This window comes from Prevotella merdae, assembly GCF_900290275.1.
GTDB lineage: Bacteria > Bacteroidota > Bacteroidia > Bacteroidales > Bacteroidaceae > Prevotella > Prevotella merdae.
Genome location: NZ_LT985323.1, coordinates 980,413 through 1,038,083 on the forward strand (window position 1 = coordinate 980,413; position 57,671 = coordinate 1,038,083).

Consider the following 57,671-nt stretch of genomic DNA (forward strand, 5'->3'; position numbering starts at 1 on the left):
GGGCTGCACGCTTGCCGTTTATGCAGGTGGCTCATCATCGCGACGATCCTTTTCAGGTTGAGGCTCTGTTTATAGGCTCTGCCGGATTGCTCGACACCACGACCATGAACGAGCGTCAACGGACAGCAGCTACAGCCGATGCCTACTTTAAGAGACTGCAAACCGAGTGGAATTATCTTGCGCATAAGTTTAACCTTTCTGCCATGCCTCGGCAGACGTGGCGCTTCCTACGTCTGCGTCCGCAGAACTTCCCGTACATCAGATTGTCGCAACTGGCTCAGCTCTATTGCTCGCGACGTGCCGAACTGGCCAACATCACCACGTGTCAAAATATAGACGACATACGCAAAAGACTGCGAACGGAGACTTCCGAATATTGGCGGACACATTACACCTTCGGTAATGAGAGCCGCGATTGTGCCAAACATCTGTCTGCCGCTTCCATCGACATCCTCATCGTTAATGCCGTGGTGCCTATGCTGCATGCCTATGGCTGCCATCGGCAGGACGAGCTGCTTGTTAAGCGTGCCGCAGATATACTCGAATCGTTGCCTCCCGAGGATAACACACATATACGCCTTTGGCAAGAGTGTGGCATAACAGCTGACAATGCTGCCGACACACAGGCGCTTATACAGCTGCACACACGCTACTGCGAGCGTAAAGACTGCCTAAGGTGCAGGTTTGGATACCATAGCATGAAGAGAGAAAAATAAAAACAATTAACGGCAATCACACGAACCATATCCGTGTAATTGCCGTTAATTGTTTATTGTGCTATTACGTTTTGCCGTTAGTTGTTTATTGTTGCGTTACGCTTTACTTGCGCTCCCAAATATACAGATGTGATGTAGAGCCATGCTCGGGTGCATCCTCCTTGCGGTCGCCGAAGAGGGCTGTATTGGCAGGAGTTACGAAGCAGTCGTTAGGATTAACTGTCTGCGTATCCTTAAGCACGCCGAAGGCATTGAGGTAGAACGCTGGTGTATTGGTGAACGAGATGGTTGTGCGGTTGAGCATAGCCTGTAGCTCCTCACCTGTCACAGCTACCGTATTGCCGTTGGCATCCACGCGCTTGGTGTTGAAGTAGCTTGTTATCTCGAATGTAAGACCGTCGTTGTACGTATTGCGCAGATACTTCAATACGTCGGCGTTGATGCCGCTTGTAGATATTGTAATGCCCGTCTGCGAGTAGGTTGTGGTAAGGCGCACAATGTTGCCGTTGATGCTCATCTCCATTGTAGATGAGGGGCTGTTACCTTTTTCTTGTGAATATAAAAGTGGTTGTTTTATAGATAATGTTAAAAATAGGTCGCAAAGATATGAATAAAAATTGAAAACAAACGCAAATATACAGGAAAAATTAGCTAATCGGGTAGATGGAATTATAGAAGGTTTTGTGCGACTATCCGCTTCTGCTGTTTCGATTAGCCTCGTGATGTCTTTCGATTAGCCTCGTGATGTATATCGATTAGCCTCGTTATGTCTTTCGATTACTCTCGTGAGCCTATTATATAAGGTTCATCCAGAATATGGAGCGATACAATTATGAACTTATAAGTAGCGGAGGTCTCCGGCCTCCGCAGCACCAAGTCGAATACAAATCATCATCATTACTAATAATAGAGTTTGTATCATTGATTGGTGCGGAGGCCGGAGACCTCCGCTACTATATAATCTCTTGTGACGCCTTTTGATTGTTCCAATTAGTCTATTCGAGCAATCGATTTTTAGGCTTTCTGCTGTTTAAATCAGCTCGTTGTCTGCCAGTTTCCTTTCAAATCTGATAGAGAAGCTTCTATTTTGCGCTACTAACGTGTGCGTCAAGTATAAGTAAAGTTAAAGTAAAATGGTTTTACTAATGCCTTTTTATGCTTACGAGAGCAAAATCAAGCACGTTTTATGTGAATTTTGCGGCTTTTTGCGTCTTTATAGATGTGTTTTTGGCTGATATTATATATGTATTCTGTAATCGTTGTAACTGTAAGTTGTTGATAATTAGCCGTTTAGATAAAGATGGCGTGTTCCAGTTCCAGTTGTTCCAGTTGTTCCAATTATTGTTTTCTACATTCCAATCCTCTTTCTTTATATATATAACTACTTAATAATCAATTAATTATATAGTCTATAGAAAAGGGTGTTACATGTGGATACTCTATTTGGAATAACTGGAAGAACTGGAATAACTGGAACATCATGCCCCCAAAAGAATATTATTTGTAGAGGTACAGCCTTTCTACTTGATGCCATACATTACCAAGGGCACAGCATGGTTATGGTCGTTGAGGTAATGGCGTGTGCCAAGACGATAACGTGGGTTGGTGAGCGAGAGGCTGTCGACACGTGCACGGGTCTCAATACCTGCCAAACCAAGCAGCGTTGGGAATACGGAGGCATTGCTCTGTACACCCTTCTTTCGGTTGCCAAGCATGGCCCTAAACTCTATAGGGTGCTGCGTGGCATACGTCTTTGATGTCCACACAATCAGCGGCACGTCGGTGTCGTATTGCGACGGACGTGGCGAGGCGTGTAGGAACAAGCGGCGATGGTCGTCAAAGATGTTCTCGCCGTGGTCGGATGTGTACATCAAGGTAGAGGCACAACCCTGCTTGCGAAGCATGCCTATAAGCTTGGCAAGTATGCGGTCGGTTTGCAATATGGTGTTGTCGTAAGCGTTGAGCAGCTGCGGTCGGTTCTTTGCCTTTGCCTCTGTAGGTATGTCGGGCAGAAAGCGGGCATTGCTTTGGGCATATCGGTCGCGATAGTTGAAGTGGGAACCGTATGTGTGCAACACCACGAGCAGCTTGTTGTGGCGCTCGTCCAGCACTCGTTGTACGTACGGCAGCAACAGCTCGTCGCTGTATTTATCGTCCTCATTATCGCCAGCATAGTCGTCGCGTATAAAGTGGCAATAGTTGGCTTCGCTGCCAAGGAAGTCGATATACGAGTGGTTGCGGCGCTGATTAGACAAGAATACGGTGTGGAACCCAGCCTCTCTGAAGGCGGCTATCAATCCCTTCTCGCTGTACAGACGGTCGTGGTCCTCGGCTGTGGCGGCAGATAGGAGCATTGGCACACTCTTGTGTGTGGTGTTCGACTGCGACCTCACGTTCTTGAACACAATAAGTCCAGGCGTCTTCATCAGCTGCGGATTGGTGGGGCGATGGTATCCGTAAAGCTGAAAATTGGCAGAGCGGGCAGTTTCGCCTATTACCAGCACATACACCTCGGCAGAATCCTTGGCGTGTGTAGGACGGGCATTGAACTTGAAGCCAGCCACATTCTGCTGATAGTGTGCCGACCGCCAACTCTCCTTTACGGCAAGACCAAGATTGTAGAACACGTTGATGGGGTACATATTGTCCGACAGACGATACTCAAACTTGCCCTCCTTCTCATTGCCTTCGGGATACTGATAGTAGCACAGCTTGGTAAGGGTGGCAAAAACGAGGATGCCTATAAGCGACAGGCGGCGTGCCGTATGCCTGAACTTATCGTCCAACATGATGTGTTTGGTCCACTGAATGGCGGCTATCACGAGCAGCGGTAGATACAGTATGAACACTCCGGCTACTGCTGGCACAAGATTGTCAAGCAGCTCCATTGCCTCACCAGGATTGGTGGTGAGCAGGTTGAGGAACATATCCACAGCTATTACTCCGCTGCCATACAGATATATCAGCACCATCTGGAAGGCAGCGAAGAACACCAACAAGAAGAGTATCCATACCTGACGTCCTGCCTTTGCCGACATAGACATCAACAACGAATAGGCAAACAAGGGCAAAAAGACATTGGCTACGCATGCCGTCAACGGCATTTGCTCGGTAAAGCAAAGGGCTACGTTGGGCACAAGCAGACCAAGGATGGTGTAGAAGTAAAGGAAGCGGGGTGAAAGCAGATTGCGCATAAATTCTTTAATAGACATCCCCATCTGCACAAAGGCGGATGGGGATGCGGGTTAATAACCTTCGTTTTGTTTCCAGTTCTTATTCTCTTGCATTATAGCCTTAGGCACGGGGAGGATGCGGCACGACTTGTCGAAGCGTGCGCCAGGGAATCCCTTGCGGTGGAATCCGTACTCGTTCTCGAATGTTCCGAAACGTATCATGTCGTTGCGACGCCAGTTTTCGTCTACAAACTCGCGGCCACGCTCGTCGAGAATGTCCTGTAATGTAGGTGTGCCAATAAACTGCGGAGCGTGCACATAGCTGCGTATCTGGTTGAGAAGCGACTGAGGTGTGTCCTCGTTGGTTTGCTGTGCGCCACGCAGCAGAGCCTCTGCCTTGGTAAGGATGATGTCGGCATAGCGGAAGATTGGCACGTCGTTGCTCTGGTTGCGCTCGTAAGAGGCATACTCGTTTGGGTTGGGATAGAACTTCAACGAACGGTAACCTTGGCTCCAACCCTTAGGTGTTGCGCCGCAGTCGAGCTGTTGGCGGGCTGTCTCGCTGGCGTCCTTAAGTTGTATCTTCTTAGAGAGCACCAGCTGCTCGCCCTTGTATATATACGGATTGGCAGTAGGCTCGCCGGTAAGAGCGTCGTGAATGAACACCTTGCCGTCGGTTGTGGCACCAAGGATTATGTCGTTGCGGTCGTCGCCGGGTAGAGTAAAGAGGTTGGCAAACTCTTCGTTCATGGCACATATACCAGCACACGACTTGTTCATCTTGCCGCCAAGATAGCCCATAGAGTCGCCGCCATCCACCTTGCGGAAGGTGCGATATTGGCCGTACTTCAGTCCCTGTGCGCTTACCTTATCGTATGGCATGGCATAGATAAAGTCCTTGATGTGTACTCCGTTGTTGTAGAGGAACTTCTTGCGGTAGGCATCGTCAAGATTAAACAGATGGCTCTTGATGATGTCGTCGCACATAGCCACACACTCGTCGAGCTTGTTGTTGACGGAAGTTGCAGCATCATAGTCGGCTACCTTGGCGCATGTGTACACACCCCAGTTGATGTATAGCTTCACCAGCAGAGCCTCAGCCATCCAGCGGTTGGGCTTGCCGTAGGTTGCAGCGTTGTTCTTGTCGGACAGTATTGGCAAGCACTCCTTAAGCTCCTTCTCTATGAAGGCAGCCACCTCGGCACGTGGCTTACGCTCTACAGCCTCGCCATCGTCGGGCACACGGTCGAGCACGGGTACGTCGCCGAAGCTGTCCATAAGAATGAAGTGGTAGAAGGCACGCATGGTGCGCGCCTGCGCTATCTGCATAGCCTTGCTGTTGTTGCCGGCAAGGTCGTCTATAAACTGGTTGCACTTGGTTATGCCCGAGGCAAGGTCGGCCCAATAGTTTAGTGGCTTGTTCTCGGGGTTGAAGTTGTGCAAGGTTGGGTTTACGTTCTCGGCGCTGTCGTAGTAGTCGCCGTCAAAGCTTATGCCTGCTGCCTCGTCTGATGCAAAGGTCTGCGTGCGATTGTAGTTGTTGCCCAACTGTGTGCGGAAGGCATAGTAGACGTCGGACATCTTAGCCTCAAGCGCTATCTCCGACTCGGTGGGGTATTCGGTATATTTCGACTTTACGTCTACATCAAGGTCGGTACAGCTTGTGGCAAGCACAAGTGCCGATGATGCCAACGCGTATATTATTGACTTATTCATTGCTTTTAATCTGTTTAGGGTTTTATTAGAAACTAACCTTCATGCCGAACATGAATGTGCGTGTGTGTGGATAGTAATCCTTACGCCAGTCGATGCCTGGGGTAAGTCCGCCAAGAGACACCTCAGGGTCGGCACCCTTGTAAGAGGTAAGCGTAAACACGTTGTTGCATGTGGCATATACAGAGAGATTGTCTACCCAACCCTTAAGCTTGCCGAAGTTGTAACTCAGAGTCATAGACGAAAGGCGCATAAACGAGCCGTTCTCGATATAGCGGTCAGAGGGCGACTGCGAGTTGACGTCGCCGTAGTTTTGGTTTGTAAGAGCCTCGCGTAGCACGTTCTTGCCTTGTTTTATCAATGTAACGCTGTTGTACTGGGCACGCAGAGCGTTGAATATCTTGTTGCCGAACATACCCTGGAAGAAAAGGTTGAGTGTCCAGTTCTTGTACGATAGGTTATTGGTCCAACCTAATGTAAGCTTTGGCTGAGCCGACCCCGTCTTGGTACGGTCGGTATCTTCGGGCTTGATTGTTTTCTCGCCGGTACGCTTGCCAGTTGCGGGATCGTGTACCCAGAATTGCGAGATGCCGTTCTCGTCGTGTCCGGCAAACTCGTATGTATAGAACTGGCCTATCGGGCAGCCCTCCATAAGGCGCTGTACAGCCACATTGGTGTTGCCAGCAATCCAAGGATAGCCAAGGTCTTGATACTTAACCGAGAAGGCTGCGTTAGACAGTTTCTCAACACGGTTGCGGTTGTGCGAGAGGTTAAGGGTTGTAGTCCATTGCCAGTCATCGTTCTGTACGGGTATGGCGTTAATGGTAAGCTCTATGCCTCGGTTGGAGATGTCGCCCACATTGGCCGTCATAGTGCCATAGGGATAGCGGTTGGTCGACACGGGATAATAGTAGATAAGGTCGGATGTGCGCTTGTCGTAATACTCGATAGTACCCGTAAGGCGTGAGTTGAAGAAACCAAAGTCTACGCCGATGTTGAACATTCCGGTACGCTCCCACTTCAGGTCGGGGTTGGCGTTGTTGGTAGCGGCAAGCGTGTGCTTGTCGGTTGTAACGCCGTTTTCGTCGGTATACTGGAACCATCCAGACACTCCGTAGGTACGTCGTGCCGAGTAGGCGTCAAAGCCGAGCGAGTTGCCCGATACGCCATAGCCCACACGCAGCTTAAGGTCGGAGAAGATGCCGAGGTTGCGAATGAACTCTTCCTCGCCTATACGCCATGCTGCTGATACTGACGGGAATGTAGCCCAGCGGTTGTTCTTGCCGAATGCTGATGAGCCGTCACGGCGCAGCGTGGCTTGGAAGTTATAGCGTGAGGCATAAGAGTAGTTTAGACGACCATAGAACGAAATCATACGGAGGGTAGATTCGGCTCCGCTCTCCACACCGTCCATGCCGTCAATCTTGTTGGCATACGAAAGGTTGTAGTACTTAACGGCATCGTTGTAGAAATCCTTGACCGTCAAGCCGAAGCCGTCGTCCTGGTTAGTCTGCTCCCACGAATAGCCTATCATGGCGCCCACACGGTGGTATCCGGGGAAACTGTGGTTGTAGTTGGCAAAAGTCTCAAACACCTCTTTATTGTTCATGTATGTAGAGCGTGTTGCCTGGCCGTTGTTCTTAACAATCTGCGACTTTGTAGAATGATATTCGGAGAGCACATTCTGGTCGTACATATACGAGTACTGGGCGGTCCATGTAAGGTCCTTAAGCAGGTTGAGGTCGGCCTTACCCGTGAGTTGCATACGTCGGTATACGGTCTGTCGGGTGTCCTCGTTTATCATCGACAGCGGGTTGTAGTATTGGGTGGTGCTTGTAGATTCGGTCCATGTGCCGTCGTCGTTGCGTACAGCCTGGCATGGCGAATAGTAAACCATAGCGTCGGTAACGCTAATGCCTTGCTCCTGAGCCTCGATGCCCTTCTTTGTTGTCTGGCTTGCATTTACACCCAACGACAGTTGCAAGTGGTCTTTAAGCACCTTTGAGTGGGCAAGAGCACGTGCTCCGAATCGCTCCATCTCTGACGAGCGTATTATACCCTCGTGGTTGAGATAGTTGAGCGACACGTTATATCCCGAGCGGGCGTTGCCACCCGACACGGCAAGGTTGTGGTTGTGGGAAATACCGGTGCGCTGTACCTCCTTCTGCCAATCGACATTGGCTCCCATATCGTTGGTAAGCTCAAAGCCGTTGTTTGCGGCATAGGTACGCAGGTCGGCAGCCGATGCAAGGTCGAGGTTCTTAGATACCGACTCTACAGCCATGTAGCCGTTGTAGGTTACACGGGCTGTGCCAGCATGTCCGTGCTTTGTGGTTACGATTATAACGCCGTTGGCAGCCTTCGAACCGTAGATGGCTGTGGCTGTGGCATCACGCAGAATGTCTATCGACTCGATGTCGTCGGTAGCTACAAGAGAGAGGTCGACGCCTGGAACACCGTCGACTATATAGTAAGGCTCCATGGCTGCACCGGTGCGCAAGGTAGACGCGCCACGTAGTGTAATGCTTGGAGCGGCATTGGGGTCGCCACTATTCGATACAGTTAGACCCGGTACCTTGCCCTGCAACAGCTGTGCCGGCGAGGTGTAGACACCCTGATTGAGGTCTGACGACTGGATGGTGGTTATCGAACTGGTGATGTCCTTGCGGCGCATCTTGCCGTAACCCACTACCACAATCTCGCTAAGCTTGAGCGTGTCGCGGCGTGTTTCAACAGATTCAGGGTTTGTAGAATCGTTGGCTGCAAATGTGTTTGCACTTATGCCCGTCGCGAGCATTGCCACGATTAGGTTCTTGTTTAGTTCCATATTTATATAGTTAGTTTATTCTTATTATTGTTGACGAGTCCACTCGTCTGCTTGTCCACTTGTCTACTCGAATATCAGAATGCCTCGTTGATAATATCAGAAAGCCTCGTTGATATTGAATATAAAGCTACTCTGTCCGGCTTTGCCGAATCCATAGTCGAGGCGTACGTTTACGTTCTTCTTGAATTCCCAGCGGTAGCCCAGTCCGTAGTTGGGCAGAATGTGGCTCATACGCATCTCCGAGAACTTAGGAAATACGGTTCCGGCTCCTGCCCAAAGCACGATACCGTTGCGTCGCCATATATGTTGGCGCAGCTCTATTTGTGTCTCAATTTTGTTTTTGTCGCGATAGCGGCCCTCGTAGTACGCTCGCATCGAGTAGCTGTCGCCAAGCAACGCCATCATTGCCCACGATGGATTGCCAAAGTTGAGCAGCGTGCGGAAGTCGGCAGCAAGGGTTGCTCCCTTCCACAAGGGTACGTATCCGCTTGTGTGCAGGTCGGTTGTGCTGAAGGCATACTTGTTGCCCATAAATCGGGGTCTAAATAGTTGCTGCAACGATAGATATACGCCACGCTTTGGTGCTGTAAGGTTGTCGCGGGTGTCGTACAACAAAGTAAAACCAGCACCTATGTTATATGTTGTAGCACGCTGCCCATTAAGCAGTTCTGGACGCTCTATCTGGCTGCCGTGTATATAGTCGAAGGTAATGGTTGGACCGATAAAGAGGTCGTTGGCAGTGGCAAACAGCCAGCTCGCCTTCATCTGCGCCTGCCAGTCCTTCATCTCACTCTTGTTGTCGTTGTTGTTGCCCATGTCGTAGCCCATGCCCCAATAGTAGCACGGAAAGGAGTAGAAGTAGGTGGTATAGTCGATGCGTTGGCGGTCGCCGGGGAAGATATGCGTGCCCGACACGCCAAGCATATAGAAGCCTACTGTCGACACATCGCCGAAGAGCGACACGTTGCTGGGCGGCTGCAGGGTGTCGTTGGGGTCGGAACGGTACAGTCCGGCAGCCACCAAGCCTAATCCGAGCTTGGTGTCGGTGCTGTAGTGGGGTCCGCCTATGATGCTGAAGTCGAACCGCTTGTCCTTCTTCTCCTTGTTGGCATCGTTAAAGTAGTCGAGCAGTCGGGTTATAAAACCGTGGCGTCTGATGGTATCGGCTTTTTCTACGGCGCTTATGTGTAGAAAGACGAATAACATGCCGACAAGTAGTATGGGGCGAAGTTTCATATTGTATATTATATTACTCAGTTATTAAAATCAACTGTATTGTATGGCTTTTAATGTTTATTTTTTAATAAACCAATCCTACATTATCAACCCACAACGTATTTCCTACTGTCCCAACATAGGCCCCGCCATGACTTGACGAGAACTGCAATAGAATGTGTGTAGGCACGGCATCTGCTGAGGCCCATCCCGTCTCGTGCACAATTACGCTTTGTCCCTTGGAGTTGCGGGCATAGTCGGTAGAGCGCAAGCCCATTGTCGCAGCATCGTAGAATGGTTGGTGGGTGATGTTGCCGTAATGAATTTCGTAAGTGGCGCCGTTGACCCATCCGTTGGTAGATGCGCCATATTTTACAACCATGGTGCCTACACGTTGCGCCGTTATGTGGCCGGCTGCATCCTCGTGTCGTCGTTGCAGATAGAGTACGGCTATGCAGTAGTCGGGACCTGCAACTGTGGTGGCTTTTGAAAATCCGTTCTGTCGTATGCGGTTCTTGTTGCCCGGCACTTGCACACGATAGTCGAAGCGCAGAGCCTTTGGACGATGCGTGAAGGGTATGCCCCAGTTAAGGGCTTTGGGTCCTTCCTTAGTTCCAGTTATAGGTTCCTTCATGTCGCCGAGGAAGATGCTGCCTGCCGCAAGCACCTTGATGTTCATCATACCAAGCACCTTGCAGGTCTCGATATGTGTAGTCATCTTTACACAATGGCCCGAGCCGCGGTTGTCGCGGTATACCGAGTTGTTGGTCTTCACAATGCCCATGACCTTTGCCATGACATTGCTGGTACCCCAAGGCGAACCTCCAAGATTGGTGTAGGGATTGTTGCCTTTGAGCGCGCGGTTAGGACCTATCTCGTAGAGGGTCTTGGTCTTGCCTCCAATTACAGCCGATTCGTGTATCTGACGTGTTACCCAGGTATCGAAATTGCCATATTTAAAAGGAACAAACTTGCCATCGCCGTTGGCGATGACGGGAACACTTAAACCGAGCACGGCAGCCAATGCCACCCAGCGCAATTTTCTACTTACATACATCATATTCTTTATTGTTTATCCTATAAACAACACTTATTTCTTTCTTACTATCAGATAGATAGCCTAAAGTTTGCATTACTAAAAGTGCAAAGATATATAAAAAAGCCCAAAGCGGAAACTATTTATACGTTAAAAGTTTCCGCTTTGGGCTAAATAGGATATTTATAAGGATAATATGGAGGGTGTATTGGGTATGGATGTGGCTCTACTTGCCGGCAATCTCTACAGCCTTCGCCACGATGCGGTTGCTCTCGTTCATGATTCGATAGTACTCGTTCATATCCCAGATGTCGCGTGCTATCAAAGCCTTGAGCTGCAAGGTAAGCATAGGCAGCGTCTTGTCGCGTTCCTCCTTTGTGCATGGCTTGAGCTTAAGGCGCTCCGCCTCGGCAAAGATACTGTCTGTCATAGCCTGCGGCACATGGTAGTTGGCAAGGTAGTCGTCAAAGTTTGTGTAACGACTCTTGAGCTCTGTACGATGCTGGTCTACATAACGCAAGGTGGCGTTGATGATGAGCGAGCGTGCCACAATCTGTCGGTGGAGCTTTGTAAACTGTGTGGTGTCTAATGGTACAAACTCGTCGGGCATGATGCCGCCACCTCCATATACTGTGCGATGACGTCGCAGAGTTTGGTATTTCAGCGAGTCGGCAAAGTGGATAGAGTCGGCCGAATATAACTCGCCATTTTTAAAGCGCTTCTCTATGTCCATGGCATAGTCCTCGCGGTCGCCTTTGGCATATGGCTTCTGAATACATCTGCCTGATGGTGTGTAGTAGTGGGCTATGGTAAGACGAATCATTGAGCCATCATCAAACTCGATGGGGCGTTGAACGAGTCCTTTACCAAAGGAGCGCCGGCCTATGACTGTGGCACGGTCTTGGTCCTGCAAGGCACCTGTAAGAATTTCGGCAGCCGATGCTGAATACTCGTTGATAAGCACGTAAACTTTGCCTTTGCGCAGACTTCCGTTGCCGTCAGCACGGTAGTTGCGTCTGTTCTGAGCCCTACCTTCTGTATATACAATAAGGTCGTTCTTCTGCAGAAATTCTTCTGTTATCTTGGCAGCAGCTTGTAGAAATCCTCCTCCGTTATCTTGCAGGTCGATGATGATATCGTGCATCCCAATACGGCGAAGCGAATCGACAGCTTGCATAAACTCGCCATAAGTTGTTGCGCCGAATGATCCAATACGGATATACCCGAGATGTGGTCGAATCATATAATAGGCATCAAGTGTGTGTACGGGTATCTTGCCACGTGTAACTGTAAAGTATAGCAGTTCGTTGACATCGCGGCGTTTTATGCCGAGTTTTACCTTTGTACCACGTCGTCCGCGTAGACGCTGCATTATGTCGGAGCGTTGCATTTTGACACCAGCAATGGTTGTGTCGTTGACGGTAATGATGCGGTCGCCGGCAAGTATGCCTACTTTTTCGGATGGACCTTTGGATACAGGCTGTATGATGAGTAGTGTATCTTCCACCATGTTAAATTGCACGCCTATGCCGTCGAACGAGCCTTCAAGCGGTTCGTTCATAGCCTTTGTCTCTTTGGCTGTGGTGTAGGTAGAGTGGGGATCGAGAGACTTGAGCATCCCTCTTATTCCTTCTTCTGCCAGTTTCTGTTGGTCAACTGTGTCGACATATAGTTGTGAAATGGCCATTTCGGCTATTTGCAGCTTGCGTAGAGGGTTGCTCCTTTGAGCAAAGAGGATGCAGGCAACAAATAGTAAGGGGACTATTAGACTGATTTTTTTCATTGATTTCTTTGGTTTTTATGGTGGTGTGGTAGGTTTTGTAGGTGTGGTTGTTTTGTAGGAATGCCAAGCAAATCAACCACATCTACTTACTACTCTTCTATTACATTCTCCTCTGGCAAATCTTCCTCCACCACCAGATTGTCTATGATGAAGTTTTGACGCTCCATGGTATTCTTTCCCATGTAGTATTCAAGAAGTTTTTGCACCTGGTCGTTCTTGTGTAGTGTTACCTGTTCGAGGCGCATGTCTGGACCTATAAAGTGGACAAACTCGTCTGGCGAAATTTCGCCAAGACCTTTGAATCGGGTAATCTCAGGGTCAGGACCGAGGTCTTTGATAGCCTTTAGACGTTCGTCTTCGCTATAACAGTAGCGAGTAATAAAGTCGCTCTTTTTCTCCTTTCCCGTAAGACGTTCGTCTGCAGCGGCTATAACAGCCTTGTTGCGTATTTTGGTACGGCGATTGCGTACACGGAACAGAGGTGTCTGCAACACAAAGACGTGACCCTTCTTTATGAGGTCGGGGAAGAATTGTAGAAAGAAGGTTATGATGAGCAAGCGTATGTGCATGCCATCTACATCGGCATCTGTTGCCACGATAACCTTGTTGTAACGCAGCGTATCGAGGCCTTCCTCTATATCAAGGGCCGCTTGTAGCAGATTGAATTCCTCATTCTCGTAAACGACCTTCTTTGTAAGACCATACGAGTTGAGCGGCTTGCCTCGTAGCGAGAAAACCGCTTGAGTATTAACATCTCTACTCTTTGTGATAGAACCACTCGCCGAGTCGCCCTCAGTTATAAATATTGATGATTCTTCCTTGCGGTCGTTCTTTGTGTCAGAGTAGTGTATGCGGCAATCACGCAACTTGCGGTTGTGAAGGTTTGCCTTCTTGGCACGCTCGCGAGCTAGCTTAGTTACGCCAGCCATGGCCTTGCGTTCGCGCTCACTCTCTGTTATCTTTTGTTGCATAACCTCAGCCACATCGGCATGTATATGCAAGAAATTGTCAACCTCAAGTTTTACAAAGTCGCCAACATATTTGTTGATGCTTTCGCCGCCCGGAGACATCTGCAAAGAGCCGAGCTTAATCTTGGTCTGACTCTCAAACATTGGTTCCTCCACGTTAATGGCAATGGCAGCCACAAGTCCATTACGTATATCGGTGAACTCGTAGTTCTTGCCGAAAAACTCCTTTATGGTGCGTGCTATGTGTTCTTTAAAGGCGCTTTGGTGTGTGCCACCCTGAGTGGTGTGCTGACCGTTGACAAACGAATGATACTCCTCGCCATACTGGTTGGTATGTGTAAAGGCAATTTCGATGTCCTCGCCCTTAACGTGTATGATGGGGTAGAGCGGGTCGGTGGTCATAGTGTCAGTCAGCAAGTCGGCAAGACCGTTGCGTGAGAGTATACGATGACCGTTATACATGATTGTGAGCCCCGTATTAAGATAGGTGTAATTACGGAGCATCGTTTCTACAATGTCATCGTGGAACGAGTAGCCTATGAACAGAGTAGGGTCTGGTTCAAAGAATATGTATGTACCGTTCTCGTCTTCTGTATTAGTAGTTTGGTCGTCTGTAAGGTTGCCTTTTTCAAACTTCAACGCCCTAACCTTGCCGTCTCTGTATGACTTTACTTCGAAGTGGGCGGATAGAGCGTTTACAGCCTTAACACCAACACCGTTCAGACCGACACTTTTCTTGAATGCCTTGGAGTCGTACTTGCCGCCTGTGTTGAGCACGGATACAGCCTCAACGAGTTTGCCTTGAGGTATGCCGCGTCCGTAATCACGCACAGACACGCGTAGACGCTCGTCGATGTCGACCTCTATGCGGCGTCCGGCATTCATCTTAAACTCGTCGATAGAGTTGTCGATTACCTCCTTAAGCAGCACGTAAATGCCGTCCTCGGGCAAGTTTCCATCACCCAAACGACCAATGTACATACCAGGACGGGTACGCACATGCTCCATGTCGGACAGGTGGCGAATGTTGTCGTCGGTGTATTGGACTGTGGGTTGAATGTTTTGTTCTTCCATTTTTACTTAATGTTCTTTTTGTAACAGCGGCGGCGCTTGTGACACTCTCGCTCAAGATACTGCCATTGCCCTTGCACCTTCTCGTTGGTCTCCATCTCAACATGGGTTTCGCCCCATTCGAAGCCGTACTTCTGATAGCGCGGTATGAGGTCGTAGAAGAGTAGAGCGTTGGCACCCTTTGGACGATACTCGGGCAGGATGCCCACAAGCAGCAGGTCTACGATGTTGGTTTTATGACGCTTCAAAGCACGCAGGATATGAACCCATCCAAAGGGGAAGAGTCGACCCTTGCGACACTTCTGCAAAGCGCGCGTAAGCGAAGGTAGCGTTATGCCCACGCCGATAAGCTTGTGGTCGGGCGTATTCCAATCCTCGATGAGCGACACGAGGCTTAGATCTACCATAGGCAGATACATCTTGACGTATTGGTCGATTTGTCGTTGCGTAAGCGTTGAGTATCCGTATAGATGACCGAAGGTGGCATTGATAACCTCGAATATCTTCTGACCATATCCGTTCTCGCCGAAAATCTCGTCTTTCTTAATCTTCTTGATGTGCAGGTTGTAACGCTTCTGAATCATCTGAGCTACCTTAGCATACTTCTCGGGAATCTGCTCTGGCACATAGAGCTTGTACTCCACGTAGTCGTTATCTTTTTCCCAACCACCAAGGCTCTCCATATGCTTGGGATAGTATGGATAGTTGTAGATAGTAGCCTGTGTACCAAGCTGATCAAATCCAGCGGTAAGCATACCTTCGGGATCCATATCGGTGAATCCAAGTGGACCGATTATTTCTGTCATACCCTTCGAACGTCCATAGTCTTCTACAGCGTTGAACAGAGCTCTTGACACCTCGATATCATCGATGAAGTCAATCCAGCCAAAGCGAACAGCCTTGCGTTGCCATTTTTCGTTCGCACTATTATTTATGATGGCTGCTACACGCCCCACCACCTTGCCATCCTTATAGGCAATGAAGTATTCGGCCTCGCAGAAGTCGAATGCGGCATTTTTGTCTTTGCGTAGGGTGTTCACCTCGTCGGTATAGAGGTTTGGAGCGTCGTATTCGTTGCCTTCGTAAAGGTCGTAATGAAACTCTATGAAGGTGCGCAGGTCGCTGCGCGATTCCACTTTGCGTATTTCTATTGCTGACATCTATTCTAATTCTTGCTTGTTTGATGTTTCTTAAAATTGCAAAAGTAATGAAAAAAGGCTAAATTAAAGAATATCAAGCCGATATTTAAATTTATTTTGTAGCAACTTATGTGTGCTGGCCTTTATTGTGTATCAATCGAACAATGTTGGTTCGGCGGTATTATTGCACATCATTGGTCTGCCGAGATGCTGGTAGGCAAGGGGTGTTACCATGCGTCCACGTGGTGTGCGCTTGATGAATCCCTCCATTATGAGGTAAGGTTCGTATACCTCTTCCACTGTGCCCGTGTCTTCGCCGATGGCTGTGGCAATAGTGCTGACACCAACAGGACCACCATGAAACTTGTCTATAATAGTTAGCAGAATCTTGTTGTCAATCTCGTCAAGACCGTATTGGTCGATGTTGAGAGCTGATAGCGAGAGTCGTGCTATGTCGCGGTCTATATGTCCGTTGCCCTTCACTTGAGCAAAGTCGCGTACACGTCGTAGTAAGGCATTGGCTATACGGGGCGTGCCACGCGAGCGTCGGGCTATCTCAATAGCTGCATCGTCGTCTATTGGCACCTTCATTATCATAGCCGATCGCTTTATAATCTTCTGTAGCATCTCTGGTCCGTAGTATTCGAGGTGCAAGTTAATGCCGAAACGAGCTCGCAATGGAGCTGTGAGCAGTCCGCTTCGGGTAGTGGCGCCAACCAGTGTGAATGGGTTGAGGTCTATCTGTATAGATCTTGCCGACGGTCCTTTATCAATCATTATGTCTATGCGATAATCCTCCATAGCCGAATAGAGATACTCTTCCACGAGTGGAGATAATCGGTGAATTTCGTCTATGAATAGTACATCGCGAGGCTCTAGCGAGGTAAGAATGCCTGCAAGGTCGCCTGGTTTGTCTAGTACAGGTCCACTTGTTATCTTGAATCCTACGCCAAGTTCGTTGGCAATAATATTGCTAAGTGTTGTCTTGCCAAGGCCTGGAGGTCCATGCAAGAGAGTGTGGTCGAGCGGTTCGCCACGATACTTGGCTGCTTCTACAAAAACCTCAAGGTTGTCTACAACCTTTTGCTGTCCGCTGAAGTCGCCGAATCGTAGAGGACGGAGGGCATTCTCAAAATCCTTTTCGCCCTTCGCCATCCGCTCCTGTCGTATGTCGAAATCTTCTTCCATTTTCTTTTGTTATTTTTTGCAAAGATAATTATTTTTATTCATAAATGCCCCAACTACAAGATGTATATCTTTGTTGAGGTTCTTTAAGTGGAGGTTTGCTGATATTATTTCAGTCGCAACATTCTCCCAATAATTAGTCGCTTGTACTGCCGTTTAAAATCATCTGGCAGAAAAGAATCATCTATTAGTGCAACCCATTTTATTAGAGCTTTGCGGAATTTCTTGGCAATATTGTCAAGAACCTTATCGTTAACTCCTGATGCTATTATCGACCTTTCAAAGTCGCTGCGTTTCAATCGAGCTTTCTTGCCGTTGAGCGTCAACGCAAGTTCCTCTTTATCTTCCGGCATGACTATAGCTGTAGATAGTAGGTCGTAAGCAGGGGTGAGAGTGTAGCCGAGCGGTGTCTTGTAAAGCGAAAAGTTCTTTAGGTGCATGTCCGAATTGCCCGTAATCCATGAGAATACAACCACCTCCCAATAGTTTACAAGGTCGAGTTGTGGTGTGGCAGAATACTTCTTTATCAGTTTTGCAATCTGCTCATACGAACCTTTATATTTGTATTCTGTAAGGCGTTCTGACAGTTGGCACATGTCCTCCATTGCTATTTTATAACCATTGCGGTCGCGGTCTATACGTCGTGTAATATAGCAGAGCTCGCCATCGGCAAAGCGTATAAGCGAGTGGGGCACCACAGCTATCTTGGCTGCCTCAGCCATATGCATAGTAAGGTCTTCCAGTTCTGGCAAAGCTCGATATGCATCGGTTTGTGGTTTGAGGATATAGCGTCCCCATAGTCCTACTATGGTAAACCGGTCTGGCTCGTTACGTCCACCAGGATTTACATCGAGCGATAGTTTTGCTTGTACACCCGTAAGTGTGGTTTGTGCACGTACCACCTGCTTGGCTAAATCGGATATTTGACTGCGGCAATAGGGTAAAGTGGGAGCTTCTTTCACGCCAAATAACTTGCGTGCGCATGCAGGATGAAAGTCGGTTTGCCCGTCTTTCAATGGCTTATAGCAGTATAGGCATTTATTCATAGTTGAGGCTTTTTATATTTCTTCTTCAGGTACAACGCTCACAGCGCCGATACAGTCTTTGCAACATGCAAGGAGTAGCGACATGCGGTCACGTTGGTTTATCTTCCAACTACGCTCTGCAATATTGAGTAGCCAACCTTCTGGAATTAATCCGTCGAAGAAAGGAAACAGAACCTTGTCCTCATAAGGCTCCTTACGCAGAGGCATACTTAGGCTTATTGGTTCAGCGTCTGGTTGTTGCAGATAGCTGGGATCGTATACAAACGAAAAACCATTCTCGTCCTCTTTCAGCATTCCGGCATATCTTTCGTACATGTATATCTTGGCACTCTTCATAATTATTCTGTCTCCTTTGTTTGTGGTCAACACGTTTCTTTGTTAACAAGTATATTTGTTACCGGTACTGCTCCTACTTCATGTCCGAACAATGCCAGCACTTGATTCACTTTATCAAGACGCAGAGTGGGTTTGCCTTGCTCCAGTTCGCGTACAAACCTTAAACCTACCCCCGACTTCTCTGCAAGGTCGATTTGTGTAAGGTTGAACATTTTGCGACGCTCCTTTACGAATGATGCTATAGGTGAGTCCATTTCTAAATAGTTATATTTAATTTATACCCTTTCGGGTGCAAATATACTAAAAATATTTCATATTGCACCCGAAAGGGTATAAAATATATATTCAATTATATGTTTTTTGCGATTTTGTTGTTATTTTCAAGCAAAAATATTACTTTTGTCTTTATATACTAACCTTTAAAACCATATACTATCATGCTCGTAAAAACTTATTCTGCTGCTGTTAACGGCCTAGACGTTACGACTGTTACGGTTGAGGTGAACATTGTGCCTGGTGTAATGTATCGTATGACTGGACTGGGCGATACTGCTGTTAGGGAAGGACGCGACCGTATAGCGTCGGCTGTGCAGTTCAATGGCTATAAGTTTCCGCATGGCGATATAACTATCAATCTTGCTCCTGCCGACTTAAGAAAGGAAGGCAGTTCGTTTGACTTGCCATTGGCCATAGGTATATTGGCGGCTAGTGGTGGCATTGTGAGCGAAGTATTGGGCGACTATATGATGGTGGGTGAGTTGAGTCTTGATGGAACGCTGCAACCAATTAAAGGCGCACTTCCAATTGCCATAAAGGCAAGGGCAGAGAAGTATAAAGGCCTTATCGTTCCAAAGCAGAACGAGCGCGAGGCTGCTGTTGTGAACAACCTTGACGTATATGGCATGGAAAACATTATAGATGTCATTAAACTTCTTTCTGGTACAGAAAAATACGAACCTACATTTGTTGATACACGTCGCGAGTTTTACGAAAAACAATATAAGTACGAACTCGATTTTGCCGACGTTCGTGGTCAGGAATCTGTAAAACGCGCATTAGAGGTTGCTGCTGCTGGTGGTCACAATCTCATCATGGTAGGCCCTCCTGGTTCTGGCAAGTCGATGATGGCAAAGCGTCTTCCATCAATATTGCCTCCTCTATCGCTTTCCGAGAGTTTAGAGACAACGCAGATACATAGTGTTGCCGGCAAACTGCAACGTGGCACATCGCTTATATCGCAGCGTCCGTTCAGGGCTCCACATCATACTATTAGTGAGGTTGCGCTTGTTGGTGGTGGTTTCAATCCTCAGCCAGGCGAAATATCTTTGGCACATAATGGAGTTCTTTTTGCAGATGAGTTGCCAGAGTTTAATAAGCAAACATTGGAAGTGTTACGCCAACCGCTCGAAGACCATAAGATAACAATATCACGTGCCAAATACACAGTTGAGTTTCCATGCTCCTTCATGTTCATTGCCTCAATGAATCCGTGTCCGTGTGGCTATTACAATGACCCTACCCATAATTGTTGCTGCACACCTGGGCAGATACAACGATATATGAATAAGATTTCGGGTCCGTTGCTCGACCGCATTGACATCCAATGCGAGATAACTCCCGTGCCGTTTAAGGATATATCGCAGGCGCAGCCAGGCGAATCAAGTTCAGTTATTCGCGAACGTGTTATTAAGGCACGCGACATACAGACCGAACGTTTCAAGGACTTTAAAGGCATCCACTGCAATGCTCAAATGACAGAACGTATGATACATCAGTTTGCCGAACCTGATGAGGCTTCTATCAACCAGTTGCGTATGGCAATGGAGAGGTTCTCTCTCTCGGCACGTGCATACAACCGTATACTAAAAGTTGCACGTACCATTGCTGATCTCGATGGATCGGAATGTGTGCAGGTGCAGCATATAAGCGAGGCTATTGGATATAGAAATCTGGATAGAGGCGATTGGGCGGAAAGGAGAATGTATTAAACCCAAATTGGTCATATCTCTAATATATTTAAAGAGGGAGAATTGGATGAAGGTTTGGTATGTGCAAGAAATGCACACACCAAGAATTATGGACGTAGAAGTGGGTTTACGCAAGTGAAAGAAATCACTTGTCATATTGTTTAAGCAAAAACTATCCTACAAACCCCTTCAATTTATCCACCAAATACAGCGGCATATTCAGCAGGTCGTTGTCCTTGCGCATGTTTAGTGTCGACAGGCGGACGGCCAGTCGTGGCGAATAGGTCTTGCGGTAGAGGGCAAGGCTCTTGGCGGTGATGTTGCGGTTGGCTTTTACCTCAATAGGGATTATCTCGCCTTCGTGTTGCAGAATAAACTCCACTTCGGCAGTGTTGCCCGATGTCCAGTAGTATTGCCCGTTGCCAAACTGCCTCACAAGCGACTGCAGCACATAGTTCTCGGCAAGCACTCCTTTGAACTCGGTGAACATCGTGCTGCCTTGGATGGCTGTGCGAGGGTCGAGTCCGAACTTGCGGCACAGTAGTCCAACGTCGTTGAGATACAGTTTGAAAGCATTGCTTTTCTTATAGGCTGAGAGTGGCAGACGCGGGGTTTCTACAGCCGATACACGGTGTACTAGCCCTGCGAGGCACAGCCATTCTATTGCCCCCTCATATTCACGCGCCCTTGCTCCTTGTTTTATGTCGGCATAACGGAATTTCTTGTCTTCGCGTGCCAGTTGGTCCTGAAGATTGGCCCATACCTGAAATACTCGTGGAATGTCCTTGTTGCTGATGTGCTTTGCGAAATCAAGCGAGTAGGATTGCAGTATGCCATCTTGTATGGTTGCCACGTCGCTCCATTGTCGGCTGTCAAGATAGGCACTTACGGCTTCGGGCATACCGCCGAGTGGCAGATATTCTATGTAGGCATCAGTAAGTTGCTCATGCAGCACTTCTGGTACGGTCATCACTTCGTCAATCATTTCGTATGAGGCATAGAGTTTGGCATCGGTTGCACGTAGATACTCAGCGAATGATACTGGCTGTAGTCGCATGAAGTCAACCTTGCCCACAGGAAACGATGCTCCCGAACGGTTAAGGGCAACGCCCAGTAATGATCCGGCGCACACGATACAGTATTCGCGAGCGTCCTCGCAAAAATATTTCAGGCTGTTTAGCGCGTCGTTACATTCTTGTATCTCGTCAAAAATTATTAGTGTGGAGTCTGGGTTGATGGCTTGCCCCATGGTCATCTCAAGTATTTTCAGAAGTTTTCGCGGTTCCTTTGTCCTTGCGAAATCCTCCTTTATGGTAGGCATAGTGTCGAAGTTAATGTATACGGTGCTTTCAAAACACATTTTACCAAACTTTTTCAACGCCCACGATTTGCCTACTTGACGTGCTCCTTGAAGCACCAGTGGCTTTCTTCGCGTGCTTGTCTTCCACTCTTTCAGATGGTCTATTATGTCTCTCTTTATTTCCATATCTATGAATTTGTGGCAAAGTTACACATTTCTCCTATGAAAAAGTGGCAGGATTGCACATTTTTAATACTTATTAATGTAGTTAGTTATCCTTGACCATCGCCGTGGACATCATCACCGAAATTTGTTATCGTGTAATGGCGTAGAATTTGTTTCGTGTAGTTTATTTAAATTTTGTTTGATTTTTTGTACCTTTGTCCCCACATTCACAACATTCATAAACGCAATGAAAAATTCTATTGAGAATCTCTACCAACTTGACGGTAGAGTGCCATTGGGAAAAGCTCTCCCATTCGGTTTACAACACGTGCTGGCAATGTTCGTCAGCAACATCACTCCAATCATGATTCTTGCCGCAGCCGTTGGGCTGGATAGTGCAGTAAGTGCCGCTCTCGTACAGAACTGTATGGTGATAGCCGGTATCGGAACATTGGTGCAGTTGTTCCCAGTATGGCGTGTGGGCTCGCGTTTGCCAATTGTTATGGGCATCTCGTTCACCTTCCTTTCGCTCGCCATCGGCATTGCCGGAACATATGGTATGGGCACACTTATCGGTGCCGTTATTATAGGCGGCCTTGTTGAGGGATTGCTCGGACTTTTTGTCAAGTATTGGATTAAGCTTATCCCGCATGTTGTGTCGGCCACTGTTGTTACTGCTATAGGTTTCTCTCTTTTGCCTATTGGTGCCAACTCGTTTGCAGGTGGTATGGGTGCACCCGATTTTGGTAGCATGAGTAATTGGATTGTAGGCTCTGTTACACTTCTTGCCTGCCTCCTTTGCCAGGTCTTTGCAAAGGGATTCCTTCGTTCGCTCTCAGTACTTGTAGGTCTTGTTGTGGGCTATGTGTTGGCTTGTTTTATGGGAATGGTCAATTTCGATAGCTTGTCGGGTCAGTCAATCATCGCTCTTCCACGTTTGCTCCCGTTCACACCAGAGTTTAATATAGGTGCCATATTGTCTGTAGTGGCTGTATATCTTGTATCGGCAACCGAGACAATAGGCGATACTTCTGCCCTTTGCAATAGTGCATTGAAGCGCGACCCAGAAACAAAGGAGATGGGCTCAGCTATTTGTTGCGATGGTTTCGTAAGTTCAGTTTCTGGTTTGTTCGGTTGTACCCCAATCACATCGTTCAGTCAGAATGTAGGTCTTGCAGCCATATCAGGTGTTGTAAACCGCTTTACCATTGGCGTTGGAGCAGTTGTTATGATTATTGGTGGTGTGTTCCCAGTTATTGGTGCCGCTCTTACCACTATTCCTCAAGCAGTTCTTGGCGGTTGTACAATAATGATGTTCGGCAGCATTCTCTTTGCTGGATTTGGTATGATGTCGCGTGCTGGATTCTCTCAGCGCAATATGGTTATTGTTAGCTTGTCGCTTAGTGTTGGTCTTGGCTTTACCCAGGCAACAGGTATGTTTGCCATTTTCCCTGAGATAGTACGCACAGTGTTTGCCGAAAACTGCGTGGCAGTGGTATTCCTTCTTGCCGTAATTCTTAATCTTGTTTTGCCTAAGAAGATGGTGGTTGAATAACAACAGAATATAATAATTAGCTAATACAGCTAAACCCTATATAAAAAAGTAGCGGAGGCCATAAGGTCCCCGCTACTTTTTTAGTAGTACGCTCGGCATGAGCATTGTCTAACGGGTGAAAGTCCCGAGCAAGCCCTAATAGCGGGAATTGCATAGTCAAAGGCAAGGGTGTTCATCGCGAGATGAAATCTGAAGGAAGCCCAAGACAAACATCTGACCTAACGGACAGAAACTTCATATAAGGCATGTGACCGTGGGTGAGGTTGCTATTCAAACCAAAGCCCAATAGCTATTCGGAACGGTCGGTGTAAATGAAGTAGGTATAAGATGGAAAGACAACGCCCTTATCCGAGGAGGTCTCACGGACGCTTCAAATAGTTGTTTTTACGAAAGAAGTGGAGTAAAGCTTGCCGTGAGAAGTCAGCAGACGTCATAGTAGTGCAACAATCGATAACGTTGCACGAAGGGCTGAACCTAACAATTAAACGATAGTAATTGAAACATACCTTATGAAGGAAAGAATGCAGAAAACATTATCCCAAGTTAATGGCTGCCCCCAAAGAAATAGGTCGGAAACCGAATGGTATGGGGGAGTGCAGACCTTCATGTGGATGTGTGAAGACAACATCGTGGAAGTACCATTCGACAAGGAACACCTTTTCGAGCAAATTCTTAGTCCCACAAATCTCAATCGAGCATACAAAGCAGTTATGAGAAACAAGGGCTGTGGTGGTATCGACAAGATGTCGTGCGAGCAATTGTTCCCATGGCTCCTGACCAATAAGGATGAACTCACCCGTTCCTTGATGGACGGTTCTTACCGTCCGAACCCAGTAAAAAGGGTAGAAATACCCAAGGACAATGGCAAGATGCGCCTGTTGGGAATACCTACAGTAGTAGACCGTCTGGTGCAACAAGCCATCAACCAAGTATTGACTCCCATCTATGAGAACCAATTCTCCAAGACGAGCTACGGCTTCCGTCCGAGAAGAGGATGCCATGACGCACTACGAGGAGCGCGAAGGATAGTCAACGAAGGCTACATATATGTAGTCGACCTTGACCTTGAACGCTTCTTCGACACGGTGAGCCATAGCAAACTCATAGAAATCCTCAGCCGTACGATAAAAGACGGCAGAGTGGTCAGTCTTATACACAAATATCTCCGAAGTGGTGTAATGAACAAAGGTTTGTTTGAAGCGAGCGAGGAAGGAACTCCCCAAGGCGGTCCGCTAAGTCCATTGTTGAGTAACATAATGCTCAACGAATTGGACAAGGAACTTGAACGCAGAGAACTCCCCTTTGTGCGCTATGCCGATGACTCGATGATATTCTGCAAGTCCAAAAGGGCTGCAATGCGAGTGAAGGAGTCTATAACCCGATTTATAGAGAATACTCTATATCTCAAAGTCAACAAGGAAAAGACCGTAGTGTCGTATGTGCGCGGAGTGAAATACCTCGGCTACTCCTTTTATGTGATGAAAGGCGAATGCCAACTCACGGTGCACCCAAAGTCCAAAGCCAAGATGAAGTCAAGGTTGAAAGAACTGACAAACCGCAGCAATGGATGGGGATATGCCAAGAGAAAGCAGAAGCTGAAAGAATACATACGAGGTTGGGTCGGCTATTATCACTTTGCCAATATGAAGCGTCTCTTGCTTGTAACAGACGAATGGTTAAGACGTAGAATACGCATGTGTATATGGAAAGCTTGGAAGAAAGTCAAGACAAAAGTGGCAAACCTCATTAGATGCGGTATCAATAAATACCAAGCATACGAATGGGGTAACACTCGCAAGGGCTATTGGCGAATAGCTGACAGCCCTGTTCTAAAAAGGGCGATAGATAACAATAAACTACGCTCCGCAGGGTATGCTACTTTAATGGAGGCGTATCTCGAATGGTATCCAAAATAGGAACCGCCGTATGCGGAACCGCACGTACGGTGGTGTGAGAGGTCGGAAAACGAAAGTAGGAAGAAAACTGCTTCGTTTTCCTCCTACTCGATTGCTCGGCACGAGCATTGTCTAACGGGTGCAAGTCCCGAGTAAGCCCTAATAGCGGGAATTACATAGCCAAGGGCAAGGGTGTTCATCGTGAGGTGAAATCTGAAAGAAGCCGGCGGCAAACATCTGACCTAACGGACAGAAACTTCATATAAGGCATTTGACCATGGATGAGATTGCTAAACAAATCAAAGTCCCATAGCTATTCGGAATGGTTGGTGTAAATGGAGTAGGTATAAGATGGAAAGACAAAGCCCTTATCCGAGGAGGTCTCACGGACGCTTCAAATAGTTTTTTTTTTACGAAAGAAGCGGAGTAAAGCTTGTCGTGAGAAGTCAGCAGACGCCATAGTAGTGCAATCGTCGATAATGTTGCACGAAGGGCTGAACCTAACAATTAAACGATAGTAATTGAAACATACCTCATGAAGGAAAGAATGCAGAAAACATTATCCCAAGTTAATGGCTGCCCCCAAAGAGATAGGTCGGAAACCGAATGGTATGGGGGAGTGCAGACCTTCATGTGGATGTGTGAAGACAACATCGTGGAAGTACCATTCGACAAGGAACACCTTTTCGAGCAAATCCTTAGTCCTGCGAATCTCAACCGAGCCTACAAGGCTGTTATGAGAAACAAAGGCTGTGGTGGTATCGACAAGATGTCGTGCGAGCAGTTGCTCCCATGGCTCTTGACCAATAAGGACTTGCTCATCCGTTCCTTGATGGACGGCTCTTACCGTCCGAACCCAGTGAAAAGGGTAGAAATACCCAAAGACAATGGCAAGATGCGCCTGTTGGGAATACCTACAGTAGTAGACCGTTTGGTGCAGCAAGCCATCAACCAAGTACTGACTCCCATCTATGAGAACCAATTCTCCAAGACGAGCTACGGCTTCCGACCGAGAAGAGGATGCCATGACGCACTACGAGGGGCGCAAAAGATAGTTAACGAAGGCTACATATATGTAGTAGACCTTGACCTTGAACGCTTCTTCGACACCGTGAGCCATAGCAAACTCATAGAAATCCTCAGCCGTACGATAAAAGATGGCAGAGTGGTCAGTCTTATACACAAGTATCTCCGAAGTGGTGTAATGGACAAAGGCTTGTTTGAAGCGAGCGAAGAGGGAACTCCCCAAGGAGGACCGCTAAGTCCGTTGTTGAGTAATATAATGCTCAACGAATTGGACAAAGAACTCGACCGCAGAGGACTCCCCTTTGTGCGCTATGCCGATGACTCGATGATATTCTGCAAGTCCAAAAGAGCAGCAAGGCGAGTAAAGGAGTCTATAACCCGATTTATAGAAAATGTTCTATATCTCAAAGTCAACAAGGAAAAGACTGTAGTGTCGTATGTGCGCGGAGTGAAATACCTCGGCTATTCCTTTTATGTAATGAAGGGCAAATGTCAACTCATGGTGCACCCAAAGTCCAAAGCCAAGATGAAGTCAAAGCTAAAAGAACTGACAAGTCGCAGCAACGGATGGGGATATGCCAAGAGGAAGCAAAAGCTGAAAGAATACATAAGAGGGTGGGTCGGTTATTATCACCTTGCCAACATGAAGCGTCTCTTGCTGGAGACAGACGAATGGTTAAGACGTAGAATACGCATGTGTATATGGAAAGCTTGGAAGAAAGTCAAGACAAAAGTGGCAAACCTTATCAGATGTGGTATTAATAAATACCAAGCATACGAATGGGGTAATACTCGTAAGGGTTATTGGCGAATAGCTGATAGTCCTGTTCTAAAAAGGGCGATAGATAACAATAAGCTACGCTCCGCAGGGTATGCTACTTTAATGGGGACATATCTCGAATGGCACCAAAAATAGGAACCGCCGTATGCGGAACCGCATGTACGGTGGTGTGAGAGGTCGGAAAACGAAAGTAGGAAGAAAACTACTTCGTTTTCCTCCTACTCGATTAGGTATATCATACATTTAATTGTTCTGTTTTACCTCAGAGTACGTTGCTTTACATTATATCCCGTCATCTCCACAAACGGAACCTTCTGTCTTGCATCTGCCTTATTCCATTCTATGTTGACAAAGCATTCCTCGCCAGGCATAAGGTGGAAGTAGTTGTCCGAGTAATCAACCGGAAGTACCTGCTCGCCGTCATCCGTTTTAAGGTTCAGTCTTATCATCATTGCTGGTGTGTCGCAAGCATTCTTTAAGAACACAGTAAGTGTATTGTCCGAGTATCGTTCGGTTGAAACGGTAAGGTTTACCTCGGGTAGAGATGCAAGTTGTTGTAGGTTTCCCTCGTTGGCAGACAGCACGTAGAAGTTGGTAGATAGTGTCTCTCCCTTACTGTCTGCAAGCTTCAATCGTATGTAGTACACATCTCCGTCTATACCATCCGGCACAGAGTCGGTGGCAAGTGCAGGCAATTCAATAGTCGATACTCCTTTTATGTCGGTGGTATTGCTGTCCATACATATAAGGTTGCCGTTTATGTCGAGCAACTCACGTGTAGCAACAAGCCCCTTATGATTTACGTCTATGCGGTTTACTATCTCTATGTTTCGTGTCAAGGCGTTGCGTTGTATGTGCAATGGTTCGCAAGCCTTGCGTGCTCCATAGAAGGCAGCTGTAGGCTCGAAGTAATAGTCGTAGCATTGCCATGTGTAACTTGGCCAGCAAGCATGGCTCATCCATATGAGCAAGCCTTGCAGATACTTAGAGTCAGCCTCGTACATAGCACGATATCCTTCATAGTTCTGCCACTGGGCAAGGCGTGTAAATTCGTCGGCAGATGTAATCTTGCCGAACATCTTCTCTACAATAGCCATGAACGATGCGCCGCGCTGAGCGCCTGCCTGCGTAAAGTCGTGTTGTCCCCAAGCATCTCCTGGTCTCCATTCAACTGTGTTGCCAAGTGTTTTATGTGTGCCTTCGGGTGTCATTATGTTAGGCATTCCACGTTCGGTATGCAATTTCCCGCTTTGTTTTGCAAAGTAAGTGCGAGCAGGCTCTGCCCAATATGGTCCGTGTCCACTTACTCCCTCGTCTGCCGAAGACGATATGTATAGCATATTTGGGTTCATTTCTGCCACGGTTTTACGCAAAGCATCGTCAAGAGTCTTAGGTGGATATCCCTCGTTACGTCCGCAGTATAGGGCAATGGATGGATGACGTCGCATACGACTTGTAAAGTCGCGTGCATTGCGCATAAACATTTCCTCGTCATCTGGGTCGGGTCCGTCGGCAGGATTGGCAAGCCAGAAGTCTTGCCACACCATAATGCCATACTTGTCGCAAGCATCATAAAATTCCTCGTCGCCCGTCATTCCAACCCAGTTGCGTATCATGTTGAAGTTCATGTCACGGTGTAGACGCACGGCAATGTCGTATTCGCGTTGGCGATAGTTGAGGTTCGACTCTGAGAACCCCCAGTTACCTCCCAATGGAACAAGGCATTTGCCGTTAACATATAGTTTAAGCTGTGTCTTTGCATCGGCGTATCGTACCTCTCTTATACCTGCCTTGTAGCCTATACGAGCATTGGTTGTGTTGTTCTGTTTATCGTTTGCTACGAACTCAAATCCAGCTTCGTGTAGATATGGCTCGCCGTATCCGTTAGGCCACCAAAGGCGTATGCGCTGGTCGTTAAGTGTGGGGTATTGTTCGGGATTAAATACTACCTCGCATTGTTCGCCAGCTTTTAGCGTAAGCTTTTTCTCGAACTTGAGGTTGCCAATCCATCCTTTCAGCGTTCCGCTTACATCTTTATTTAGCCAGTTGTGTGCTATGACACGTGGTGTAATGCAAGCCAGTGTGTCTGGCAGATTGTCAAGATGGGTGCTTACTACGGGATCTGAAAGTGTTACAGAGGCTGTCGACGTAAGGTATACATCGTTCCATATACCGATATCACGACCTCTAATGGTTGATATCCAGTCCCAACCGGTTGTTGCATGAAATGTAGGGTTGTCGGCGCCAAGTATGCCTCCGTTGAAGTCGGTGTTAAGATGGTTCTTTTCTTTTATAGACCCTGGGTGCGCATTTTTGTGTATTAGCACAGCCATGGTGTTCACCCCATTATTAATATAAGGTGTAATGTCGACCGTAGAGCGTGTAAATGCGCCCTCTATGCGGTCTATCTTCTTGCCATTGAGCCATACATCGGCTTTCCAATTTATACCGTCGAAGTTTAGCAGTACGCGTTGTCCTCTCATCTCCTGCGGTATAACGAAGGTGCGTCTATACCAAAAGTTGGAGCAGAAGTAGGCATCGCTTATGCTGAACATATTATCAGCGTAGTTGGGATTGGCTATGGCACCATAGTTTACGAAGCTTGTTAGTACTGTTCCCGGAACTGTTGCTGCTATCCAACCATTATCTGTAGTAAACTTGTCTGTAGATAAAGTTTCGCCACCCACTGTTACTTGCGAGGCTCGGCACACCTTCCAGTCGCCAGCATTTAGCATCATTCGGTTGTTGGCGTATGTGTCTTTGGTGTTAGGCATAGTGCGATTGATTCCCTTGCCCTCCACTTTAAGTTCGCTCAATATATAAGTCTTTGTTGGTATATCGCCCGTCTTGGCCACGTCTATGCTGCCCCCTTCCATATTAACACGTACGTAACGACAGTCTATATGATTTAGGCTGATGCGGTCGTAGTTGCGCTTGCTATTGTTTGGCAATTCTGCCACACGTTGCCATTGCTGTGCATCGTCGCTCACTTCTATATATCCGTGTCGTGGTCGGCGTATCCATGAAAGGTTTATGCTCGAAACAGTACACTTTCCTGCAAGGTCCACTTGTGCCCACTCATTTCCTTCGCCGGCACTCATCCAAGCACTGCCAAAGTGCGAGTTTGGTATAACGTCTGCCAGCACTCGTTCTCCGTTATTGTAGAAGTCGATGTTGAATACTGTCCAGTATGCAGCTCCCTCCATGCTGAACTCTATACGTATGTTGTTGATATCTTGGCAGTCTTTAGGCAAGTCTAATTGTATATTTATGTCACGCTGTGGCAATAGCGATGTTCCTGTTTGCTTGTTTGGGTCGCTGTTTACTTTGTGTTTGGATAAAGCTCTGGGTAGTCCGTCGCCTTTGCTTTCTGCTACCACGTGCCATTCTTTCTTGTTTCTGCGTCCATTAGGCATCAACACACGTATGCTATAGCCCTTGTTGGCCTTGCTCTCGTCGTAAGCCACGTTGCATCTTAGGCTTATGCGGTTTGCCTTTACCGACATAGCGGTCCACTGATATTGTAGATAGTTGCTGTAGCCCATAAGTGTGTTGCGTGTCCACTCGCCTCCATCTATAGCCCATTCTCGTTCGCGTCTTGGCAGAGGTCCGTCGGCATTGCTAACGGTTAGGGTAGGGGGCATGGTTTTATATACTATGCCGTCTGTAATAAGTTGTCCTGTAAGATTGTAGTCAAAGCACGACGATGTGCGCACCTGACGCATTAACGATAAGTTGTCTGTATTGTCGGGTGTGGCGGCAATAGTTGCCGTTGCAAATAATGATGATGCAATGATGATGTTGGCTATTTTCATAGGATAGGTCATATTAAAAGTAGGTTTTGTAGGTTCGGTGGCTTAGGATGTTTTGCTAAAAAGCGATAAGTCTATGCGAAGTTAACAAAAGAATTTTAAATGAACAAGCAATTTATATATGTAAAGATGTTTTACTCAGATTTTTACATTACCTTTGCACAACATTTAGATAAAGTAGAATCTTAAATAGAAAACAAGGTACTTATACTAACGAAATGGAATGGATTGAAAGTCTTTTCACGATACACTCTGCCGTGCAGACTATAGTGTTGCTCTCGCTTATTGTGTCTACCGGACTTGCTCTTGGCAAGATGCATGTCAAAGGTATTTCGCTTGGAGTGGCGTTTGTGTTCTTTATAGGTATAGTTGCAGGTAGTCTGCATTTCTCGGCCGATGAGCAGATGCTTCATTTTGCCGAGACGCTTGGCTTGTCTCTTTTTGTGTATGCACTTGGCTTGCATGTGGGTCCCAACTTCATTGGTATGATGCGCAATGAGGGTGTGTCGCTCAATATGTGGGGCTTGGGCGTCATAGCTCTTGGCACCGTTATGGCGCTTGCCCTATGTCTTGTGTTGCCTATATCTATACCCGACATGGTTGGTATACTGTGTGGTGCCACTACCAATACACCTGCTCTTGGTGCAGCCCAGCAAGCTCTTGCCACTGCTCATCTATCAAGTAGCGGTGCAGCCCTTGGTTGTGCTGTTACCTATCCGCTTGGTGTTGTAGGTGTTATTGTTGCCATGATATTGTTGCGTAAGTTTATTGTGCGCCCAGACGACCTTTCGCCCAACAAGTCGGATGATGACGACCAGACCTTTGTTGGACAGTTTGTTGTTGTCAACCCAGCTATATCGTGTAAGACCATTGCCGAGATATCGCAGAAAACCCATCGCCACTTCATTATCTCCCGTATTTGGCGAGGCGACAATGTAATTGTCCCGCTTGCCTCTACCGAGATGCAGATAGGCGACAATGTGCTTGTTGTTACCAATCGTGATGAGGTGCCTGCCATGGACATTCTTTTTGGCAAGCGTGTGGAGAAGGATTGGAACCGCGACCATATTGATTGGAACTCCATCGATTCGTCTATGGAGAGCCGTGTGATAGTTATGACGCGTACCAAACTAAATGGTAAGACTCTTGGATCGCTGCGTGTACGCCAGACCTATGGTGTTAATGTTTCGCGTGTAATGCGTGGCGATATCAAGTTGCTTGCTGTCGACTCTTTGCATCTGCAATATGGCGATCGTCTTACGGTTGTTGGCACTCACGAGGACATCAGTCATGCAGAGGCTTTCCTCGGCAATGCTGTTCAGGTGCTTAATGAGCCCAATCTCGGTGCCATTTTCTTTGGTCTCTTACTTGGTTTGGCTGTAGGTATGATACCTATTTCTATTCCTGGAATGAGTGCTCCAGTTAAGCTTGGCATAGCCGGCGGCCCAATTATAATGGGTATTCTTATCGGAGCCTTAGGCTCACGAGTTCACTTTATAAGCTATACCACACGTTCTGCGTCGCTCATGCTTCGCAAGCTTGGTTTGTCGCTATATCTTGCTTGTCTTGGTTTGGCAGCCGGTAAGGACTTCCTTACTACCATAATACGTCCTGAGGGATTGTTGTGGGTTGGCATTGGTGTTGTGCTTACAATACTCCCGCTACTCATTATCGGAGCGGTTGCATTGAAGACTAAGAAGTTCGATTTTGGCACAGTCTGTGGATTGTTATGTGGCTCTATGGCAAATCCTATGGCTCTAAGCTATGCCAACGAAACAATACCAGGCGATCGCGCAGCTGTGGCTTACACATCGGTTTATCCACTTGGTATGTTCATACGCGTGATAATAGCGCAAGTGATAATAATGTTTATGGTTTGATGAATTAGTAACTCATAATTCGTAATTCCTAACTCCTAACTCGTAACTCAATATGCAAAACCCTCCCGATTATCGTCACGATACAGTTCTGCCCCTTCCGTTAGAAGTTACTGCCAATGCATGGGCAGTAGATGCTGCTTGCTCAGGCAATCCAGGCCCGATGGAATATCAAGCCATTGACCTTGCCACCGGAGCTCAAGTATTTCATTTCGGTCCAGTGCATGGCACCAATAATATAGGCGAGTTTCTTGCTATCGTGCACGCTCTTGCTCTGCTCGACAAGCAGGGCATAACGGGCAAGACTATATATAGCGATTCGCACAATGCTATATTGTGGGTGCAGAAACGACAATGCAAGACAAAGCTTCTGCGTACACCGCAGACCGAACAATTGTATCAAATCATAGCAAGAGCAGAGGCTTGGTTGCGCACGCATCAGATAAAGAACCCTATATTGAAGTGGGAAACAAAGAAATGGGGAGAAGTGCCGGCTGACTTTGGCCGCAAGTAGAGTCTATTTCTTTTCTGTTGCGCCAGCTCGCCATGCCGTTGGCGTGCAGTCGGCTTTTTGTTTGAATACCCTATACAAATGGGTACGCGACGAGAATCCACATTCGGTAGATATTATTTCGTTGTTGTATTCAGGATATTTTATCATCATCTCTTTGGCTGCGTTAAATCGGATATCGCTTAGCCATATCCTGAATGTAGAGTCAAGACATTGGTCGAAGTATAGCGAAAGGTCGTCTTTGGATATGCCTATTGCAAGCGACAACATCAGCATATTTACCGAACAATCCTTATAGCCTTTCTTGCCGCACCACTCGTCAAGCCTTTTCTTTATCAAGTCTATGCGTTCTTCGGTCAAGATATTTTGCTTGCCCGATGTGTTGCGCATGTTGTTTGTCGCACCCTGTTGACTGTTGTCAACAATGTCGTCATTTTCTACTTTCTTACTTAACTCCTTGTCTCCTTCCAAGTCAAGCAGTTCGTCTGTAGGCATATAACTATAGCCAAGTGCCACGAAGGTAATGCAGAATACAAGGAAGGCAATGAGCACCAATGGCGCAACTATACATGTTAATGGGGTGTGTATAATAGCGAATGGCACAGTAGAGACAGATATCAGTAGCATAGCTACGCAGGCGTGGGCATAGCGCATAAATGGCAGCATGTCCGAGGCTGTCATTGCTTCTAACATCATACGGTGTCTTTTTATAGCAATGACAATCTTGGTGATACAGTATATTACATTGATCAAGTGCAGTAACATCATTACGTACAGCCATCCGCCTATATACATACTGCCGGTATTGCAATAGCCTGCCACAACAGCTCCTATGGTGGCAGCATATATACTGCCACATACTATGTACATCTGTTTGAAGTGGGCGTGTGGTGCCTCAATGTTGTATATGCCCAATGCTGTTAACGTGAAGCAAGGAATATAGAATATAATGTTGATTAAGGCGCCCAATTCGGTGCTTGTGGCTCGGAATCCAAACTTCATCTGTACAAAAAACTGCGATGCAAAACCTATCATAGCCACGAAAAATAGCCAACGCGACTGCTCGTATCGCTTGTTTTTCCAGCGTACATGTATAGAGCTTATACCTAATATCATGGCGTTTATCACCATGAATATAAAGCAAGTGTATTGTGTGATGAATAAAAGGTCCATAATTAGCTAAGATTAGTTATATGCAAAAATACAACTTTTATTGGAAATGACCATGATAAAGGACCGATTTTTAAATAAAAAATAGCAGCGGAGGCAATGACCATCCGCTGCATCTTCAAGCGGCGCTCCGCTTTAGTCTCCTTATAAAACCTTAAGAGACTATCTTCTTATAACAACCTTGTGACTTATATTCTTAAAACAATTTTATGTCTTAAAAACTTAATGCAAAAATATAAAAATATAATTAGATGAAGTGTCGCATTCCTCGACTTTTGTGTCGCATTGCGTGTTTTTTTGTGTCGCATTGGTACCAATGCGACACCTGTATATAAAAATTGTTACATGCATCCTTGTTTATGTTATGATGAATAGCCCACAAAAACACAATTCTCGTGTCATACTTAGCAAATTATTTTATAACTTTGCATCTTGAAACTCCACATTATTATATATTACCCATTATAAGCAAGAATAAAACAGTATAATTATGACAATAGAACAGCAAATCATCACTTCTGCTCAGGCAGCGGTGAAAGAACTTTATGGTCAAGAAGTACCCGAGAATTTGGTGCAACTTCAAAAGACCAGAAGCGGATTTGAGGGTAATCTTACCCTCGTAGTATTCCCGTTCCTCAAGATTTCTCATAAGAAACCAGAGGATACTGCACAAGATCTTGGTGCATACATCAAGCAGAATTGCGAGGCTATAGCCGACTTTAATGTGGTTAAGGGATTCCTCAATCTTGTTATCGACAAGAAGGCTTGGCTCTCTCTGCTCAACGAAATGAACCAAAACGAGAAGTTTGGCGAGAAGCCTGTTACAGAAAACTCGCCACTCGTTATGATTGAATACTCTTCGCCTAACACCAACAAGCCTCTACACCTTGGACACGTGCGCAACAACCTTCTTGGTTGGTCGCTTGCTCAAATTATGGAGGCTAACGGCAACAAGGTGGTTAAGACCAACATCGTTAACGACCGTGGTATCCACATCTGCAAGTCAATGCTTGCTTGGCTTAAGTACGGCAATGGCGAGACACCAGAGACATCTGGCAAGAAGGGCGACCACCTTATAGGCGACTATTATGTAGCTTTCGACTGGCACTATCGTGCAGAAGTTGCCGAACTTAAGGCTAAGTACATTGCCGAGGGCATGGATGAAGAGTCGGCTGAAAAGAAGGCTAAGGAAGAATCGCCCCTTATCAAGGAGGCTCACGAGATGCTTGTAAAGTGGGAGCAGAACGACCCTGAGGTACGTGCTCTTTGGAAGAAGATGAACGACTGGGTATATGCCGGCTTCGACGAGACTTACAAGGCTCTTGGTGTTGGCTTTGATAAGATTTACTATGAGTCGAATACCTATCTCGTAGGTAAGAAGAAGGTTGAGGAAGGCTTGGCTAAGGGTCTCTTCTTCCGCAAGGATGACAACTCTGTTTGGGCCGACCTTACTGACGAGGGTCTTGACCAGAAGCTCTTGCTACGTTCGGATGGCACCAGCGTATATATGACTCAGGACATTGGTACTGCCGAGATGCGTTTCAACGACTTCCCTATCGACAAGATGATTTATGTTGTTGGCAACGAGCAGAACTATCACTTCCAGGTGCTCTCAATCCTGCTCGACCGTCTTGGCTTTAAGTGGGGCAAGGAGCTTGTACATTTCTCTTATGGTATGGTAGAGCTTCCTAACGGCAAGATGAAGAGCCGTGAGGGAACTGTTGTTGATGCCGACGACCTGATTGCAGCCATGATTGCCGATGCAAAGCAGACAAGTGAGGAGCTTGGCAAGTTTAAGGATATGAGCGAGGAAGAACGCAACGAGATTGCCCGCATCGTGGGTCTCGGTGCCTTGAAGTACTTCATCCTTAAGGTTGATGCCCGTAAGAATATGCTCTTCAACCCAGAGGAATCTATCGACTTTAACGGCAACACCGGTCCGTTCATACAGTATACCTACGCTCGTATACGCTCTATCTTGCGTAAGGCAGCTGCAGAGGGCATTACAATCCCGACAACTTTGTCGGACGAGATGCCTCTTAACGAGAAGGAGATAGAGCTTATCCAGAAGCTCAACGAGTTTGGTGCTGCTGTAGAGCAGGCTGGTAAGGACTACTCGCCATCGGGCATTGCCAACTACTGTTACGAGCTTACCAAGGCTTTCAATCAGTTCTATCACGACTATTCTATCCTTGGTGCCGACACCGAGAACGAGAAAGTGGTGCGCCTTGTACTTGCACAGAACGTGGGCAAGACATTGAAGAACGGTATGGCGCTGTTGGGCATTGAGGTGCCTGAGCGTATGTAATATAATATTATATACATGAGGGCGCGTCAAAAAAATCAAAAGAAGCGGGCTGAAAGCCCAATTTGCGCCTAGCCCAAGGCAGCGCCTTGGGTAATTATAGTGAACAAAAAGCGCCCTGTAAGGGCAAAAGCGTTGATAATAAATGCTTTTGCTCTTACAGGGCGTACTTTTTTGGGCTTTTTACATACACTCTCTGTTATGTATTATTGCCGTTATTGTTCCGTGTTCGTGTAATTATTGTTGTTGGTATCTTGGCTATGTTTTCAGGTATGCCAGATGCTGTCTCAAAGTAATATATATTAAATGGCAAAGTAATATAATTTAAATGGCAAAGTAATATAATTTAAATGCCCAAGTAATATATATTCCCCAAGACGTGTTACTTTACAATCTTCACTCTTCCCTCTTTGCGCGGAGCTGCAGGGCGAGCTTCTCTCGATGCATATCCCAAAGACAGTGCGCCGATACCTATATATTTCTCGTCCACTCCAAGGGTTTTCATCAGCTCTTTGCCCTCCTCGGTTTGGAACATCTGATATTCGCGGTTAATCCTGCAAGTACCGAGCCCCAAGGCATGTGCGGCAAGCATCATGTTCTCCAATACGCAAGAGCCGTCTTGGAAAGCATTGGGGTTGTCCTTAGTTGAGAAAACAAGCAGATAGGTAGGAGCGTCATAGTAGGGATTGCTGTCTACACCCATAATTTGAGCGTTAAGATGTGCAAGTTGTGCCTTGATATCGTTGTTCTGTACCGCAACTATTATAGGGTCTTGCAGTCCGTGCCCCGTAGGTGCATATTCGCCTGCTTCAAGCACAGCATTTAATTCTTTGTCGCTTACCTGCTCTGCTTTGTAGTGGCGGCATGAGCGGCGAGTCTTTATCAGTTCTAACAATTTGTTTTCCATACGTTGTATACCTTTATTTAATTATTGAACTTTCGCAAGTTCAGAAGTTAGCGGAATTAAAGAAGTTAGCACTCCCTTCGGTCGTTTTGGAAGTTAACGGACAATAGCTTTATAGCTTAAACTATATGGGCATTGTCCATTAAATTCACGAGCGAAGCGAGTTATCTTCCAATAACTTCCAATAACTTCTTTCGCTTGCGAAACTTGAATTTAATTATTATTATCGCTAACCGAAATCTTTATTCTGAAGTCTTTGTCCACGCTCACTCCCTTCTGCCCAATATATCTATCCACGTCGCCATTGGCAACCAGCAGCTTAGGTTCTCCCTCGTGTATGCCATCCTTGTCAAGCATCCACAGCCTGTCGGCTGTTTGTAGTGCAGCTTCAAGGTCGTGTGTAGACAACAGTATAGTCTTGCCCTCGTTGTGTGCCAGCCTACGTAGTAGCGTAAGCAATTCAACCTTGCCGTGAAAGTCGAGGAAGGCCGTAGGCTCGTCAAGCAATATGATAGGGGTGCCCTGAGCAAGCGACTTGGCTATCATTACCTTCTGGCATTCGCCGTCGCTAAGGCTACACACGCGTCGCCTACTCATATTCTGCATTCCCACCATATACAATGCATGGTCTACAATCTTGCGGTCTTCGTCGCTCAATCTGCCCCAGAAACCCGTGTAAGGCGTACGTCCAAGCGCCACCAACTCGTATACCGTCATACTCTGAGCGTCGGGTCTCGACGTAAGCACAATGCTTAGCAAGCGTGCAAACTCGTCTTGTGCATAGCTGTCAATGCTATGTCCGTTGAGTAGAATATCGCCCCCAAGCCTATTCTGAAGCCGTGCGATGGAGCGCAGAAGTGTGGATTTGCCCGTTCCGTTGCGACCTATTATGCAAGTCATAGTGCCCTTCGGGGCTGTGGCTTGCATATTAGAGCCTATGACATGGTGGCAATGGTGTCGGGCGGGGTAGCCTATAGTGACGTCTTGCAGTGATATGGCATTGTTTGACATTTGCTTATATTTAGATGTTTGCAAAATTAGCAATTATTTCTCAAAATATTGTACCTTTGCATCACTAAGTAGCCGAGAATAAATAACAATGAACAATTCGATATTGCAGTTGCAACAGCAGCGCATGTTGTTGCAGATAGAATACAACCACGAGAAGGAGGAGTTTCGCAAGCAAACCGAGACAATGGGCGTGGAACGTAAGGTGCGCCGAGGCGATGCATGGTTCCCAGTGTCGTTGGGGCGCAGTTACTACAACTCGCTCAATCAGATGGTGGTGGAAGTATCACGGCATGAAGGCTCTGACATAGAGCATAACTTTGAGTCGGGACGTCCGGTTTGTTTCTTCACGATGCGACGTGACCCCAAGACGGGTAATGACAGCATTCAGTATATGTCCTTTACTGCTACCGTGAGTTATGCCGAAGCCGACCGCATGGTAGTGGCATTGCCTGATGCCGGAAGGCTTGTTGACCTTCAGCGTCAGGATGCTATAGGTGTGCAACTATTCTTTGATGAAACCAGTTACCGCCTTATGTTTGATGCGCTCGATCGTGTGATGCGTGCCACATCAGGCCGACTTGCCGACCTACGCGAGATGTTTTACACCAAGGCACCAGCCCGTAAGCTAAGCTTTGAACCAATACGTTTTCCGTGGCTCAATCCTTCGCAAGAGCAGGCTGTAAACGAGGTTCTGCGTGCAAAAGATGTAGCTGTGGTGCACGGACCTCCTGGAACTGGCAAGACCACAACCCTTGTTGAGGCTATATACGAGACGTTGCGCCGTGAGAGTCAGGTATTAGTGTGTGCACAGAGCAATATGGCTGTCGATTGGATTTCAGAGAAGCTTGTGGATAGGGGAGTGGCGGTGTTGCGTATAGGCAACCCAACACGTGTCAACGACAAAATGCTGTCGTTTACCTACGAGCGCCGCTTCGAGGCCCATCCCGACTATCCTCAATTGTGGAGCATACGCAAAGCCATACGCGAGTTGCGTGGTCAACGCAAGCGTGCAGATTCATGGCATCAGAAGATGGATAGACTTAAAAGTCGTGCTACAGAGCTTGAACTGCGCATACGTTCCTCGCTCTTTGGCGAGGCGAGAGTAATAGCATGCACGCTTACTGGTGCTGCCAATAGAGTGTTAGAGGGCGAGAAATACTCAACTCTCTTTATTGACGAGGCTGCCCAAGCTCTTGAGGCTGCCTGCTGGATAGCTATACGCAAGGCAGGTAGAGTGGTATTGGCTGGCGACCATTGTCAATTGCCGCCTACAGTAAAGAGCATTGCCGCCTTGAAGGGAGGTTTAGGCAAGACATTGATGGAGCGCATTGTTGAGCAGAAACCCGATGTGGTGACGTTGCTTACTATGCAGTATCGTATGAACGAGCGTATAATGCAGTTCTCAAGCGATTACTTCTACAATGGTGCCGTGACTACGGCTCCCGAGGTAAGTCATAGAGGTATACTCGACTACGATCGTCCGATGGTATGGGTAGACACCGCGGATGTAGACGGCAAGGAAGAGTTTGTGGGCGAGAGTTTTGGTCGTATCAATCGTGCCGAAGCCGAACTTACGCTTGCCACATTGCAAGAATACTTCGATAAAATCGGCAAAAATCGCATATTCGAAGAATCAATTGACGTTGGCATCATCTCTCCTTACCGTGCCCAGGTACAATTGCTGCGCAAGATGATAAAGCAGAAAGAATACTTCCGTCCATATCGTAGACTGATAACGGTAAATACGGTTGACGGGTTCCAGGGCCAGGAGCGCGACATCATCCTAATATCATTGGTTAGGTCGAACGATGGAGGTGACATAGGATTTTTGCGCGACTTGCGCCGTATGAATGTTGCGATAACTCGTGCCAGAATGAAACTTATTATTCTTGGGTCGGCACAAACCATGACGTCGCATCCATTTTATAAAAGGTTGTATGAATTTGTGGAGGGTGTGTCAAAAAGAAGTTAAAGGAAGTTTGGGCTTCGCCCGAAGTTAACAGAAGTTAGCGGACGTATGTATGATTTGCTGAAAACAAAGCATTTGTCCGTTAACTTCCATCCATCGTAGATGGATTAACTTCTTCTTAAATTCCGATAACTCCCATTTTGACACATCCTCTTTTTGTTTTTCTCCTTTTTATCTGCTACCAGCAATTATACATTTCTTTCTCTCCTGTTATCCTGTATTTCCCGATGAAACCGCGGTTTTTGCATTTCCTGTCCTTTATCCTTTCGTGGTTCAGGTTTCGCTTACGGTGCTGTTTTTTAGTATCCTTATGGTTGTTTTCTTAACGCCACGCCTTGCTTGGGACAAGTATAACAACGCACGCAAGGAGAAATTTTACGCCAAACTGCGTAATCGCTATGGCAACTCTTGTCTTTGATGTTAATGTGGTGCCGCCATCCGATAATGACCTCGACTACGAGGAAGTGTTCAAACAACAGAAGGATGCTGAAGGTGGAGTGGAAGAGCTTGTAAATGGCAAGCCAAGCGAGAAGGGCTATTATGTGGATGAGAACGCAAAGACCGACAGCAGGTCGCATGCCAAGTATCCATGGCGTGAGTAGCTATTCTTTTTACACCTTATTATATATCATAATAATAACGTTCATTACACACGACTAAGTATTTTGTCCGTGTAATGAACGTTATTCTGTATGTACTAATTTTTGTTTAGGCTATTACTTGCTCATCACCTCTCTTCGCCATACCGTAGGTGACATACCCTCATGTGATGCGAACACCTTAGAGAAGTAGGATGGTGATGAGAATCCAACTGTATAGGCTATGTCTTCCATTTTGCGTTCTGAGTTGGCTGTCATCAGTTGCTTAGCCTCATTGATGCGTAGACCTGATACCCATACACTAAAGTTGGTGCCAAAATGCTCGTTTATGAAGAAGGATAGATAGCCTTTGTTGGTTCCGAGTTTTGTCGCAAGCTCGTCAATGGTAAATTGAGAGCCAACATACTCTTTAGCCTCCATCCATGTATTGATGCGATGTTCCAGTGTTTGTACCTCAATAGTTTGGCTGTCGGTTTCTTTTGGTTTTATAATAATGTCTTCAGGATCTTCTCCTGCAGGTAGATAGGTACGTGCTATGTCGCCGTATTTGGTGCAGAAGTTGGTATAGTTGATGGCAATATAAAAGTTTAGCGTAACCATGTAAGCCTGGAACACAAGATTGACGTATACGTTGGTAAACAGTGTAACTACTGCAAAAACCCATGAAATGATAAGCAATGTAATGCTTCGGCTGGTCCAGCGCACAAAGTAGTGCATATCGTTGGAGAAGTAGTTGTCGAGCATTTCGCCGTTGAGCTTATATTGCTTGCGAAAGAGGAAAGCCAGTTCGGAGATGTTGACCACCATAATTATCAGCGCAGCTAAAAAGAAATACTGGGTGAAATGTTGCAAACCTGGTATCAATGGCAATAGCACTAATACGGTGGCAACTAAAATATGAGTAACATCCTTTGTTATTCGCCTACGAGTAAGGAAACTATTGTTGAGGATATGGCAGAACGAGTAGCACATCATAAGCTCCTCAAAGTAGAACAGTACGACATCAAGAATTGCTATGCCATAGTTGAACTTGCTCCAATCGCCCGTAGTAAGTATACGCCACATGATAAGATTTATAGCCATAGATGCTAATGCCGCTGTCAGCATGCGCTTAGACTGACGGTATGGACGATATAACTCGTCCTTAGGTGCTTTGAAGAAACCTATGCATATACATATAGTAAGGTATATTGAAGCAACGCACAAGGCAATAACCTCAAAACATTCTTGAAGTTGAAAAGACGTCATAATTGGTAGTGTTTGTTGAATGCAGATTGTAGGTTGCAAATGTACTAATTTTTCCGACATATATATTTATTTCTTGTGTTATTTTATTGAAATTGTAATATTATCTTCTTTTTTTACAAGCTATTTCTCCTACCTTTTCACGATTTTGATAGCCCTTAGCCAATTTTTATCCTACCTTTGCAACATCAAAAACTATAAGAGAATAGTCATAGACAAGACTAAGTAGTACCAATACAGAAACGCATGATAATATAGAATAATCCCAGGTCGGAGGTTTGTCGCAAGCAGCCTCGGCTTGGGATTTTAAATTTTTATTAATGTATTATTTCTTAAATCCGAAAAAAATCAATAATTTTGCAGTCACAATCCGATCTTTTTGTCAGATTGTTAATAAAAGTATCAGGCTGCTCCTATAGTTCAATGGATAGAACGGAGGTTTCCTAAACCTTTGATCCGGGTTCGATTCCCGGTGGGAGTACGCACTTTTTTCTAACCAATATCCGTATACAGATTATGAGAAAAGCGATGTCATTAGCGTTGCTCCTTTTGGTGGCAATGTTTTGCAATGCGCAGATGGCTGACCCCGTGAAGTTTAAGTCGCACCTGAAGACAGGCAGCACGGCTGAGGCAGAGATTGTGTTCGACGGTAAGATAGCTCACGGTTGGCACGTTTATTCAACCAATCTCGGTAGTGATGGTCCTATCGAGGCGTCTTTCCATGTAGACAAGAAAGATGGTGTAGAACTTGTTGGCAAGCTGACACCACGTGGACACGAGATTTCAATGATGGACAATATGTTCGGCATGAAACTGCGATTCTTTGAGAACAGCGTGCAGTTTGTGCAGAAGGTGAAGTTCACTAAACCCACTTATACTATTAAGGCATATCTGGAGTATGGTGCATGCAACGACGAGATGTGTATGCCGCCAACTCAAGTGAATGCCCACTTTTCAGGAAAGTCGCCCGCTATTGATGGCAAAGCAGCTGCTGATGAAAAGTCTGCTGAGACTGATGATGTTGCCGAAACTTTGAAAGCTGGTGGACTCGACTCTTCTATGGTAAAGGCAGGTGCAGTCGACTCGGTAGCTATTGCAGATAGTGCAGCAGCTCCTCAACTCGATAATGCCGAGGTGCAGAAGCTATGGACACCGGTGATAAAGGAACTTGCAAAGTTTGACAAGCCAGTAAGCAATTCGCTTCTTTATATATTCCTTGCCGGACTGGTTGGCGGTTTCCTTGCACTCTTTACCCCATGTGTATGGCCAATTATTCCAATGACCGTGAGCTTCTTCCTAAAACGTAACAAGGATCGCAAGAAAGCCATTCGCGAGGCAATTACTTATGGCGTGTCTATTGTAGTGATATATGTGGCATTGGGCTTGATAGTGTCGTTGCTCTTTGGCGCAAGCGCACTCAACGCACTCTCTACAAACGCTATATTCAATATCCTTTTCTGTTTGTTGCTTGTGGTGTTCGCAGCTTCGTTCTTTGGAGCATTCGAGATAACATTGCCTTCATCGTGGAGCAATAAGATAGATCAGAAGAGCGATGAGACCAGTGGAGTGCTTAGCATCTTCCTCATGGCATTCACATTGTCGCTTGTTAGCTTCTCATGTACAGGTCCTATCATCGGCTTCTTGCTCGTGGCTGTAGCATCCGAAGGCAGTATTGTAGCACCAACAATCGGTATGTTGGGCTTTGCAGTAGCATTGGCTATACCTTTTGCCTTGTTTGCAATGTTCCCTACTTTGCTTAAGTCGGCACCTAAGTCGGGTGGCTGGATGAACGTGCTTAAGGTTGTACTTGGCTTTATAGAGTTGGCATTTGCGTTGAAGTTCCTCTCTGTAGCCGACCTTGCTTATGGTTGGCATATCCTTGACCGCGAGACTTTCCTTGCCCTTTGGATAGCCATATTCTCGCTGTTGGGTCTGTATTTGCTTGGTATATTCAACTTTCCGCACGACGATGAGAACCGCCGCACCAATGTACCACAGTTCTTCCTCGCCCTTGGTTCGTTGGCATTTGCCTTTTATATGATTCCTGGCTTGTGGGGTGCTCCGCTAAAGGCAGTGTCTGCATTTGCACCTCCAATGAATACCCAGGACTTTAACCTATACAAGAATGAGGTACATCCACGCTTCAAAGATTTCGAGGCAGGTATGGCAGCAGCACGTCTTGAAGGTAAGCCAGTAATGATCGATTTTACTGGATTCGGTTGTGTAAACTGTCGAAAGATGGAGGCTGCCGTATGGACAGATGCAAAGGTGGCAGATATGCTTAATAATAAATATGTGCTTATCTCGCTTTATGTGGACGACAAGACTCCATTGCCCGAGCAGATAACCGTGACTGATACCGACGGCACACAGCGTACCTTACGCACCGTAGGTGACAAGTGGAGCTATTTGCAGCGCCATAAATTCGGCTCTAATACCCAGCCTATGTATATCCTACTCGACAATGAGGGCAAACCGCTTACTGGTAGCCGCTCGTACGACGAAGATATAAACGAATATATGGACTTCCTGAAGGTGGGATTGGACAATTATAATAAATAATGGTAAGCCCTACCCCAGCTCCTCCCTTTGGGGGTGGGGCTGGGATAGGGCTTCTTTTAATACCTTAAATATATGCTTGACAAACAAATCCGTGAACAGATTATTGCCCTCATCAATCGTGAGGTGGTTCCAGCTGTAGGCTGTACCGAACCTATGTGTGTTTCGCTCTGTGTGGCTCGTGCTACTGAGACTTTAGGGTTTTGTCCTGAGAAGATAACAGTCTTGCTTTCTTCAAATATTCTGAAGAACGCTATGGGTGTGGGCATTCCTGGTACTGGTATGATAGGACTGCCTATAGCCGTGGCTTTAGGAGCGCTTGTAGGCAAGTCGGAATATCAACTTGAGGTACTTAAGGACCTTACTCCCGAAACCCTCGAAAAGGGCAAGCAGTATATCAATGGAAATCATATCGACATACGCTTAAAGAGTGGCATAACAGAGAAACTGTATGTAGAGGTGCGTTGTGAGGCCGAAGGACATGTGGCAACTGCAATTATAGCTCATGCGCATACCAACTTTGTGTTTGTCGAGCGTGATGGAGTTGCCAGGCTTGATAATCGTAAGCCAGCAGGTAAGGAGGCTGATAACGACGATATTATTCTGGATATGCGTATGGTCCACGATTTTTCAACGACAACTCCGTTAGACGAGCTTAGATTTATTCTCAAGACACGCGAATATAATATGCGTGCTGCCGCCGAATCAAAGAAAGGTAACTACGGTCATTGCTTAGGCAAAACAATAGACCGTCCGATGAGTCATGGCATATTTGGCAATTCTATTTTTTCGCACATAATATCTGCTACAGCGCTTGCTTGCGATGCTCGTATGGGTGGAGCAATGATTCCAGTTATGAGCAATTCGGGATCGGGCAACCAAGGTATCTGTGCTACTAATCCAGTTGTGGTTTATGCAGAAGAAAACGAGAATACGGAGGAAGAGCTGATACGTGCCCTTACTCTCAGTCATCTCACCGCTATATATATCAAGCAGAATCTTGGAAAGCTGTCGGCCCTATGCGGTTGTGTGGTGGCAAGTATAGGTTCGAGTTGCGGCATAACCTATCTAATGGGAGGTGACTATTGCCGTATATGCAACTCTGTTAAGAACATGATTGCTAATATCACGGGTATGATATGTGATGGCGCCAAGCCATCGTGTGCCTTGAAGATATCGTCGGGTGTGTCTACAGCCCTACTTTCTGCTCTGCTCTCTATCGAGGGCAAGTGCGTAAGTTCGGTAGAAGGCATCATCGACGATGATGTTGATAAATCGATAAAAAATCTTACCAGCATTGGTGCTGAGGCTATGAACAAGACCGACGAAATGGTGCTGGAGATAATGACACATAAAGGATAGTGTGCTATAACGTAGCCCCTCGCTCGCTAAAGTCGAGCGAGGGGCTACGTTTTGTATATATAATTACTTTTCTGTTGCGTTTGATAATTCGTAGATAATTATTACCTTTGCATAATAAACTGAAATTATTATTAAATAATTATATATTTTTTATCATTTAAACACAATCGTATGCAAAAGATTAAACTTTTAGGTCTTTGTGGTGTAATGTTCCTTTCGGGCACCGCCACAGCAGGCGCACAGAAGCTTTCTTCCGCATCCGAGGCGTCATTTAAGGAGGGTGTAGTACGTGTAAAGCTTCAGCCGGAGATTGCATCGTTATTACAGAAGACAACCTTGCCTGATGGCTCGTTGCAGCGTAAGGCTAAAGCTCAGTACGTTACGACCGGAGTGACACAGTTAGACCGTGTTGCTCAGAAAGTGAAGGCTGTAAGCATGAAGCGTGTGTTCCCGTATGCGGGCAAGGATGAGGCCAAGCACAAGGATGCAGGTCTCGACCTCTGGTACGACGTAACATACGCAGCCGATGGCATGACACCGGCACAGGCACGCAACCTTTACAAGTCAACAGCTGGTGTTCAGTATGCACAGCGCATACCTATCTACAAGCCTTATGGCGGCGAAAAGTTCCGTCCCATATCGCCTGCCGATATTGCTCGTGCACAGAAGGCGGCTTCAACAATGCCGCTCAACGACCCATTGTTGCCCGACCAGTGGCATTACCACAACGATGGAAGCATACAGGGCAGTGTTGCCGGCAATGACATCAACCTCTTCAAGGCATGGGAGACAGGCGTTACAGGCTCTAAGGATGTTGTTGTAGCTATTATTGACGGTGGTTTCCAAATAGACCATCCAGACCTTAAGGACAACCTTTGGATAAATGAGGCCGAGCTTAACGGCAAGCCTGGTGTTGATGATGATGGTGATGGATTTGTTGATGACGTATATGGTTACAACTTTGTAATCAACTCTTCCAACATCAATGCCCATTCTCATGGTACACATGTGGCAGGTACTGTAGGTGCCACTAATGGCAATGGTATCGGTGTTGCAGGTGTTGCCGGTGGTAAAGATGGTACTGGTGGTGTAAAGATGATGGTATGTCAGGTATTCGATTCGCGTGCCAGCAGTTCGGCTGAAGCCGACTTTGGTGCTGCCCTTGTCTATGCAGCCGACCGTGGTGCAAGCATTGCCCAATGTTCATGGGGTATGGGTATGCCTGATGATGAGGACAAATCGGTAACCGAAGCCGTTAAGTACTTTACCAAGAACGGTGGTGGCGACAAGATGAATGGCGGTTTATGTATATTTGCTGCCGGAAACAACGGCGAGGAAGGTCGCTTCTTCCCAGGTTGTCTCGACGAGGTAGTGGCTGTTGGTTCTATGGGTGCCGATGGTTATGTAACCAGCTATTCCAATTACGGCACATGGGTAGACGTTACAGCTCCTGGCGGTCTTATGGATTATGGACAGAAGCTTGGTGTTCTCTCTACATTGCCTAACAGTACATATGGATACAATGAGGGCACATCAATGGCATGTCCACATGTATCTGGTATCGCTGCCCTTATTCTATCTAAGTATGGCAACAAGAACTTCTCTAACGAGACACTCCGCACATTGCTTACTACATCCGTAAACGACCTATACACCCTTAACCCCAACTATGTTGGAAAGATGGGTTCGGGCTTTATCGATGCTTATAAGGCATTGCAGGGTAAGGAAGGTACTGTGCCTTCTGCCGTTGCCGACTTTACTGTCACTCCTTCGCACGATAATGCCCTCATCGAGTGGATTATCCCAGAGAGTGAGGAGAAGAGCATCGACCACCATGTTATATATTATAGCAAAGAGCCGTTTACTGCAGAAGACAATCTTAATAAGCTCAACTCGGTTTCGGTTGACACCAAGTTTAAGCTCTCTGGTGACGCTATGTCTTACGAGCTTCAGAACTTGGAGGCTTCTACAAAATATTACTTTGCTATCGTTGCTTACAACCGTTGGGGCAAGGCTTCGGCTGTATCGCCTATTAAGGAGGCAACGACCAACGAAGGTCCTAAGGTTAAGCTCGACAAGACTTCACTCTCTATGACTGTGGATGCTGCAAAGAATCCTACAGCCAATACTTCGTTTAATATTACCAATGCAGGCAAGGGTATGCTTAAGTATGAGCTTACAGCTGCCACCACCAAAGCAACTATGTCTACCCAGGTGCGTGCCGAGAAGCCGTCACCGGGTCAGGTAGTTCCGTTCAGCGGTATAGTGGCTCCTACACTTGCAAAGAGCAATGCTGTTGCTACTTCTGACTATCAAGCAAAGGATTGGCCAAGCACACTCACCTATTCAGAGCAGCTGTACAGCTACTTGGGCGAGAGTGATACCAAGTTGCCTAACGCGCTTGCACAGTACTTCTATGTAGACAAGAAGCTGTATCCTAACGGTTTTAACCTCACTGCTTTGAAGATTCAAGGTCAGAACGGTGTAGACCCTGTTGTCGAGATATACGACGGTTCACGTTCTATATCTACAGCAAGTCTCATTCAGAATGTAAAATATCAGTTCTGGGCTTACAACTACAATCTTGCTTTGACAGAACAAATCTATTTCGCTCCTGGTTCAAGCTTTTGGGTTGTGGCTAAGTTCCCTGCAGGTGCCAAGAATCCTCTTGGTGCAGGCAAGACAAGTCAGGACAATGTGGCTCAGTATAGCTTCTACAGTTCTAACAACGGTGCAACATGGACACAGCTTACAGAGGTGCTCAAGGGTTCAAGCTTCGAGGCTGTTTCCGATCATCTTACATGGGCTGTCCAGGCTATAAGTCAGAACCCCGACTGGAGTCAGGTGCTTAATCCTGAGCCTATAAGTGGCGAGGTTCGTCCAGGCGAAAGCCAGGCTGTAACACTCAAGAATGATGGACAGAAACTCGTAAACGGCACATACAAGTTTAATATACATGTTAAGTCGAACGAGGCTAAAGACTCTAAGCAGCAGGTGGCTTTAACTATGAATGTTAAAGGCTATCAGCCCGAACTGCACAGCCAGCAGCTCGTCGACTTTGGCAATCTGCTTGTTGGCGAACAGAAGACTATTGATGTAGAGCTTACCAACAGCGGCTACGGCGTGTTTGGTGGATCGTATGGCTACTTGCAGGCGCCTAAAAACGTCACATCTTCTTCCGACCAGTTCGATGTATCTAAGGGTACACAGAACATAGCAGCCCGTTCTACTGGTACATTGCCGGTAACGTTCAAGCCAACAAAGGCAGGCAACTTTACCAGCAACATCACATTGATAGACAAGAACAACATCAAGCACACCTTTGTAGTGCGCGGTGTGGCTTCGGCAACATCAAATCTGGAGCTTAACAAGAGTGAGTTCGACCTTGGCGACCTCAAGGTAGGTGGCGAGACTAAGACTGCTACCGTTACGCTTAAGAATACGGGCGAGTATCCGTTGCAGTATGTATTCCCGAAGTTCTCTTCGGCTACTATAGACGGTTCTACCACACGTGTACACAAGTTCGGCTACACACTCAAGTCGAATGTTGCTGGTGACGATACATTTGAGTATGAGCCAGCTCCTGAGCTTGCCGACGAGACCGACATCACTTCACAGTTCAACAGCAACAACTGGCAGTCGGGTCCTGTAAAGGTTGGCTTCAAGTTCCCATTCTATGGCAAGGAATACGATCAGGTATACATCTCGTCTTATGGTGGACTGAGCATGCTTCCTATCGACGGTCGCATCTCTTGTATGGTTCCTACAGGCGACTGTGTAGAGGGTCTTGGTTATGTTTCTGCCTATACCAACTCTGGTTGGATGGATATGGGCGGCAACAGTAAGATAACCTACGGACATAAGGACGGTAAGTTCTATGTCAAGTTCAAGGATGTTGTAACACCTGCAACAGCAGGTGGCGGCGAGACCACAACTCTTAGCTTCCATATGGCACTATGTCCTGACGGCAGTGTAGAGGTATTCTACGACGATTACAATCCTGCTGGCGTATTTGGTAGCGGTGGTAACAACTTCGTTGGTGTGAGCGATATCGCGGCAAAGGATGCTTGCGTCTTTACCGATGCATCAAAGGTTCACTCGTCAAGTAGTGGCTACGATGCTCCTTACTACGACATAGAGACTGGCAGTGCAATAAAGATTGTGGCTCCTGCCAAGTCGATGATAAAGAGTCTTTCAAGTACCGATGGCTACATTGGCAACGGCGATAGTAAGGACATCACTATAACTCTTGAGGCTGGTGACAACCTCTATGCAGGCGAGCTTACCAACTATCTCACAGTGCTTACTAATGACCCTGCACATGCAAGCAGCAACATTGCGCTTAAGGCAAATATCACAGGCGACAACCTAAAGGCTGATGCCAAGACCGATGTCGAGAGCGTAGACTTTGGCAATGTATTCCAGACATCTGTACAGAATCACAACGTGCTTCTAAGCAATAATGGTAAGGACGTGCTCCATGTTAGTGGCGTAAGCGTTAAGAACGGCAAGTTCACTGTAGCTGATGATGTTAAGAGTGCGTTTGATGTACCTGCTGGTCAGGGCAAGGACATTACTGTTACGCTGCCTACAGAACAGAAGGGTGCTGTAGAGGACGTTCTCGTTATCAATTATGCAGATGGTACATCAAACGAGGTTGCTCTTAAGGGTACCGTAATAGGTACACCGGTATGGAATGCAACACCAGATGCTGTTGAGCTTGAAACTGCATACGGCGTTAATGCAAAGCAGGACATCAAGGTTACCAATACTGGTGACGAGCCTCTTAACTTCTATGCCGAACCTGAAACTTGGTATCGTACACTTGATGTTGCAGAGGAAGGCGACTCTAAGGTTGACTATGTATTCCGCTCTAAGAGCGACGGCTTCGACGTTCCGTTCAATTGGGTGGATATTACAGAAGACTATACCGAGCACATGCCGTACTCTTACTACATCGACAAGACCGACTTCAAGAAGGTAACATTGCCGTTCGAGTTCCCGTTCTATGGCAAGAAGTACAAGGAGATGTACATCTACAACACTGGTTTCGTATCATTCGACGAGCCGGTTGAAGACTACAAGCAGTTCCCCGAGCCGCCTGCAAGTCTGCCTACAACAGAGACATTCTACAGCAATATCATCTGTCCGTTCTGGGGCAACCACTCTATGAACACTCCTTCAGCTGACGGTGTATACTATAAGGCTAACGAGGACAACGTAGTGGTATCTTACAAGAACTATGGCAACACCATGATGCAGGGCATGAACTTCCAGGTTATCCTGCGCAAGGATGGTTCGTTCAAGTTCCAGTACGACCTCGATCCTAACGGTATGCAGATAGGCGTATTCGGTCTCTGTGGTATCATGGACCATAGCGAGACACGCGGTATCACTCCGTCGGATATGTACATCAACCCAGGCAATGCCCTTGAGTTTACTCCGTACAAGAATTATGTAGTAGCTCCAGGCGAGACTGCAACTATGCCTATTGAGCTCTTTGCCGACAAGCTTGCCGACGTATACAACTACGAGCTGAACCTTAAGACTAACGCTCCTGCCAACGAGAGTGTCAAGCTCCCAGTTGCTCTCAACATCACCGGTGCTGCCGAGCCAGTATTCCCGACTGACATCAACGTAGAGCAGGTGGTAAATCCGTATCCAATGGAGCCTGTATACCACGAGTTCCAGATAGAGAACAAGGGCAGCAAGGCCTTCACTATCGACGATGTGGCTTCTGAGCTGTTCGCTGTATCCGATCCTGACGACCTATATGCCACACCAGAGGCTTTGCTTGAGGTATATACCGATGCTAATAGCGGTGGTGGCGAGCCAGGATTCCCAGACGAACCTTGGGGCGTAAAACCTGCTGATGTCAATACTACAATGGCTTGGATGCCTTACCAGCAAGGTATGATGGCTCCTATCACAGTAGGCAAGGATCCGGTTAAGTTCCGTATCTCTCTCTACGACGTAAGCAAAGTGCGTCAGAAGGATTATCCTATCCTCTTTGCTGTAAGCGGACTTGAGGACGAGGAAATCCAGGGCACAATCAAGGTTAATATTACAAAGGCTCCTGTCGTATCGTTCGACCAGGACGAGCTGCATATTAATAATGTGTCAAGCGACTATACCGGCGAGTCTTCTGTAAAGATGCTCAACGAAGGCGGATATAAGCTTAAGTACTCTCTACGTCTTGAACCTTCAGGACGCGATGATGCAGAAGGCGACTACGAGGGTGGCAACGATCCTTCTCCTACATTCAATGTTATTGCTCATCCTTCTAAGGATGTAGCTAAGCAGTTCACCGAGGCATGCGTAGCACGTCTCCATGGCAAGAACATCTTTAAGGCTCTCGGCATAAAGAAGGTTAAGGACGACCAGAAGTTCATTTACGACGTGCCAACGGGTGTTGAGGACAACATGCTCTACTACCCGGTACTCAATCCGGTAAGTAATGCTCAGGCAGCCATTATGGGTACTGGAGCAAGCGCACTCGACGAGAACTTCTATGCAGCCACACGTTTCGAAGCACCTGCCGAAGGCTTCAACCTTACCCACCTCTATTTCGTGGGAACAGTGGGCAATCTTGAGAATGTGGACATTGAGGCTTCTGTAATCCTCGGCAATGATGTTACAGCCGACAACCGTACTATTGGCCACGGCAAGCTTCACGTCGATTATGAGGAGCCTACAGATAATGGATATATGGGCGAACCGCGAATGCTTGAGTTCGATAATCCTGTATACATCAACCCTGCCGATACATTCTATGTAGTGCTTAAGTATCCTGCTGGTTATAGGTCATCTGCTCTTATGGCTACAAAGGATGGCACTATGGAGACCAACCGCTATATGGCTCACCTCAAGTCGCTCGGCGGCTGGGTAGACATTGAGGCTCTGTACGACAATGCTTACAGTTACGGAGCATTTGGCTACTTCATGACATGTATCGAGCACGAGAAGGGCGAACCTTGGATCAAGTTACTCAATGAGCAGAAGGAGGGTGTGTTGGAGGCAAATGCATCATTGCCAATCAACTTCCAGATCAATGCCAAGAGTGCTTACTTTGCCAAGAACAACAAGGCTACTCTTGTTGTAAAGAGCAACGATCCGGCTAACCCTACTGTTAACTATCACATCTATCTCGACCGCAATGCAGCTCCTGAAATTGAGGTTCCAGAAGGTATCGTAGCTGCCAACCAAGGTGAGTCTACTAAGATAGCATTTAACGTAGCCGATGCCGAGAACGAGGCATTCAGCGTATCGTTCGAGGACAGCAAGTCTTACACTTCTGTTGAATCTTACAACGAGGCTGATGGTGTAACATTCGAGAATGGTGTGTTTGGTGTGCCAGAGGGCAAGCAGCTCAAGGCTACATTGAATATTATTCCTGAGTATGGTTATAATAAGGTGGGCAGTGGCGTTATTACTGTTTCTGCTACCGATGCAAGTGGCAATGCTTCAAATGCAAATGTCAACTACAATGTAGTATTCAAGAACCGTGCTCCAGAGTTCATCGGACAGACTGAGATGACGTATGGCGTGGGTGAACAGTCGTCTATCATTAACTATTCATCGCTCTTCAGCGACCCAGATGGCGACCAGCTTACATACACTGCAACATCTGCAAATAGCAATGTGGCTGCTGTATTCACCTCAGAGGATGGCTTCATTATCAGTGCCAAGATGATAGGCAAGACCTCTGTTAATGTGGTTGCTACCGATGCTAACGGTGCTTCTACCGAGCAGAAGATAACTGTCAACGTTATCAATGCTACTGGTATTGGCAGCATCAACTCTGACAACGGCAATATCACTGTTGATACAAATGGCGACAATGGTTCGGTAGGTGTCAAGGTTAATGGTAATGTAGCCAAGGCTGTCATCTGCGTATACGATGCAGCTGGTCAGCTTCTTGCCAAGAAGACCGTTAATAACCTGCATGCAGGCGATACTGTTACTCTCGACATTGCCAACAACGGTCAGGGTGTTTACACCCTCAATGCTGTGCTCGATGGTGAGACTACAACAGTAAAGTTTGTTAAGTAAGGTATAGCCTATTGTAATAAAGACATCCGCAGGTTGGTAGTATAGCTTGCAGGATAAAACAAAGAGGGGAGAGTGCTTGGTTTGAAAGCCAGGTGCTCTCCCTTTTTCGTGTTGTGTGGGCATGTTGAGGTACGATAATAAGTCGTAACTTCAAATTTTTTGTTTATATAATTAAAATTTATCGCCAAAACTGTTGGCGTTACAAAATATTTTTGTAACTTTGCACCCGCAATAAAGCGATATGCGGCAATAGCTCAGTTGGTAGAGCACAACCTTGCCAAGGTTGGGGTCGCGAGTTCAAGTCTCGTTTGCCGCTCTTTTCATATTGGTAATGGTTTTTAGATAGGTGGCAGAGATGCTGCCGTTTTTTATTTAAGCCAAATTTTTATCAATGTAACAAGAATAAGGTCGCCGCAATGGTGGAATTGGTAGACACGAGGGACTTAAAATCCCTTGGCCAGTAATGGCTGTGCGGGTTCGAGTCCCGCTCGCGGCACATATATATATTAATAATGTAGAGTGGACATTCAATGGATGTTCACTTTTTTTGTATACATACGTTTATGACTTACGAAGAAATATGGCATCGACTTGCTGTTGCCCATGGTATGGGCGAGGCTAAGGCTTTAACAAGGATGCTGCTTGAGGAGAAGTTTGATATGTCGTTTGCCGACATATTGTGCGGTGGTATAGAGCAGTTGTCTGCGGTTGATGCCGCGTGGCTTGATTGTGCCGTAAGTAGACTTGAGCGTCAAGAGCCTATACAATATGTGCTTGGTTGGGCTTGGTTCTGCGGACATCGTTTTGATGTTCAGCCTGGTGTGCTCATTCCACGTCCCGAGACCGAATGGATAGTGGATAGGGTGGTGGATATAGTCAACACCATTGGTAGTAGCCAACTGCGCATCCTTGATATCGGTACTGGTAGTGGTTGCATAGCTATCAGCATCAAGAAGGCATTGCCTGAGGCTTATGTTGAGGCTTGGGATATATCTGACGATGCACTTGCTATTGCCTCTGCCAATGCCCAAAAGCTTGAGGCAGATGTAAGCTTCTGTTGTCATGATGCTTTGTCGGTTGAGGCTGATGCCACGCATTGGGATATAATAGTAAGCAATCCTCCGTATATCTGCGATAGCGAGCGTGTGGATATGGATGCCAATGTTCTCGACCACGAACCCTCTACAGCCCTATTTGTTCCCGACTCTGATCCGCTCTTGTTTTATCGTGCCATAACACGTTATGCCTTATGCACGTTGCAAAAGGGTGGACATCTGCTCTTTGAGTGCAATACCAAGTATGCTGTGGATACGGCAGCCATGATGAAGAAAGAGGGAATGGGTTGTGCCGATGTGGCGGACGATTGCTTTGGGTTGCCAAGATTCGTGGATGCTAAACTCTAAACTAACATATACAACATGTTTCAGAAATCAAAAAAGCAAGTATCAGAGCAAGAAGCCTTGCTTAAACTCTCCGCATTATGCTCCCAGTCAGAACACTCTTCTGGTGAGATGATGGAGAAGATGCGACGTTGGTCTATGCCTCAAGACGAGGCAGAGCGTGTGCTCGACCGTCTTATAGACGAACGCTTTGTAGATGACGAGCGCTTTGCAGAATTCTTTGTTCGTGACAAGATAAGATTCGATCGTTGGGGACGTAGAAAGATAGAGCAAGCTCTTTATCGCAAGGGAGTGGCTCGCGACATTATAGCCAGAGTGCTTGACGAGGTACCTGCCGAAGACTATGAGGAGGCATTGCGCCCGCTACTTGCCTCGAAAAAGCGTTCGGTAAAGGCAGATAGCGAGTATGAGTTGAACGGTAAACTTATACGTTTTGCTCTTGGTAGAGGATTTGGTATGGACATCATACGCCGTTGTATAGGTGGCGCCGACGAGTATGATGTGGACGAAACATGTGACGAAGATATATGATAAGACGTCTGTTGAAATCGCTGTTGTCTCTTGTCTCACCACAACAATGTGCATGCTGTGGTTGTAGATTGGGCATTGATGAGTATGCCATTTGTACTATTTGTGATATTAATATGCCTCGCCGACAAGACCACCTTAATCCGATGGATAATTCTACCGCACGCCTCTTTTGGGGTATTGCAAAGATAGAACGTTGTGCCTCGTGGATAGACTATGAGTCGCATACCTCATGTGCCAAGGCAATATATGCCTTGAAGTATGGCAACCGTCCGGATATTGGCTTTGCTCTTGGCCAGTTGGTTGCCGATGAATTGCAGCCAACTGGTTTCTTTGACGGAATCGACTGTATTGTTCCGTTGCCTTTGCATCGCAAACGCCAGCGTGAGCGTGGCTATAACCAGAGTAGGGAATTTGCCTTGGGCTTGTGTTCGGTGTTGCATATTGACCTATGTGATGATGCAGTAGAGCGTCTGCGCAATACCAAGAGTCAAGCATCGCTTGTGCATGGCGAGCGATCAACAAATATAAAAGATGCTTTTGGTGTGGTGCGCCCAGAAGCATTAAATGGCAAGCATGTGCTGATGGTGGATGATATTGTTACGACGGGAGCCACGCTTTCCGAGTGTATTAAGGCGATAAACAAAGATACGGATGCAAGGGTGAGCGTCCTTACAATTGGGCGTGCCAAGCATTAACTAAGACAATTGTTTAGTTATTGATGCTCAGTATGCCCAATTGCCCCGTGCAGTTAGCCCTATACTTATCTAACTTTCTGCCATTGGCGCAAAGTCCGTTGTTGTTAAGGTCGTACTTTCGCTTGCACTTTGGACAAGTGGCTATGCCGTTGGCACTCATATTAAGTTTGTATGCCATCATGTTGGTCTCGCGGTAGCAGTTAGGACACTGCGAGTCGTAGGCATACAACACAGCAGGCGACGACAGATTGCCATAGCCAACAATTATGCCCGTCTTGTTGTACAGTCCAAGCATTCTCGATCGCTTGGCTTCATCGGCAGTAAGTTTTGCCGGTTTCGGTTCGCCACCTTGATTGCTCTCGAAATATATGTATACCGTCTTTCCTTCAGTAACCTCGTATATGCGACAGAACACACCGGGCGATAAAGGGTTTACAGCACTTTGCAATACCGAGTTCTGGTGTATACTGTTGTCAAAGACAAAGTAGGCATGGTATGGCGAGAAGTCGAACGAATCCTTTGAGCACGATGGCGTAAATAAAAGGAGTAGTGCGGTGAGGATGAACGTTAGTTTATATCGAGTCATAGGGCGTTTAATCTCGTTTATTTATCGTTAATGTAATTCCAGCAGCGAGCGCTCGGCTTCGTCTACCTTTTCGAATCCGAACTCGGCAAGGGTCTTATCCATAATCTCTGCAATCTTGTCGTTGCACAGATTACCAATAGAGCCTTCGTGTGTGTGGTGTATGTTACGGTCGGCATGGAATGTGCC

Annotated in this window: 37 protein-coding genes and 3 tRNA genes (2 of these 40 only partly in view); 19 read left to right on the top strand and 21 right to left on the bottom strand. The window is 46.7% G+C overall.

From position 1 onward, the window contains the following. Positions 1-716: the 3' portion of a DUF2851 family protein gene (locus tag C9991_RS03940; RefSeq protein WP_106811295.1), read on the top strand. 583 nt of this gene lie to the left of the window's left edge; the window shows 716 of its 1,299 coding nt (coding positions 584-1,299); the start codon falls outside the window, past its left edge; its stop codon occupies positions 714-716. A 103-nt stretch (positions 717-819) separates the two neighbouring features. Here C9991_RS03940 and C9991_RS03945 read toward each other — a convergent pair whose 3' ends face one another. From C9991_RS03945 to C9991_RS04005, 13 genes are all read right to left on the bottom strand, one after another. Then, the gene (locus C9991_RS03945) at positions 820-1,239 is read right to left on the bottom strand and encodes a hypothetical protein (RefSeq protein ID WP_106811296.1); all 420 of its coding nucleotides are present in this window, start codon (positions 1,237-1,239) and stop codon (positions 820-822) included. A gap of 997 nt (positions 1,240-2,236) precedes the next feature. Further along, positions 2,237-3,928, bottom strand: coding sequence for a phosphoethanolamine transferase family protein (locus C9991_RS03950; RefSeq protein WP_232823235.1), 1,692 nt, complete (start codon positions 3,926-3,928; stop codon positions 2,237-2,239). A gap of 33 nt (positions 3,929-3,961) precedes the next feature. Continuing rightward, positions 3,962-5,605, bottom strand: coding sequence for a RagB/SusD family nutrient uptake outer membrane protein (locus tag C9991_RS03955; protein ID WP_106811297.1), 1,644 nt, complete (start codon positions 5,603-5,605; stop codon positions 3,962-3,964). Positions 5,606-5,630: 25 nt separating this feature from the next. Beyond that, on the bottom strand, positions 5,631-8,429 hold the full coding sequence (locus C9991_RS03960; RefSeq protein WP_106811298.1) for a SusC/RagA family TonB-linked outer membrane protein: 2,799 nt from the start codon (positions 8,427-8,429) through the stop codon (positions 5,631-5,633). A gap of 96 nt (positions 8,430-8,525) precedes the next feature. Beyond that, positions 8,526-9,665 (bottom strand): BamA/TamA family outer membrane protein, encoded by a 1,140-nt coding sequence (locus C9991_RS03965; RefSeq protein ID WP_106811299.1) that lies wholly within the window; start codon positions 9,663-9,665, stop codon positions 8,526-8,528. Between the two features lie 64 nt (positions 9,666-9,729). Beyond that, positions 9,730-10,704 carry a PCMD domain-containing protein gene (locus tag C9991_RS03970; RefSeq protein ID WP_106811300.1) on the bottom strand — a complete coding sequence of 325 codons (975 nt, stop codon included), beginning with the start codon at positions 10,702-10,704 and terminating at the stop codon, positions 9,730-9,732. Positions 10,705-10,906: 202 nt separating this feature from the next. Next, entirely contained in the window at positions 10,907-12,463 is a 1,557-nt protein-coding gene (locus C9991_RS03975) for a S41 family peptidase (protein WP_106811301.1), read from the bottom strand. Between the two features lie 89 nt (positions 12,464-12,552). Continuing rightward, entirely contained in the window at positions 12,553-14,505 is a 1,953-nt protein-coding gene (locus tag C9991_RS03980; protein WP_106811302.1) for a DNA topoisomerase IV subunit B, read from the bottom strand. A gap of 2 nt (positions 14,506-14,507) precedes the next feature. Next, positions 14,508-15,662, bottom strand: coding sequence for an N-acetyltransferase (locus C9991_RS03985; RefSeq protein WP_106811303.1), 1,155 nt, complete (start codon positions 15,660-15,662; stop codon positions 14,508-14,510). A gap of 132 nt (positions 15,663-15,794) precedes the next feature. Beyond that, positions 15,795-16,829, bottom strand: a complete 1,035-nt coding sequence (ruvB, locus tag C9991_RS03990; RefSeq protein ID WP_106811304.1) for a Holliday junction branch migration DNA helicase RuvB — start codon at positions 16,827-16,829, stop codon at positions 15,795-15,797. Between the two features lie 104 nt (positions 16,830-16,933). After that, positions 16,934-17,872, bottom strand: coding sequence for a HipA domain-containing protein (locus tag C9991_RS03995; RefSeq protein WP_106811305.1), 939 nt, complete (start codon positions 17,870-17,872; stop codon positions 16,934-16,936). A gap of 12 nt (positions 17,873-17,884) precedes the next feature. Further along, complete coding sequence (locus tag C9991_RS04000) at positions 17,885-18,208, bottom strand: HipA N-terminal domain-containing protein (protein ID WP_106811744.1); 324 nt, start codon at positions 18,206-18,208, stop codon at positions 17,885-17,887. 26 nt (positions 18,209-18,234) lie between these two features. Further along, complete coding sequence (locus C9991_RS04005; RefSeq protein WP_106811306.1) at positions 18,235-18,462, bottom strand: helix-turn-helix transcriptional regulator; 228 nt, start codon at positions 18,460-18,462, stop codon at positions 18,235-18,237. A 183-nt stretch (positions 18,463-18,645) separates the two neighbouring features. Here C9991_RS04005 and C9991_RS04010 point away from each other — a divergent pair, with 183 nt between their 5' ends. After that, positions 18,646-20,196 (top strand): YifB family Mg chelatase-like AAA ATPase, encoded by a 1,551-nt coding sequence (locus C9991_RS04010; RefSeq protein ID WP_106811307.1) that lies wholly within the window; start codon positions 18,646-18,648, stop codon positions 20,194-20,196. 151 nt (positions 20,197-20,347) lie between these two features. Here C9991_RS04010 and C9991_RS04015 read toward each other — a convergent pair whose 3' ends face one another. After that, complete coding sequence (locus tag C9991_RS04015) at positions 20,348-21,661, bottom strand: ATP-binding protein (protein ID WP_106811308.1); 1,314 nt, start codon at positions 21,659-21,661, stop codon at positions 20,348-20,350. A gap of 226 nt (positions 21,662-21,887) precedes the next feature. Here C9991_RS04015 and C9991_RS04020 point away from each other — a divergent pair, with 226 nt between their 5' ends. From C9991_RS04020 to ltrA (C9991_RS04035), 3 genes are all read left to right on the top strand, one after another. Then, positions 21,888-23,195, top strand: coding sequence for a uracil-xanthine permease family protein (locus C9991_RS04020; RefSeq protein ID WP_106811309.1), 1,308 nt, complete (start codon positions 21,888-21,890; stop codon positions 23,193-23,195). A 509-nt stretch (positions 23,196-23,704) separates the two neighbouring features. Further along, positions 23,705-25,111: a group II intron reverse transcriptase/maturase gene (gene ltrA, locus C9991_RS04025; RefSeq protein ID WP_106810824.1), complete on the top strand. Its 1,407-nt coding sequence runs from the start codon at positions 23,705-23,707 to the stop codon at positions 25,109-25,111. Between the two features lie 514 nt (positions 25,112-25,625). Then, a complete protein-coding gene (ltrA, locus tag C9991_RS04035; protein ID WP_106811310.1) occupies positions 25,626-27,032 on the top strand; it encodes a group II intron reverse transcriptase/maturase in 1,407 nt (468 codons plus the stop codon). Between the two features lie 122 nt (positions 27,033-27,154). On the opposite strand, the gene C9991_RS04040 is transcribed toward ltrA (C9991_RS04035), so the two are convergent. Further along, positions 27,155-30,724 (bottom strand): glycosyl hydrolase 2 galactose-binding domain-containing protein, encoded by a 3,570-nt coding sequence (locus tag C9991_RS04040; RefSeq protein WP_106811311.1) that lies wholly within the window; start codon positions 30,722-30,724, stop codon positions 27,155-27,157. 203 nt (positions 30,725-30,927) lie between these two features. Between C9991_RS04040 and C9991_RS04045 the strand changes: the two genes are divergently transcribed. Further along, positions 30,928-32,589: a putative transporter gene (locus C9991_RS04045; protein WP_106811312.1), complete on the top strand. Its 1,662-nt coding sequence runs from the start codon at positions 30,928-30,930 to the stop codon at positions 32,587-32,589. 52 nt (positions 32,590-32,641) lie between these two features. Next, positions 32,642-33,100: an RNase H family protein gene (locus C9991_RS04050; RefSeq protein WP_106811313.1), complete on the top strand. Its 459-nt coding sequence runs from the start codon at positions 32,642-32,644 to the stop codon at positions 33,098-33,100. A 3-nt stretch (positions 33,101-33,103) separates the two neighbouring features. Here C9991_RS04050 and C9991_RS16970 read toward each other — a convergent pair whose 3' ends face one another. After that, positions 33,104-34,270, bottom strand: a complete 1,167-nt coding sequence (locus C9991_RS16970; protein WP_232823236.1) for an AraC family transcriptional regulator — start codon at positions 34,268-34,270, stop codon at positions 33,104-33,106. A gap of 487 nt (positions 34,271-34,757) precedes the next feature. On the opposite strand from C9991_RS16970, the gene argS reads away from it, so the two are divergent. Continuing rightward, on the top strand, positions 34,758-36,575 hold the full coding sequence (gene argS / locus C9991_RS04065; RefSeq protein ID WP_106811314.1) for an arginine--tRNA ligase: 1,818 nt from the start codon (positions 34,758-34,760) through the stop codon (positions 36,573-36,575). Positions 36,576-36,954: 379 nt separating this feature from the next. Here argS and C9991_RS04070 read toward each other — a convergent pair whose 3' ends face one another. Continuing rightward, positions 36,955-37,479, bottom strand: a complete 525-nt coding sequence (locus tag C9991_RS04070; protein WP_106811315.1) for a nitroreductase family protein — start codon at positions 37,477-37,479, stop codon at positions 36,955-36,957. Positions 37,480-37,689: 210 nt separating this feature from the next. Beyond that, a complete protein-coding gene (locus tag C9991_RS04075) occupies positions 37,690-38,487 on the bottom strand; it encodes an ABC transporter ATP-binding protein (RefSeq protein ID WP_106811316.1) in 798 nt (265 codons plus the stop codon). 88 nt (positions 38,488-38,575) lie between these two features. On the opposite strand from C9991_RS04075, the gene C9991_RS04080 reads away from it, so the two are divergent. Beyond that, positions 38,576-40,459 carry an AAA domain-containing protein gene (locus C9991_RS04080; protein WP_106811317.1) on the top strand — a complete coding sequence of 628 codons (1,884 nt, stop codon included), beginning with the start codon at positions 38,576-38,578 and terminating at the stop codon, positions 40,457-40,459. 395 nt (positions 40,460-40,854) lie between these two features. Beyond that, on the top strand, positions 40,855-41,058 hold the full coding sequence (locus C9991_RS04085; RefSeq protein ID WP_106811318.1) for a hypothetical protein: 204 nt from the start codon (positions 40,855-40,857) through the stop codon (positions 41,056-41,058). A 114-nt stretch (positions 41,059-41,172) separates the two neighbouring features. Here the strand turns inward: C9991_RS04085 and C9991_RS04090 are convergent, their stop codons facing one another. Continuing rightward, positions 41,173-42,303: a helix-turn-helix domain-containing protein gene (locus C9991_RS04090; protein ID WP_157949355.1), complete on the bottom strand. Its 1,131-nt coding sequence runs from the start codon at positions 42,301-42,303 to the stop codon at positions 41,173-41,175. Between the two features lie 406 nt (positions 42,304-42,709). On the opposite strand from C9991_RS04090, the gene C9991_RS04095 reads away from it, so the two are divergent. The 9 genes from C9991_RS04095 to C9991_RS04135 all read left to right on the top strand — a co-directional run bounded on the left by C9991_RS04095 (position 42,710) and on the right by C9991_RS04135 (position 56,899). Then, positions 42,710-42,781: transfer RNA gene (locus C9991_RS04095), tRNA-Arg, on the top strand. Positions 42,782-42,816: 35 nt separating this feature from the next. Continuing rightward, the gene (locus C9991_RS04100) at positions 42,817-44,862 is read left to right on the top strand and encodes a protein-disulfide reductase DsbD family protein (RefSeq protein WP_106811320.1); all 2,046 of its coding nucleotides are present in this window, start codon (positions 42,817-42,819) and stop codon (positions 44,860-44,862) included. Positions 44,863-44,934: 72 nt separating this feature from the next. Further along, positions 44,935-46,221, top strand: coding sequence for an L-cysteine desulfidase family protein (locus C9991_RS04105; protein WP_106811321.1), 1,287 nt, complete (start codon positions 44,935-44,937; stop codon positions 46,219-46,221). Between the two features lie 171 nt (positions 46,222-46,392). Next, on the top strand, positions 46,393-54,273 hold the full coding sequence (locus C9991_RS04110) for a S8 family serine peptidase (protein ID WP_106811322.1): 7,881 nt from the start codon (positions 46,393-46,395) through the stop codon (positions 54,271-54,273). 243 nt (positions 54,274-54,516) lie between these two features. Continuing rightward, positions 54,517-54,589: transfer RNA gene (locus C9991_RS04115), tRNA-Gly, on the top strand. A gap of 94 nt (positions 54,590-54,683) precedes the next feature. After that, a tRNA-Leu gene (locus C9991_RS04120) sits at positions 54,684-54,769 on the top strand. A gap of 67 nt (positions 54,770-54,836) precedes the next feature. Next, positions 54,837-55,676, top strand: coding sequence for a peptide chain release factor N(5)-glutamine methyltransferase (prmC, locus tag C9991_RS04125; RefSeq protein WP_106811323.1), 840 nt, complete (start codon positions 54,837-54,839; stop codon positions 55,674-55,676). A gap of 15 nt (positions 55,677-55,691) precedes the next feature. After that, on the top strand, positions 55,692-56,204 hold the full coding sequence (locus tag C9991_RS04130; protein WP_106811324.1) for a regulatory protein RecX: 513 nt from the start codon (positions 55,692-55,694) through the stop codon (positions 56,202-56,204). Then, on the top strand, positions 56,201-56,899 hold the full coding sequence (locus C9991_RS04135) for a ComF family protein (RefSeq protein ID WP_106811325.1): 699 nt from the start codon (positions 56,201-56,203) through the stop codon (positions 56,897-56,899). Before C9991_RS04130 ends, C9991_RS04135 begins: the two co-directional genes overlap by 4 nt. Positions 56,900-56,912: 13 nt before the next feature. Here C9991_RS04135 and C9991_RS04140 read toward each other — a convergent pair whose 3' ends face one another. Together C9991_RS04140 and argH are read right to left on the bottom strand one after the other, a co-directional pair. Beyond that, complete coding sequence (locus tag C9991_RS04140) at positions 56,913-57,485, bottom strand: hypothetical protein (protein WP_106811326.1); 573 nt, start codon at positions 57,483-57,485, stop codon at positions 56,913-56,915. A 27-nt stretch (positions 57,486-57,512) separates the two neighbouring features. Then, positions 57,513-57,671 carry the end of an argininosuccinate lyase gene (gene argH, locus C9991_RS04145; RefSeq protein ID WP_106811327.1) on the bottom strand. It continues 1,185 nt past the right edge of the window, so 159 of the gene's 1,344 nt are visible here — the last part of the coding sequence; its start codon lies beyond the right edge, outside the window — the gene reads right to left on this strand; it ends in the stop codon at positions 57,513-57,515.

Bases quoted from the DNA above. Each gene is read 5' to 3' on its own strand.
- C9991_RS03945 (WP_106811296.1), bottom strand. From the start codon at position 1,239: ATGGAGATGAGCATCAACGGCAACATTGTGCGCCTTACCACAACCTAC.
- C9991_RS03950 (WP_232823235.1), bottom strand. From the start codon at position 3,928: ATGTCTATTAAAGAATTTATGCGCAATCTGCTTTCACCCCGCTTCCTT.
- C9991_RS03955 (WP_106811297.1), bottom strand. From the start codon at position 5,605: ATGAATAAGTCAATAATATACGCGTTGGCATCATCGGCACTTGTGCTT.
- C9991_RS03960 (WP_106811298.1), bottom strand. From the start codon at position 8,429: ATGGAACTAAACAAGAACCTAATCGTGGCAATGCTCGCGACGGGCATA.
- C9991_RS03965 (WP_106811299.1), bottom strand. From the start codon at position 9,665: ATGAAACTTCGCCCCATACTACTTGTCGGCATGTTATTCGTCTTTCTA.
- C9991_RS03970 (WP_106811300.1), bottom strand. From the start codon at position 10,704: ATGATGTATGTAAGTAGAAAATTGCGCTGGGTGGCATTGGCTGCCGTG.
- C9991_RS03975 (WP_106811301.1), bottom strand. From the start codon at position 12,463: ATGAAAAAAATCAGTCTAATAGTCCCCTTACTATTTGTTGCCTGCATC.
- C9991_RS03980 (WP_106811302.1), bottom strand. From the start codon at position 14,505: ATGGAAGAACAAAACATTCAACCCACAGTCCAATACACCGACGACAAC.
- C9991_RS03985 (WP_106811303.1), bottom strand. From the start codon at position 15,662: ATGTCAGCAATAGAAATACGCAAAGTGGAATCGCGCAGCGACCTGCGC.
- ruvB (WP_106811304.1), bottom strand. From the start codon at position 16,829: ATGGAAGAAGATTTCGACATACGACAGGAGCGGATGGCGAAGGGCGAA.
- C9991_RS03995 (WP_106811305.1), bottom strand. From the start codon at position 17,872: ATGAATAAATGCCTATACTGCTATAAGCCATTGAAAGACGGGCAAACC.
- C9991_RS04000 (WP_106811744.1), bottom strand. From the start codon at position 18,208: ATGAAGAGTGCCAAGATATACATGTACGAAAGATATGCCGGAATGCTG.
- C9991_RS04005 (WP_106811306.1), bottom strand. From the start codon at position 18,462: ATGGACTCACCTATAGCATCATTCGTAAAGGAGCGTCGCAAAATGTTC.
- C9991_RS04010 (WP_106811307.1), top strand. From the start codon at position 18,646: ATGCTCGTAAAAACTTATTCTGCTGCTGTTAACGGCCTAGACGTTACG.
- C9991_RS04015 (WP_106811308.1), bottom strand. From the start codon at position 21,661: ATGGAAATAAAGAGAGACATAATAGACCATCTGAAAGAGTGGAAGACA.
- C9991_RS04020 (WP_106811309.1), top strand. From the start codon at position 21,888: ATGAAAAATTCTATTGAGAATCTCTACCAACTTGACGGTAGAGTGCCA.
- ltrA (WP_106810824.1), top strand. From the start codon at position 23,705: ATGAAGGAAAGAATGCAGAAAACATTATCCCAAGTTAATGGCTGCCCC.
- ltrA (WP_106811310.1), top strand. From the start codon at position 25,626: ATGAAGGAAAGAATGCAGAAAACATTATCCCAAGTTAATGGCTGCCCC.
- C9991_RS04040 (WP_106811311.1), bottom strand. From the start codon at position 30,724: ATGACCTATCCTATGAAAATAGCCAACATCATCATTGCATCATCATTA.
- C9991_RS04045 (WP_106811312.1), top strand. From the start codon at position 30,928: ATGGAATGGATTGAAAGTCTTTTCACGATACACTCTGCCGTGCAGACT.
- C9991_RS04050 (WP_106811313.1), top strand. From the start codon at position 32,642: ATGCAAAACCCTCCCGATTATCGTCACGATACAGTTCTGCCCCTTCCG.
- C9991_RS16970 (WP_232823236.1), bottom strand. From the start codon at position 34,270: ATGGACCTTTTATTCATCACACAATACACTTGCTTTATATTCATGGTG.
- argS (WP_106811314.1), top strand. From the start codon at position 34,758: ATGACAATAGAACAGCAAATCATCACTTCTGCTCAGGCAGCGGTGAAA.
- C9991_RS04070 (WP_106811315.1), bottom strand. From the start codon at position 37,479: ATGGAAAACAAATTGTTAGAACTGATAAAGACTCGCCGCTCATGCCGC.
- C9991_RS04075 (WP_106811316.1), bottom strand. From the start codon at position 38,487: ATGTCAAACAATGCCATATCACTGCAAGACGTCACTATAGGCTACCCC.
- C9991_RS04080 (WP_106811317.1), top strand. From the start codon at position 38,576: ATGAACAATTCGATATTGCAGTTGCAACAGCAGCGCATGTTGTTGCAG.
- C9991_RS04085 (WP_106811318.1), top strand. From the start codon at position 40,855: ATGGCAACTCTTGTCTTTGATGTTAATGTGGTGCCGCCATCCGATAAT.
- C9991_RS04090 (WP_157949355.1), bottom strand. From the start codon at position 42,303: ATGACGTCTTTTCAACTTCAAGAATGTTTTGAGGTTATTGCCTTGTGC.
- C9991_RS04100 (WP_106811320.1), top strand. From the start codon at position 42,817: ATGAGAAAAGCGATGTCATTAGCGTTGCTCCTTTTGGTGGCAATGTTT.
- C9991_RS04105 (WP_106811321.1), top strand. From the start codon at position 44,935: ATGCTTGACAAACAAATCCGTGAACAGATTATTGCCCTCATCAATCGT.
- C9991_RS04110 (WP_106811322.1), top strand. From the start codon at position 46,393: ATGCAAAAGATTAAACTTTTAGGTCTTTGTGGTGTAATGTTCCTTTCG.
- prmC (WP_106811323.1), top strand. From the start codon at position 54,837: ATGACTTACGAAGAAATATGGCATCGACTTGCTGTTGCCCATGGTATG.
- C9991_RS04130 (WP_106811324.1), top strand. From the start codon at position 55,692: ATGTTTCAGAAATCAAAAAAGCAAGTATCAGAGCAAGAAGCCTTGCTT.
- C9991_RS04135 (WP_106811325.1), top strand. From the start codon at position 56,201: ATGATAAGACGTCTGTTGAAATCGCTGTTGTCTCTTGTCTCACCACAA.
- C9991_RS04140 (WP_106811326.1), bottom strand. From the start codon at position 57,485: ATGACTCGATATAAACTAACGTTCATCCTCACCGCACTACTCCTTTTA.